The following is a 57,671-nucleotide window of genomic DNA, read 5'->3' on the forward strand; positions in this document are numbered from 1 at the left end:
CCAGCCCCGCCTCCAGCGGTGTGATTTCCGGCCCCAGGTCATGGCCCCAAGCGCGAAAACCCTTTTCGATCCGGCAGGCCTCCAGCGCGAAATGGCCCATGGGCTGCACCCCGGCCGCCTTGAGCGCGTCAAACACCTGGCCCGCTGCCGCAGCCGGGACCGACAGCTCCCAGCCCAGCTCGCCAACGAAGCTCACGCGGGTGGCGCGCACCGCCTGCCCGGCCAGCGTTACATCGCGGGCGGTGGAGAAGGGAAAGGCCCACCAATCATCACGGCCCAAACCCTCCAGCACCGACCGCGCGCCGGCGCCCATGACGCCGATCACAGATTCCAGTTCTGTCACATCCCGGACCTGCACATCCCGGCCCGCTGCATGGCGGCGCAGCCAGGCCAGATCCTTGCGCCGTGTCGCCGCGCCGGAGGTCACCCGGAAGTGATCCGCCGCAAGCCGGGTGATGGTCACATCCGCCTCAATCCCGCCTTTGGCGTTGAGCATTGGCGTATAGACCGCGCGGCCCGCGTCGACATCCACGTTGCCCGCTGCCAGATGCTGCAGCAGCGCCAGCGCCTCCGGCCCCTGCGCATCGAACTTGCCGAATGGGGAGAGGTCCAGCATCACCGCGCCCTGCGCCATCACCGCCGCTTCGCGGGCTGCAATCGGATACCAGGGCTGATCACCAACCGAATAGGGCAGGTTCCTCTCAGCCTCGTTCTGCGCATACCACAAGCCCCGTTCCCAGCCAGCGGTCAGGCCGAAGTGTGCACCCGCGGCCTCCCAGCGATCATGCAGCGCAGATTTGCGCAACCCCCGGCCCGCTTTCGGCTGCTTGAACGGCCAGTGCAGGGCAAAGGCATCGCTGACGGCCTCCTCCATCCGGGTTTCGATATGCGCCTGCCCGGCGGCCAAAGGATCAACCCGGGCAATATCCACCTCCCACAGGTCCATCGGCAGTTCGCCTGCGAGCATCCAATCCGCCAGCACCCGCCCCACCCCGGCCGAGGACATGACGCCGACCGAGTTCATCCCCGCCGCCACATAAAGCCCCTCCGCCTCCGGCGTCTGGCCGATCAGCGGGCGGGTGTCATGGGTGAAGCTTTCGGGGCCGTTCATGAAATGCTGAATGCCCGCATCCTGCAGTCCGGGAACCAGCGCCAGCGCCGCCTCCATAAAGGGCATGAACTGGTCCCAATCCTCAGGCAGCTCCAGAAACGGCCGGTCGCCCTCGGGGCCAAAGGCATCCCAGACCTTGGCCTGCGGCTCAAACCCACCAAAGACCAGCTTGCCGGCGTCGCCCTTCACATAGATGCCGCGGTCCAGGTCGCGCAGCACCGGATAGGGATGGGGCAGGCCCTGCATGGGTTCGGTCACCACATACATATGCTCGACCGCCTGCAGCGGCAGCGCCACCCCGGCGGCATCAGCCAGGCGTTTCGACCAGGCCCCGGCGCACAGCGCCACCTGATCCGCCAACAGCTCAGACCCATCCGCCAAACGCACACCCTTGCACGTGCCGTTCTCCACCAGCAGCGCCTCAACCTGCACGCCCTCGCGGATCACCGCCCCCTTGGCGCGGGCCGCCTTGGCATAAGCCATGCACAGATCCACCGGGTTCACATTGGCGTCTTCCTCGACCCGCAGGGCGCCAACGACCCCCTGCAGGTCCAGCCCCGGCACATCAATCCCGTCCGGCGCCAGGATGGAGGGCGTCAGCCCGAAATGCCGCCCCAGCGCCGCAATCCGGTGCAGCTCATCCATCCGCGCCTCTTTCCGCGCGATCCAATAACCGCCGGTCTGGCGGTAGCCGGTGGACAGGCCCGCCTCTTCCTCCAGCTTGGGAAACAGCTCCCCCGCATACATCGCCAGCTTCGTCATGTTCAGCGTCGCGCGCAGCGGCCCGACAATACCGGCGGCATGCCAGCTGGTGCCGCTGGTCAGCTGGTTGCGCTCCAGCACCGTGACCTCAGCCCGCCCGGCCAGGTGATAGGCCAGCCCCAGCCCGATCGCGCCGCCGCCAATAATGATGATCTGCGCCATGCCCGGCCCTTTCGATGTTTGACGCAGGATTGACTTGGGCATAGGCGCAGCACAAGAATTTGCTCCGACAATTAGAAAGACTAATGAAAGTCAGAAATAATGAAGAAAACGCAGGCGGAATCGGATGTTAACCTGCTGCGCGCGCTGGAGGTCTTCATGGCTGTCGCCGATTCCCGCCATGTGACAGCGGCGGCAGCAGCCCTGGGGATGACCCAATCGGCGGTCTCCCAGCAACTGAAAAAGCTGGAATGGGCGCTGGATGCGCCGCTGTTCAACCGCGCCCGCCGCCCGCTGGAGCTGACCCACGCGGGCGAGATCCTGCGCCGCCGCGCCTTCCGCATCCTCAGCGAGGTGGAGGACCTGCGGTCCGAGCTGCGCCATGTGCAGTCCAGCTCAATCCCGATCCTGCGGGTGGCCTTGCTGGCCTCGGTTGCCACCACTCTGACCCCCGGCCTCCTGGACATGGTACGGGGCGGGCTGGGCATTCCGGAGCTCAGCCTGTCGGCCGGGCTGGCCACCGATCATCAGGCCGCGCTGAACGCCCGCAGTATCGACATCGCCATCACCTCGGACCCGCAGTTCGACCTGACGGACTACACCTGCACGCCGGTGCTGGAAGAGCCTTTTTTCCTCGTTTTGCCAACGGATTACGATGGCCCCACCGATGACATTCACGCGCTCTCGGAACGCCTGTCCCTGGTCCGTTTCAGCGCCGACGCACCTGTCGGGCGCCGCACCGATCAGCACCTGCAGCGCTGCCGCCTGGACCTGCCGCGCTCTATGGAAGCTGACCGCGCATCGATGGTGGTCGCGGGGGTGATCACCGGCAAATGCTATGCCATCCTGACGCCCTCGCTGCTGATCGACGCAATTGCCGAGGGCATGGCGCTGCGCATCGAGCCGCTGCCCTTTGCCGGCTTCAAACGCTCCATCGTGGCGATCCACCGCACCGGGGAGCTGGGCGGTATCCCGGATCAGGTCGCAGAGGAAAGCCGCCGCCTGCTGCAGCAAAGTTTCGAGCGGCTGCTGCCCCACGCCGCGGACCATGTTATCTACCCCGCCTAATCCGCATCATTAATGAAACTAATGCTGCGTGGTTTTGCTGTGCAGGCCACGGCTTCCTTGCCATGTCTAGTGCCAGACATGACCGCAACGGAGGCCCCCGCATGGCCCGCACACCCTCCCGCCGCGCCGGACGGCAAGAGCGCATGGCCGCCCGCGCTGCCCAGGGCGCGCTAGCGGCACCCTATACGATCCGAAAAACCGGCCTCTTCAGCCTGATCAATGACGAGGCGGTTGCCATCATCGAACGCAACGCCGACCGCATCCTGGACGAGATCGGCATGGACTTCCGCGGCGATCCGGAGACGCTGGAACTGTTCCGCAAACACGGCGCCAGGGTCGACGGTGAGCGGGTCCGGTTCGATCCCGGCTGGTGCCGCGACAAGATCAAGACCGCACCGCGCGTCTTTACCCAGCACGCCCGCAATCCGGCGCGCTCGGTGCAGATCGGCGGCGACGCGCAGGTCTACGCCCCCAGCTTCGGCCCTCCTTTTGTGCACGACATGGAAAAGGGCCGCCGTTACGCCACGCTGGAGGATTTCAAGAACATCACCAAGCTGCACCACCAATTGGGCGCGGTGAACCACTCCGGCGGGGTGGTGGTGGAGCCGGTCGATGTCCCCGTCGAGCTGCGCCACCTGCATATGGCGCACACGCATCTAACGCTGAATGACAAGCCCTTCATGGGCGCCGTCACCGCACCCGAACGCGCCCGCGACACCGTCGAGATGTGCCGCATCGCCATGGGGCGGGAGTTTGTCGACAACAACTGCGTGCTCTATTCCGTGGTCAACACCAACGCACCCTTGGTGATGGACGAAACCATGCTTTGGGCGCTGAAGGAATATGCACAGGCTGGGCAATGCACCGTGGTCTCTCCTTTCGTCTTGGGCGGTGCAATGTCGCCGGTCTCAGTCGCCGCCACCCTGGCGCAGGTGCTGGCGGAGGTGATGGCCTCAGTCGCGCTGACCCAGTTGATCCGCCCCGGCGCGCCTGCGGCATTCGGCACGTTTTTCTCGCCGATCAGCCTGAAAACCGGCGCGCCGACCTTTGGCACACCGGAAGGCACCCAGTTTCAGATGTGCGCCAAAACACTGGCGGACCGGCTAGGCCTTCCCTTCCACTCGGTCGGCGGGCTGACCGCGGCCAAGGTGCCGGACGCGCAGGCCGGCTATGAGAGCCAGGCGCAGCTGATGGGCGCGGCGCTTGCCGGCGTCAACTTCATAATCCATGCCACCGGCTGCCTGGAGGGGCTCTTGACCACTGGCTACGAGAAGATCGTGATGGACGCTGACCGCTGCTCCGCCATGCAGCGGTTCATCGGCGGCGTTGATTTCTCTGAAGCGGCACAGGCGATGGATGCGTTTTTCGAGGTGGAGCCGGGCGGCCATTTCCTCGGTGCCCAGCACACCCAGGACAACTACCAGACCGCCTTTTGGATGGGCGATATGTCCGACAACGGAACTTACGAACAATGGGCCGCCGAAGGCGCCGAATGGCAGCACGAGCGCGCCAGCGCCCGGGTGAAACAGCTGCTCAATGACTACGAACACCCCGCAATGGACGACAGCATACGCGCGGCACTCGACGATTTCGTAGCCCGCCGCACCAAGGAGATCAAGGGAGGACACACATGACCCTGCACACCGACTGGACCCTGACTGAGACCGCCGAACGGCGCGACAACTACTACGCCGCAAGCCAGCGCAAATTCATCCCCTTCAAGGATCCGATGGTCTTCAAGAAAGGGTCGATGCAGTACCTGTGGGACGTCGAAGGGCGCAAATACACCGATCTTCTGGGCATGAACGTCTGCATCTCGGTCGGGCATTCCCACCCCAAGGTGGTCGCCGCCGCAATGAGCCAAGCGCAGGAGCTGACCCATTGCACCACCATGTTCTATCACCCCGTCCCGGCCCATTTTGCCGAGGAGCTGGCCGCCACCATGCCGAACCCCAACGGCGATATCGAATGGGTGGTGCATTTCACCAACTCAGGCTCCGAGGCGATCGACCTCGCCATGACCATGGCGCGCAGTTATACCGGCAATCTGGACCTGCTGGCCCTGCGCTCTGCCTATCACGGGCCGACGGCGGCGGCGCAATCGATCACCGGTATCAGCGGCTGGCGCCATCCCGGCATGCCGGGCAACGTGGCCTTTGTTGCGGAGCCGAACCAGTACCGCGGCATCTTTGGCGCAGGTGTTGATCCCTACCTGGACGAGATCGAACGCACCATCCACACCGCCACAACAGGCCGCATTGCCGGCATGTTCATCGAAAGCGTGCAAGGCTACGGCGGCATAATTGAGATGCCCAAAGGATACATGTACGGCGCCGCCGAACGGGTCCGCGCGGCAGGCGGGCTGCTGATTGCGGATGAAGTCCAGGCCGGGTTCGGGCGCACCGGCGATCACATGTGGGGGTTCGAGGCCGATGGCGTGATCCCCGACATTGTGGTGATGGCCAAAGGCATCGGCAACGGCTTCCCGCTGGGCGCCGTGGTCGCGCGCAAGGAAATCGCCGCCCCGATGGCGGAGAAATTCATGTTCCACACCTATGGCGCCAACCCGACCTCCTGCGCTGCCGGCCGTGCCGTGCTGCAGGTCCTCAAGGAAGACAAGGTGCAGGAAAACGCCCGCACCGTCGGCGCCGCCCTGCTGGAACGGCTGCACGCGCTGAAGGAAAAACACCCGGCGATCGGCGACGTGCGCGGCCGCGGCCTGATGCTTGCGATTGAAATGGTCAAGGACCGCAAGACCAAGGAACCGGATCCGCAAACCACTGCCGCTGTTTTTGAGGCGACACGCGAAAGCGGGATTATCCTGTCAAAATCAGGCGCCTACCAGTCCTGCCTGCGCATGGTGCCGCCGATGTGCCTGTCAATGGCGAACGTCGATCAGGTTCACGACGGCCTCGACCGCGCGTTTGCCAGCCTCTGACCCCTCGCCGCAAAAGAGATCCTTCATTCATCTGGATAATAATATCCTCGGGTAAACGAGGGGGCAGACAGCCCCCTCGTTTACCCGGACCAAGTCCAGGCGGGCCGGTCACTTCTTGAGATTGGTCCAAATCTGGTCATAGACCGCCTGCGTTTGCTGATCGCAGACCTCAATGAACACGCCATCGCCTGCGCCGGCATGGGGGCTCTTTTCCGGCTGCGCAGCCAGCGCCGGGTCCAGGAATTCGGCAACCCCGCTCACACCGGCATTGTACTGCGCATAGTTGCTGACGGCTGCGATGTTTTCCGGCTCCAGCAGAAAATCCATGAATTTCAGCGCACTGTCACGATTGGGCGCGTCCTTCAGAAGCACCACATTGTCCATCCAGGCAACATAGCCTTGCGTGGGATAGGCGTATTCCACATTGGCGCCTTCCTCACGGGCCTTGGCTGCAAAGCCGTCATAGATCTGCCCCACTGCCGCATCGCCAGACACAAGCACCTCCTTGGCGGTGTCGGAGTTGAAGGACGCCCAGTGCTGCTTGGCCGCCTGCAGCATCGCGTTCAGCGCCTTCAGCTGTTCGCGGTCGGTGGAGCACTGCGGGATACCCATATGCAGCGAGGCCATTGCAATAACCTCGCCCTGGCTGTCCAGCATGTTGATCTTGCCCGACAATTCCGCCGGGGGCTCAAACAGGATGGCGGTGGTCTGAATGTCGCCGCCATAGGCATCCCGGTTCACCGCAAAGGATGTCGAGCCCCACTGATACGGGATCGAGGACGCCCGGCCAGGATCGAAACTAGGATCGGCCCATTCCGGCGCGATGTTGCCCTTGTTGGCCAGCTCGCCGTCGGCGATGGTGTCCAGCAGGCCCTCGCCCGCCATGATGCTGACCATGTAATCGCCCGGCACCGCCAGGTCATAGGTGCCCATGCCGCCGGCCTTCAGGGTGGCCAGCATGGATTCATTGGAATCGTAGGTGTCCATCGTCACCACGATGCCGGTTTCAGCGGTGAATTTCTCCAGCAGCTCTTGCGGCATGTATTCGAACCAATGATACAAGACCAGCTTGCCCTCGGCGGCGGCGGCATTGGCGGCAACGCTCAGCGCAAGGGCGGCGGCACTGGGTTTCAGCAGTTTTTTCATGATGTTCCTCCCGGGTTGGATCATTTTGTGTTGTCGGATTTGCTGACGAAATAGCTGATGGTGACCATCACGACCGACACGCTCAGCAGCATGGTCGAGATCGCCATGATGTTGGGTTTGATGCCCTGCTTGACGGAGCCGAAGATCGCGGTCGGCAGGGTCTCAACACCGGCGCCCTTGACGAAATTGGTGATGATGAAGTCATCCAGCGAGACGATGAAGGCCAGCAGGAAGCCCGAGATGATACCTGGCGCCATCAGGGGCATCAGAATCCGGGTAAAGGCCTGCCGCCGGGTCGCGTAAAGATCCATCGCCGCCTGCTCGAAACTGTCCTCGATCCCCTGCATCCGGGCCGAAATCGGCAGGTAGGCAAAGGGGATGCAGAAGGCGATATGGGCGACCAGGATGGTCAGGTAGCCGCGGGTGAAGCCGATGGCGTTGAAGAAGATCAGGGTGGCCACCGCGGTCACGATCTCCGGCACCATCAGCGGCAGGCTGATCAGGCCGAAGGAAACGGTGCGCAGTTTGAAATTGCCGCCGCGCACCATCGCCGTCGCTGCCAGCGTGGCAATTGCGGTGCTGGCGGTGGCTGCGATGATTGCGATGGTGAAGCTGTTGAAGGCCGCGGTCTTGAACTTGGCGCTTTCCGGGCCGGTGAACACATCGGCGTACCAGCGGAAACTGACCCCCTCCCAGTTGGTGATCGATTGGGAGGCGTTGAAACTGTAGATGGTGACAATCACCAGAGGGGCATAGAGCACCACCAGGCACAGCAGGGTGATCGCGCGAAAGCCTTTGTAGGTCTTTATGTCGTTGTTCACATGCGCCATGGCTCAGCTCCCTGCCGTGTCTGCTTTGGCCTGCTGGCGGGCCGAGAACATCAGGATGATCAGCACCATGGTCAGCAGCACCATTGATGCGGCGGCGCCGAACGGCCAGTTGCCGGCGTTGCCCTTGAATTGTTCCTCGATCAGCGAGCCAATCATGAAATTCTTGGCCCCGCCCAGAAGGTCCGGCGCCAGGAACGACCCCATTGAGGGCACAAACACCAGGATGCAGCCCGCCACCACGCCCGGCTTCACCGCGGGCAGCACAATGCGGCGCAGGGTGGTCCATTTGCTGGCGTAAAGATCCGCCGCTGCCTCAGACAGCGAGAAGTTGTAGCGCTCCACCGCGGCATAGACCGGCAGCACCATGAACGGCAGGTAGGAGTAGAACAGCCCCAGCTGCACGGCAAAGTTGGTGTTGACGATGTGGATGGGGCTGTCGATCAGCCCGGTGCCGATCAGGAAATCATTCAGCGGGCCTTGGTCCCGCAGCAGAAACTTCATCGAAACGGTGCGGATCAGCAGATTCACCCAATAGGGGATGGTGATCAGGAACACCCAGACGGGGCGCACATGTTCGGGCCGGGTGGCAATGAAATAGGCGGTCGGAAAGCCAATCACCAGGCTGAGGAGCGTCGCCGCCCCGGCCTGCCAGATCGAACGCCAGAAGATGGTGATATAGGTCCATTCAAGCTTGGCTGGCTCATCCCCGAACAGTCCGCGGTCAAAGAAGAACTGGTCATAGGCCGAAAGGCTGAACTCCCAGATCACCCCGCCGCGGAATTCCTTGGTCAGGAAAGAATAGATCAGCATCATGCAGACGGGACCCAGCACAAAGATGCCAAGCACCGCCCAGGACGGCAGCAGCAGCCAGCCGCGGGCGTCTTTATATGTGTCTGCGCGGGCTGAGCCGCCGCTTGCTGCGCCTGCTGCCATCAGTCCATCAGGAGGCGCCCGGCCCCCAGCTCCATATTGACGAAAATCTCGCTGCCCGGCTCAAAGATCCGCTTGTTGCCGCGGTCGGAATTGGAGGTGCGCACGATGAACTGCGGCCCCTCGGCCAGATCGACCAGCGTACTGATGTCGGTGCCCACGAATATATTCTCGGCGACCCGGCCCTTCAGGCTCTCGGCCTCGACCGGCACGTCGGACATGAACAGCCGCTCGGGCCGCACCGACATATGCACTTTGGCGCCGGTCCCGATGCCCTCGACCGAATTGCAGGTCAGCGCCTGGCCGCCGCCCAGATGACAGGTGGCCCGGCCGTTCATGACCTGATCCACCGACACCTCCAGCAGATTGGTCTCGCCGATGAAATCCGCCACAAACATGTTGCGCGGCTGCTCGTAGATCTCGGTCGGGGTGCCCAGCTGCTGCATCTCGCCCGCCGACATCACCGCGATGCGGTCGGACATGGTCAGCGCCTCTTCCTGATCGTGGGTCACAAAGATGAAGGTGATCCCGGTCTCTCGCTGCAGGTGCTTCAGCTCCAGCTGCATCTGCTTGCGCAGCTTCAGGTCCAGCGCCGACAGCGGCTCATCCAGCAGCAGGACTTTAGGTTGTGGCGCCAGCGCACGCGCCAGCGCCACACGCTGCTGCTGACCGCCTGAGAGCTGAGACGGCTTGCGGGCAGCGAATTGCGTCAGCTGGACCAGCTCCAGCATTTCCCCCGCGCGGGTGCGGGCCTCGGCTTTGGACTTGCCGCGCATCTCCAGGCCAAAGGCGACGTTTTCCAGGATCGTCATATGTGGAAACAAGGCATAATTCTGGAACACCGTGTTCACCGGCCGCTGATGCGGCGGCAGCTTTGCAATCGCTTCGCCAAACAGCAGGATCTCGCCTTCGGTCACATCCTCGAACCCGGCAATCATCCGCAAAAGCGTGGTCTTACCGCAGCCAGAGGGTCCCAGCAGGGTGAAGAACTCATTGTCCTCGATGGTCAGCGAGATCCGCTTGAGGGCGGTGAAATCGCCATAGCGCTTGACCGCATTGCGCACATCAATCGCATTTGTCGTGTTACCGGGCACTTGTGCCTCCCCCTCTGCCGCGTATCGTTAACCCAGCATAGGCAGCGGCGGGGGCTTGCTTAAGAATTGACTCCCTCAGCAAATGTTAGTCTTTGCCTAACCTTTGAAATTCATTTGTTTTCCAATAGTTGCACAGGGTTTTCCTGATCTGGCAGGTACTGGCTCAAGCAGTCAGATCGTCCAGCAGGCGGTCCATCATCGCGTCGCATTGGCTAAGCTGACGCAGCTCCAGGTATTCGTCGGGCTTGTGCCCCTGCCCCGCCATCGAGCCGGGACCGCAGACCACTGTTGGAATGCCCAGCTGATGGAAAAACCCGGCTTCGGTGCCAAAGGCGACCTTGGCGGTGCCAGTGCTGCGGGCAAGCGTCCGGGCAAAGGGGACAACTGCGCTGTCCGCTGGCACGTCGAGGCCGGGATACGCGTTGTACTGCTCCACCTCGATGCGGGCCTCCGCAGGGTAGCGGTTGCTGACACGATCCGCGGCGGCTTGAATGCGGGCCAGGATGTCTTCGCCCCGGTCAGCGGCCAGGTGACGGTACTCAAAGGTCAGCTCTGCCCGGTCCGGCACGATGTTGAGCGCGGTGCCGCCGCGCATCACGCCCGCATGCACGGTGGAATAGGGCACCTCATAGGCCGCATCGCGCGCGCCGTTGGCGGCGAAGTCTTCTTGCAGCGCGCACAGTTCGGATAGGAAATCCCCCGCCAGATGCAGCGCGTTGGTGAATACCGGAGCCAGCGCCGAGTGGCCGCTTTGGCCAAAGCAGACCGCGCGCAGCGCGGCCTTGCCCTTGTGGCCGATGGCAACTTCCATTTCGGTCGGCTCGCCAACAAAGCAGGCGCGCGGGCTTCCGATCAGCGGTTTCAAACGGTCCAGCATTTGCTGAATACCAACGCAGCCGACCTCCTCATCATAAGACAGCACGATCTTCAGCGGCTCCTTCAGATCCACCGTCGCCGCCCGGTCCGCCAAGGCCAAGGCACTGGCCACATAGCCCTTCATGTCGGTGGCGCCGCGGCCATAGACGCGGTCCCCTTCGCGCGTCAGGCGGAAGGGGTCGCGGGTCCACTCCTGCCCGTCCACCGGCACCACATCGGTATGCGCCGACAGCAGCACCCCCTGACCTGCCGGGCCTTTTTCGGCATAAAGCCCGGTTTTGCTGCCATCCGGTGACGGCAGGCGCGTCACTGTAAATCCATGCTGCGTCAGGAAACCCTCAGCATAGGCGGCCAGCGCCAGATTCGAATTACGGCTGACCGTGTCGAACCCGATCAGCCGCTCCAGTATGTTCAGCGTCGCTGTCATCGTCAGTCCACGGCCAGCTCGGTGATCTCGCGGCGGAAGGGCAGCGCATCGCCGATGTCCGGCCCATCCAGTTCCCGCGCATAGCGGTGGCCCGCATAGGTGGCCCAGGCAATCGGCCCCGGCGCGCTGGCATCGCCGATCAGCTTGACCGACTTAATGCCGGCATCCGCCCAGTCCGCCTGCCGGGCGCTCAGGTCTTCGTAAAGCCCGTCGTTGCCAACGCGCGAGGCGACCATGACCACTGCGTCTGCCTCAATATCCCAGGTGCGTTCCGTATAGGTGCAATTGCTGACCACATGGCCGGCATGGATTTCCTTCACGCCGCGGTTCAGCACAATCTCCACCCCGGCCTCGACCAGACGCGGATGGATGGCCACTTGCTCCAGCGTGTTGTTGGTCCAGTCGCTGACATAGGCGGACGGCGTGACCAGCGTCACTTGCGCGCCCTTGGAAGCCAAGAGTTCGGCCAAAACCCCGCCCATGTAGTAGTGGTCGTCGTCATAGACCACCACGCGGCCCTCGGGGAGGGTGCCGTCCATCAGGTCATCGGGGGTATAAACCCTGGCGCCCTCAGTGACCGGCATCGGCACCACATGCTGGCGGGAAACCCCGTCGGCGCGCCATTTCGCACCGGTGGCAATACAGACATTTTCAAAGCCGAAGTCCAGAATGCTGTCCGCATCCAGCGGGCTTTCGCGGTAGATCTCCACGTTCGGGCGCTGGCTCAGCTGGTAGTCGCGGTAATCGACCACCCGGCCCCAGGCATTCAGCCCCGGCAACTGGCGCTCGCGGGCCACCCGGCCGCCGATCACATCCTTGGCCTCGGCCACCGCCACGTCGTAACCGCGGCGGCACAGCGCCCAGGCAGCTTCCAGCCCGGCAGGGCCGGAGCCCACCACCAGCACGTTGGAGCTGTCGCCCTTGGTGTTCATGGTCTCCGGATGCCAGCCCTTGCGCCATTCCTCCATAAAGGTGGGGTTCTGGGTACAGCGGCTGATCGACATGGTCATGTCGCCGGTGATGCAGATGTTGCAGCCGATGCATTCGCGGATGTCCTCGATGCGGCCTTCCTCGATCTTCTTGGGGAGGAACGGGTCGGCAATCGAAGGCCGCGCGCAGCCGATGAAATCCAATGTGCCGGATTTTACCATCTTGGCCATCACATCCGGGCTGGTGAAACGGCCAACGCCGACAATGGGCTTATCGGTCAGCTCATGAATGCCGCGCACCAGCTGCTCCTGTGCGGCTTCTTCCTTGAACCGGGACGGGCCGGAGCAATCCTCCCACGTCCCCTGCGCCAGGTCCCACAGGTCCGGCAGGTCCTTGTTCATCTCGATGTAATCGCGCACCTCGGCGTTAGAGAACCCCAGATCGCCAATGGTTTCGTCCAAGGACACCCGCAGGGTGATCGCCATGGTGTCGCCCACCGCATCGCGCATATCCGCGATCACCTCCTGGCTGAACCGCGCGCGGTTCTCCAGGGAGCCGCCGTATTCATCCGACCGCTGGTTGGTGGCGCGGCTCAGGAAGTGCTGGAAGATGCCGAACCCATGCGCGCCGTAAAGGCAGATCAGGTCGAAACCGGCCTGTTTCGAGCGCTTCGCCGCATTCACAAACCAGCGGCGCAGGTCCTTGATGTCCTGCTTGTCCAGCGCCCGCGCCTGCACCGGGTCATTGGTAAAGGTGCGGATCGGCAAGGCGGAGGGCGCCAGCGGCACCTCCTTGGAATAAAGGTTCGGCCCGTTGATCCCGGAATAGGCCAGCTGGATCCCCGCCAGTGCGCCATGCGTCTTCATCCGCTCCGACATCTTGTGCAGCTGCGGGATGTCCTTGTCCTCCCACAGGCGCAGTTCGATGAAGGGGGTGATCTCGCTGGTGTGATGCATCTCGCATTGTTCGGTGAAAATCACGCCCCAGCCGCCTTCGGCCTTGATGCCCCGCATCGCCGCCGCGGCAGAGGGGTCGCGGTAGCCGCCTCCGTTGCAATGGGGCACCTGATAAAAGCGGTTCTTGGCGGTGAGCGGGCCGATTTTCATCGGCTCAAACAGAATGTCATAGCGGGGATCGCGCAATTTTCCTCTCCTTCGGGCAACAGCACTCAAAAGGTACAGGACCGCGCCAGAGGCGAAAGTTGCGCTTACGGAACCATTGGTTAGCCGCGGCCTAAGCGCTTCCGATGCGGATACCGGGAACAGTGCCGTCGGTGATCCGTTCCTGGCAGTAGCTGATGAAGGTCTTAACCGTCAGCACGTTCTCCGCGCCTTCGGCGGTCAGCAGCCCCATCCGCATTGGTCTGAGCGGGCCCCTGATCGGAACGAACCGCAGCTTGCGCCCGTCCGGCGCCATATCCGTTGCCGGGCGGATATTGGCGATGGAATAGCCAAAACCGTTCGCCACCAGCCCGCGCATCACCGCCATGTCGCGGGTGCGCTCGGCGATCTGCGGGGTGACACCGGCATCCTCAAAGAACGACAGAAAGTATTCAGCGCTCAGCGGCAAGTCCAGCAGCACCATCGGATGCTGGGCCAGTTCCTCAACCGTGACACTGCCGCGGCCTGCCAGCGGGTGGTCCTCGCCCAGCAGCGCATAGGGCGGCAGTTCTGCCAGCGCGTTGAACTGCAGATCCGCCGGAATGTTCAGGTCATAAGTCAGCGCCACATCTATCCGCGCCTGGCGTATCAACTCGATGAGCCCAGCCTGATCCCGCTCCAATTGGCTGATGGTAACCGCCGGATACAGCGCCTCAAACTGGCGCCGGAGCCCCGGCACGATCAGTTGGGCAAAGGTCAGAAGGCAGCCGACCGACAGCGGTCCCTGCACAAAGCCAGAGATATTGTCCGCCAGACGGCTCAGCGCGCCAGCCTCATGCAGCACCGCGCGCGCCTGATCCATGAACTGATGCCCGGCCTGGGTCAGCGACAATCCTTGCGCGTGCTTGCGCACAAACAGCTGCAGGCCGAACTCATTCTCCAGCTGCGACACCGCCGCCGAGATCGACGGCGAGGAGACGTTCACCTTCTCCGAGGCCAGGGCAATGGACCCGGCCTCGCCGACGGCGACGAAATATTCCAGCTGGCGCAAGGTGAAACGCAAGGGCATGTCAGCGACTATGCCGGAGGCGGCCCATGCCCATCAAGCCCGGTATTTGATCCAAGTGGTTTTCAGTGCGGTGTATTTTTCCAGGCTGTGCAGCGACAGGTCGCGCCCGAACCCGGACTGTTTCATGCCGCCAAAGGGTGTCTGCGCCGACAGCGCGTCCACCGTGTTGACCGAAACGGTGCCGACTTGCAGCTTGTCCGCCACCCGGCAGGCGCGGCTCAGGTTATCGGTCCAGACGGAGGCCGCCAGCCCGTAGATCGAGTCATTGGCCATGGCGACCGCCTCCTCCTCGCTGTCAAACGGGATCACTGACAGGACAGGGCCAAAAATCTCATCCCGCGCCAGCGGGTCGCTATGGCTGACGTCATCAAAGATCGTCGGCTGCACGAAACAGCCCTTGCCATCGACCGTCACGCGCTCACCGCCCGCCACCAGATTGGCCGAGAATTTGCCTGCCTCGACAAAGCGCATAATGCCCTCGGTCTGCTTCTCGTCCACGATTGCCCCCATTTTCGAGGCCGGATCCAGCGGGTCGCCCGGCTGGGTGGCCTTCGCCCGGGCAATCAGCTTCTCGACAAAGGCGTCTTTGATCGAACGCTCGACGTAAAGCCGCGAGTTGGCCGAACAGACCTCCCCCTGATTGAAGAAGATGCCAAAGGCCGCCATATCCGCCGCTGCATCCAGATCCTCACAATCACCGAACACCAGATTGGGGCTCTTGCCGCCGGTCTCAGGCCAGACCTGTTTCAGGTTCGACTGGCCGGAGTACTGCATGAACATCTTGCCGATGGCGGTGGAGCCGGTGAAGGCCAGGCAGTCCACATCCATATGCAGCCCCAGCGCCCTGCCCGCGGTGGCGCCAAAACCCGGCACCACGTTAAAGACTCCATCCGGCACTCCGGCCTCGGCTGCCAATTCGGCCAGGCGCAGGGCGGACAAGGGCGACTGCTCTGCCGGTTTCAGCACCACGGAATTGCCCGCCGCCAGCGCCGCCGCCGCCTTCCAGGTCGCCATGTCCAGCGGGAAATTCCAAGGCGTCACCGCCCCCACAACACCCAAAGGCACGCGGGACACAAGCGCCAGATCACCCGGCCCGGTCGGCGCCACCTCGTCATAGACCTTGTCGATTGCCTCCGCATACCATTGGAAAAAATGCGCTGAGCCGGGCGCGTCCACCGTGGCCGCATCCGTCACCAGCTTGCCCATGTCGAGCGAATCCAGCAGCGCCATCTCCCCCAGGTTGGCGCGGATCAAATCCGCCAGTCTCAAGAGCACCGCCTTGCGGTCCCCTGGCGCCATCCGCGACCAACGCCCATTCTGAAAGGCCCGGCGTCCTGCGGCCACGGCGCGGTTCACGTCTTCCTCATCGCATTCGGCAACCTGCGCCAGCACCGCACCCGTTGCGGGGTTCACGCTGGCAAACGTCCTGCCCGAGGCCGCATCCGTAAAACGGCCATCAATGAATGCCTGCCCCCGGAACGAAAGAGCCGCCGCGCGGGTTTTCCAGTCGTCGTGCGTATAGTCCAGCATGGTCTCTCTCCAGATTATTCGTCGCCTGGCACGCCGTACGACGGTGCCGCGCGCGGGTCGAGCGCGCGCTGGACATAAGCCTCCAGCTGCGGCTTGTAGATGCCCCAGGCGGTCGCGATGTTCTCGATCGGGCAAGCTTCGGTCCAGTCACAGCGCAGATCGGCCACCGGCCAGCTTACCTTGTCCACCAGTTTCATGCCCGCAGAATGCAGCGGCCCGGCCTCTCCGCCCGCGGCCAGCCCGGCGCGCATTGCGGCAATCAAGCGGTCGCCGAGATGCCCAGAAGACGCGGAAAACCCGTCCGCAATCGCCTGGCACACCCCGTCATTGGCCAAAAGGTTGCCGCCCGACGCAACATCCTTCCCTTCGGCCTGGGTCCAGATGCCCAGCGAATTCGGTCCGGAATGAATGGCGGTGCCGCCGATCCTGTCCACCGCCAGCACCTGCCGGTACTCCATGAACCGCCCGATTTCGCGCACTTTGGCCAGCGCGGCGGCCGCGGTCATGCCCTGCTCCATCAGGTCCAGCGCCAGCGGCCCAAGACTGGGATCGGTCACATTCTGGCTCGCCACCGCGCCAACGCCTGCGCGGGCAAAGGAACACCGCGCCGCCACCGCTGGCGAAGACGAGGATATTGCAACCCCGAACATCCCGGTCTCCGCACAGCGCGCAACAAGCGAAAACGTCATCGTCTTTCCTCCTCACCAGCCATCCAAGATGGATCTGTTCTTCTTCTGGCCCAAAATATCCCCGGGGGAGCGCGAGCGGGCAGGCAGCCCCCTCGTTCCCGCCCTCAATCGCGGGCCGATCATCAATCCGGAATGACTGCCGTACCGTCGATCTCCACCAGCCACTCCGGCCGCGCCAGCGCCTGCACCACCAGCCCGGTGGACACCGGATGCACCCCTTTGATGTACTCGCCCATGGTGCGGTAGACCGCCTCGCGGTGGCGCACGTCGGTGATGTAGACCACCACCTTGACCAGATGCTCCATGCGCCCGCCGGCCTCTTCGATCAGCTGCTGGATGTTCTGCATCACCTTATGTGTCTGCTCAACCGGGTCGTGGCTTTCGATATTCTTCGCATCATCCAGATTCTGCGGGCACTGGCCGCGCAGGTACACGGTCTTGCCGCCGGTGGTCACCACCGCCTGGCACAAGTCATTGTCCAGGTTCTGTTCGGGATAGGTATCTGAAGTGTTGAATTTACGGATACGGATGTGGGCCATGATGTCCTCCTGGCATGGCGGGATGGCAGCGCCGCCGGTCAGCGCCCGGCGGCAGAGTTCAGACAGCGTCCGCGCGGTCCTCACCGGGGCCGCGGTAACCCTCATAGTGGCGCTGGATGGCGATCTGGTCGGCCACATGTTTGGCATCATGCCAGACCCCCCAGATAAAGGTCGAGCCGCGCCGCGACTGCCAGGGCAGGCCCAGAAAGTAGATCCCCGGCTCTGCCGAGACACCGCGCTGATGCTGCGGGCGGCCCTGCGCGTCAAAGGCATCCACCGTCATCCAGCTGAAATCCTGCCGGAAACCCGTGGCCCATAGGATCGTGGTGATGCCCTCCTCCGCCAGATCCAGCGCCCGGATCGGATTGGTCAGGCTTGCCGGATCGGGGAAGGCCTTGCGGGCTTCGGGCTCCTGCGGCAGGTCAATGCCGGTGCGCGCGGCATAGGCGTCCGCCAGGTCGAGCATCTTCAGGTAGTCGGCATCGCCCGCCGCGATATTATCCTGCAGGTCGCCTGCAAATTTCATGATACCGCCGTCATAGGATCCGGTCATCCCCAGCAGCGTCACACCCTCGCCGCCCAAGCGGCGGAAATCCATGGTCTGACCGCCATAGGCGCCGCTGACCGATATCGTCACATGCTCCTTGCCCGGCTCCAGCGCGGCCTGATCCCACAGGCCCAAAACCCCCAGCCACCAGACAAAATCGCGGCCCCGGTACATCCGCGGCGGCCGGTCATGCGGGCCCACCGACAGATAGACCTTGCGGCCTGCCCGGTTCAGCTCATCGGCGATCTGCGCGCCGGAAGATCCGGCCCCCACCACCAGCACCGCGCCGTCCGGCAACTGATCGGGATTGCGGTAGTGGAAGGAATGCAACTGGTTCACATCCGCCCCTTCCGGCACCAGCGGCGGGATCACCGGGTGCTGAAAGGCGCCGGTGGCGGCCACAATCCGCTGCGCCTCAATCTCGCCGCCCGAGGTTTCGACCCGGAAACCGCCGGAGCCATTGATGCGCTCAGCCTTAAGAACCTCAACCGTGGTGCGGATGGGCGCCTTGATCCGTTCCGCATATTCGGCAAAGTAATCCGCCACCCGGTCCTTGCCGGCAAAGGCCTCGGGATCGGTGCCGGTGAATTCGAGATTGGGAAAGCGGTCATGCCAGGCCGGGCCGTTGGCCACCAGCGAATCCCAGCGCCCGGTGCGCCAAGCTTCGGCAATCCGGTTTTTCTCCAGCACCAGATGCGGCACGCCATGGCTGGTCAGATGCTCGCTCATGGCCACGCCCGCCTGGCCCGCTCCGACAACCAGCGTGTCTGTCTTTTCAATCGCCATCCCGAAACCCTCTCCTGACACCGCGGCACGGGCTCGCCCCTGCCTGTCTTCCTCAATAGGAATTCCACATCCCCGGAGCGCGAAAAAGAAATCTATGGCTTACCTCTGCTTCGCTTGGGGCTAAGCAGGGGATTCCCAATTTTGCGCAACGGCTTGCCAGGCCAGCGCAGCAAAAGAAAAGCCGCCCTGCCACGTGAATGGCAGAACGGCTGAGCGCGCGCCTTGCATAGGAACCGGCGCGAGGAGGGTCAGCGCATCACAAAGGGATCCGGGATCGCCTCATCGCTGGTGCGCAGCCAGACGGATTTCACCTTGGTGTAATCCAGCGCCGCCTGCAGCCCGCCCTCGCGCCCGTGACCGGACAGGCCGTGGCCGCCAAAGGGCGCAATCGGGCTGACCGCGCGGTAGGTGTTGACCCAGACGATGCCCGCCCGGATGCCCCGGATCATCCGATGCGCCCGGGTGAGGTTCCGGGTGAACACGCCAGAGGCCAGACCAAAGGCGGTGCTGTTGGCGATCTCCAGCGCTTCCGCTTCGGTCTCGAAAGTGACCACCGACAGGACCGGGCCAAAGAATTCAGTCGACAGGCAGGGCGCCTCCGGCGCGCCGGAGCAATCCAGCACCGTGGGCGGGAAATAGAAACCCTCCCCTTCCGGCACGGAGCCGCCGGTGACCAGTTTGGCACCCGCCTGCAGCGACGCCCCGATCAGCCGCAGCGCATGGTCGCGCTGTTTGAGTGTGCAGAGCGGGCCGACCTCAGTGGCCATGTCATCCGGCGCGCCAATCACCACCGCTTCGGCCTTCTCCTTCAGCCGCTTGAGGAACGCGTCCTTGATCCCCTTCTGGATCACCAGCCGCGAGCCTGCGACGCAGCTTTGCCCGGTGGCGGCGAAAATCCCGGAGACCTGCGCGTTCACGGCACTTTCCAGGTCGGCGTCGTCAAACACGATAAAGGGCGACTTGCCGCCCAGCTCCAGCGAGGTGGAGGCGAGGTTTTCCGCCGAATTTCTCACGATATGCCGCGCCGTCTCCGGCCCGCCGGTGAACGCCACATGGGCCACTTTCGGATGGCTGGTCAGCGCAGCCCCGGCCTCCGGCCCGCCGGTGATGACGTTGAAAACACCGGGCGGGAAACCCGCCTGATCAAAGATCCGGGCGAATTCCAGCATCGGAGCGGGGCCTTCCTCGGACGCCTTCAGCACCACGGTGCAGCCCGCTGCCAGCGCCGGGCCGATTTTCACCGCCGACAGGAACAGCTGCGAATTCCACGGCACGATGGCGGCTACCACCCCCACCGGCTCGCGCCGCAGCCAGACCTCCATGTCGGGCTTGTCGATCGGCAAATGCGCGCCTTCGATCTTATCCGCCAACCCTGCGTAATAGCGGTAGTATTCCGCCACATAGGCGATCTGCGCCGAGGTCTCGCGGATGATCTTTCCGGTGTCACGGGTTTCCAGCTCTGCCAGCTTTGGTGCGTTTTCCGCCACCAGATCGGCCAGCCGCATCAACAGCTTGCCGCGCTGGGTGGCGCTCATCCCGGCCCATTCTGGCGACAAAAACGCAGCCTCCGCCGCCGTGACCGCCCGGTCCACGTCCGCTGCAGACGCTGCAGGCATCAGCGCCCAGGGCGTGCCTGTTGCCGGATCAAGACTGTCAAACGTGGCATCTGCGTCCTCAAACGCGCCGCCGATGTATTGCTGGAAGGACAGCATTTTCAGCTCCTTTGATGGACCTTTAATGATACTTGAACACATTTTTCATCAGTTAACCGCAAAGTGGCCTTCAGAGCATTTAGCTCTTTTACCACCCTTAGGCCAATCAGACCCGGCGGGCCCCCACCTTGCCCGCCGGGTTACCTGTCTTCACTGAAATGCGGGCATGACTTCGGTGGTGAACCGTTCAAGCGAGGCTTTTTTGCGATTAAAGCTCATGCTGCTGTCGATCCAGAACGAGTACTCATCATAGCCCAAGGCTTCATATTTTTTCAGCCGCTTGATCACCGCAGCCGGTTCGCCGATCACCAGATCGCGCTCCATCGCTTCGGGGCTATAGAACGGATGCGCGGCGATATCCGCGTCAGTCAGGGGATCAATCAAACCCTGCGACACGTCCCTCTTGTTCATAAACCAGGCGCCGAAATAGCAGTAGAACCGGTTCAGCTCCTCCGCCCCGCGTTTCACATCCGCCGCACTGTCGGCCACATATGTGTGCTGCAGCAGCATAATCCTGGGCCGCGGCACCTCGGAATGCTTTGCGCACGCGGCATTGAACTTGCCCATCAGCTCTTCAATCTCGCCGTCGCCCTGCCACAGCGGCGTCACCTGCACGTTGCAACCGTTTGCCACCGCGAATTCATGGCTGTTGGGATCGCGCGCCGCCACCCAGATCGGCGGGCCGTTTTCCTGCAGCGGTTTTGGCGACGACGTGGTTTTCGGGAAAGAATGAAACTCCCCCTCCTGCGCATAATCGCCTTGCCACAGACCCTGCACCGCCGGGATCAGCTCGCGCATCCGCTGGCCGGCCTCCCAGGCATCCATACCCGGCAGCATCCGTTCGTACTCATAGGAATAAGCGCCCCGCGCGATACCCAGATCCAAGCGGCCATCGGTGATGATATCGGTCATCGCCGCCTCGCCTGCCAACCGGATCGGATGCCAGAACGGCGCGATCACGGTGCCGGTGCCCAGGCGCACGTTCTTGGTGTGCCGTGCCACATCGATCAGGTTCAGAAACGGGTTCGGCGCGATGGTGAAATTCATCCCGTGATGCTCACCCGTCCAAACGGCATGCATGCCGCCGTCATCGGCGATTTTGCACAGCTGGATGAACTCGTCATAAAGCTGCTTCTGATCCTGATCGTTCGAAATCCGCTCCATATGCGCAAAAAGCGAAAACTTCATGAGCCACTGCCCCCTGTCCCCACCGCGCGGACCTGGCCGCGGGTCTGGTTTCCATAATACACCCCGAAATTGCCCATCCGGCTTTCACTGGCGAACCGTTCCAGCATGATGCAGACTGCCGCATCGGCGACATCCATCAGCGTGGTTTGGCTCAACTGGGTAAAAGCGCCCTTGGCCGGTGTGCCGCCGGCCGATTGGCACAGAAACGAGATGTGCTGATGTTCGCGCGCTTCGTCCTCAAAAACTGAATAAATGAACCCCGGCTCTGCCTCGACCCCGGTCTCCGCAATCAGCCGGGCCAAGGCGGCTGAGGCGCCCTCCTTGCCCACCCTGGTTTCCGGCAGCGTCAGCCTGCCCTGATCGTTGCCCATCAAGAGCACTTTGCCCTCGTGTTCGATCAGGGCAGAGACAATCAGCTTGGCGCCCTGGCTCAAGGCTTCGGCTTCGGCAGCCGCTGTCACATAGGCACCGCGGGCGTATCCCAAACCCGGTGCGGGCGAGGTTTCAAACGCCCCGACCCTGCCGATCAGGATCAGGTGGTCGCCTGCCTCCACCCGTTTGTGCATCGAACAGTCGAACCATGCGGAAACACCTTCGAAGACCGGGCTGCCCTCTGGCCCCGGGTGCCACTCAACAGCAGCAAAGCGGTCCTCGACCGGCCGGGCAAAAGTGTTGGAGACGTCTTTCTGGTCTTCCGCCAGCACGTTGATGGCAAAGCCTTCCGCCTGTTCAAATGCGGCGTAATTGCTGGAGGAGTTGGCCAGGCATACCAATACCAAAGGCGGATCCAAGGAGACCGAGGTAAAGGAGTTGGCGGTAAAACCGATTGGATTACCGTCCTGATCCTGTGCCGTCACCACGGTGACGCCGGTCATGAAGGTGCCAAAGGCGTTGCGCAAGGCGCGCGGGTCGATATCGCTCATGACGGCTCCTTTTCCGCTGATGTGTTCAGCCAGTCCCGTAGGGCGGCGCTGACCGCTGCCGGGGCGGTCAGGTTGACCATATGCCGGTGGCCCTCAATGACAACTGCGCCGCCTTGCGGCGCGGCGCCGGCCATCGCCTGCGCCATGTCCGGGGTTGAGTTCGGATCGCCATCGCCGGTCAGCGCCAGCAGCGGGCAAGCAATGCCGCCAAAGCCATCCGCGTAAGTACTGTCGCCGCGGGCAAAGGCGGTATAGGCGGCGGCGTAGCCCTGATGGTTCACGCCCGATAGCCAGTCGGCCACCTGCGCCCGCGCAGTCTGGTCCGCCGCAGTATCCCCGAACCAGCGGATCAGGGGTGTTTCCAGATCAAAGCTGCCCGCGCGGATTTCGGCAGCACGGGCTTCAACCGCTTGCCGGGCTGCAGGCGAACGCCGGAACACACCGTTCAGCAGCGCCACTCGTAAGACGTTCTCAGCATGGCAGACCGCATAGCCGCCCGCAATAAGCGCGCCCATGGAGTGGCCCGCCAGCGATACCGGCCCCAGGTCCATCGCCAGCAGAGCCGCATGCAGCCAAGCCACATAGTCCGGCAGCTCTGCACCCTCCGGCAGCGGCGCGCTGCCGCCATGGCCGGGCATGTCCAGCGCGATCACCTGATGGGTTTCAGCCAGTGCCGCAATCTGCGGCGCCCAGGCCTCCGACTGCATGCCAACCCCGTGGATCAGCACCACAGGCTCGCCTTTGCCTATCCCCGGCCCTGCCCTTTGGCAGGTGACAGTGCCGTAAGAGTCAGACAGATGCAGGGTTGTCGAGGTCATGCCCCAGTTCCTTCAGGTCCTGATAGCGGTCGCCAATGCGGTGATGAGGCCGGCCGCCAATAGAGGCACCAAGCGCGATCACAATCTCATCCGGGCCGGGCGCATCCGCGACCGACAACTGGATGGTCAGGTAATGGCTGCGCCGGCCGCCGTCGTTCTTGTCCATCAGCGGGATCTGCAGCGGCGCGTTGGCCGGTCCGCGGGTGTTAGTGAAAGCCAGATAGGATTTCGCCCCCACCGCCTCGCGGTAGTGATTGCCGAACCGCAGCGTGTGGATCAGGGCCGAGGCATGTTCGACCTCGCCATTCACCCCGACGATGGCGGATTTTCCATAGCCTTCAACCTTGTCGCCGCCGCCTGCGGCCTCAAGGATCATCGCGGTCAGCTTCTCCCCCAGACCCGGCGCGCAGTCATGGATTGCCGGGCGCAGATCCTCGGTAAATCCCTGCCCGGCCCAGGGGTTTTTGATCACAGCGACTGCGGCAATCATCTTCAGCGGCGTCTCCGCTGCCTTGCCGCCCTCGATCAGGGTCTCTTCGACATGCAGCAGCGTTTTGCGGATTTCAGCGGGCATGGGCTGTGTCTTTCGTCAGTGATTCCAGTTAATATAATATGGTATACCATAAGACAGTATGTCAATGCAGACTTGTTCAGCTCCGCCGGGGCTGGTATCGGAGGATCCATGAACCACCCAGCAGACCGCTCAACAAACCCACCTGTGATGCGCAAAATAGACCAGCCGCCGCAGACCCTGCGCGACATCGTGCAAGAGCGGATGCGCGAGGCGATCATCGCAGGCCAGTTCGCCCCCGGCGAACGGCTGGTGGAGCGCCCCCTGTGTAACCAGCTCGGCGTCAGCCGCACCGTGGTGCGCGAAACCATCCGCTATCTGGAGGCTGAGGGGCTGGTCGAAATCCTGCCCGGCAAAGGCCCCATCGTGGCGAAACTCTCGTGGGAAGACGCGCGGCAGATCTATGATATCCGCCAGATGCTGGAGACCGCCGCCGCCACCGCCTGCGCCCGGAACATGACACCGGAGCTGGCAGAGCAGCTTCAAGCCGCGCAACACGCCCTGCAGGACGCTGTGGCGGCGGGCGTCGCCGGTCCCATGCTGCGCGCCACCACCGAGTTTTACCGGATCATCTTTGAAGGCGCCGGCCACAATGTCGCCTGGGAAATCGCCCAGCGTCTGAACGGCCGCATCAGCCGGCTGCGGGCGGTGACCCTGTCGACCGAAGACCGCCTGAAACCGGGACCTGCCCATATGCAGGATATCTGCCAGGCCATTGTATCAGCCAATGCAGAGGCCGCGCGGGCGGCCATCGAGCAGCACCTCGGCGACGCCAAGCGCACTGCGCAACGGCTGCTGCTGGAAGAAAAGCCGTTCAGCTGATCTTCTGTTCAGCCGCCTCGGCAAAGGCCTGGAAATCCTCGCAAATCCCCCGCGCCGCGGCCTCCAGCAAGCGGGCACCGTCCTGCGGATTGGCCAGGGCGGAATGCGAGCCGACACGCCCGTCCGGAAACTCTGCCCTGTGTTCCTCCGGCGGGCCGTGCTTGTCGCCGGCATGGGCCTTGATGAACTCCGGGGTCAGTTTCTGCGGCGGCTTTGCCGCCCCGCCCGCGGGCAGCGCGCCCAGCAGGGCCTGGGTGATGGCAACTTCCGACGGGGTCGCGTGCATCCCTTCCCAATCGCCGTACAGATCCTTGCGCATTTCGTTGACCTCCTGCGGCTCCCACCAGCTGCGGATTACGACGCGCTCCAGATCCAGTGCCTGTGCCGCGCGCTGCAAGGGCGCCAAATTCGCACCGTGGCCGTTGACGATAAACACCCCGGCAAACCCCTGCGCCAGCAGCCCGCGGAACACAGCCGTGGCATGGGCCTGAAACAAATCCTCAGGCATTGAAACAGTGCCGGGAAAAGCAGTGTTGAACGGCGCCGGCGTATAGGCCAGCGCGGGCGCAACAATTGCATCGCACAGCTCCGCCGCCCGCAGCGCCACCGCCTCGGCGCAGATCGTGTCGGTGCCGATCATGCCCATCGGCCCGTGCTGTTCGGTCGACCCCACCGGCACCATCACCGCCGCGCCCGCCTTCAGGCGGGCCTCCACCTCAAGCCAGGTCATATGGGCAAGCTGCATAACTCTCTCCTGTCATTTCGCCACGCATCGCTTTTCCTTTGCGTGCGGGCGGCATAGTCTGTGGCAATGGAAGATTCATCGCCCTCTGAGATCGAAAAACCCGCGCTGGACCAGCTGGTCGGCGCCGCGGTCAAGACCCACCGGATGCTGGCCGGGCTGACCCTGGCCGGGCTGTCGGAACGCGCAGGCGTGTCCACCGCGATGATCTCCAAGATCGAGCGCGGCCAGGTCTCTGCCTCGCTGACGACGCTGGAAGCACTGGCCAATGCCATCGGCGCGCCGCTGATCAACTTCTTTGCCGGCACGGTGGAGCATTCGGACGTGTCCTTTGTTGCGGCAGGCGAAGGCATGACCGTGCAGCGGCTGGGCAGCGGCTTTGGCCATACCTACAAGATGATCGGCCGGGCCGAGAGCAGCCATGTGAGTTTCGAGAGCTTCGCCGTTACCCTGGAACAGCCGCTGAAGCCGCGCCCGCTGTACCGCCACCGCGGGCTGGAGTTCATGCATATCACCAGCGGCGAGATGGTCTTCCAATGCGGCGAGGCCTCGTATCATATGAAGCCCGGCGACAGCATCAGCTTTGATTCCAGCAACGCCCACGGCCCGGTGGAGCTGAAGACGGACAAGGTGAGTTTCATCACCATGGTCACCAAAGCCGAATCCAGCGAGGTTTAAAGACGCAGCCGGAACAGGCTGCGCCCTGGATTTTGCCTGGGCTGTTACAGGCCCCACTTGGCCCGGTTGGTTTCAAAGAAACCGGTGGCCTTTTTCACCTTCACCCAGTTGTTCACGTAGTTGATCCAGACCTGATCGTCCTGCGGCAGCAGCATCGCAATCGGCGACGGTGCGCGCGGGCCGGTATCCGGCACCCGGGTCACCGGGAACTTTTCCTCCAGAGTGGAGCCTTCGATGTTGGAGGTGATGAACACATCCGCCCGGCCTGCCAGCACTTCTTGGAAGCCGCGTGCCGGGGCCTCGACCACCTTGATATCGGCCTCGGGGAACCACTCCCGCGCCAGTTTCTCAAACGTCGTGCCCAGCGTCGTCGCCACCTTCACCCCCGGCTGATTGATCGAGTCATAGCCAGAGAAGTTCCCGGCCTTGTCCTTAAGTGTGAACGGAAAAATCTCCACCGCGATATAGCTGTCGGAGAACCCCGCGACCTTCATCCGCGGCGGCGAGATCGAGGCCGAACCGGTCAGATGGTACTTGCCCGCAACCACGCCATTGACCAGCGTTTTCCAATCGGCCGGCACAAATTCCACCTCGACACCCAGATCCTTGGCAAGCTCGGCCATGATATCGATGTCATACCCCTTGTAGCTGTTGGTCGCCGGATCGCGCAGCGTCATCGGGTTCCAATCGCCCGTCGTGCCGACCTTCAGCACACCGCTGTCCAGAATGTCGTGCAGCGCCGATTGCGCCTGCGCGGCCCCCGCCAGCGCCACAGTCACAGCCGCGGCTGCCACCGCCTTGATAATGCGTTTCATTGATAACTCCCCGTTGGTGCGTTTTTTGGTTGCCTAGGAAAAGTAGCAGATTTGATGCTTGATTTAACGGCAACCGGGCAGTTAACCTCAAGAAAAATTTTTCTTGGGAAGAAAAATATGCCAGGAAACCCGCAGCCAGACCCCGCACTTGCCATCGAACTTGCCGGTGTCAACAAATGGTATGGCACGTTTCATGTGCTGAAGGATATCAGCCTGACGGTGCGTGCCGGTGAAAAGGTTGTGATTTGCGGGCCGTCCGGGTCCGGCAAATCCACTGTGGTGCGCTGCATCAACCGGCTGGAGGAGCATCAGAAGGGTATCATCCGGGTCGACGGGACTGAGCTGACCAATGATCCCCAATCCGTGGCAGCGATCCGCTCCGAGGTCGGCATGGTGTTCCAGCAATTCAACCTGTTCCCGCATCTGACGGTGCTGGAGAACCTGACACTGGGCCCCATCAAAGCCCGCGGCATGTCCAAGGCGGAGGCCGAAGCCAAGGCGATGCATTACCTGGAACGCGTCCACATCCCTGACCAGGCAAGGAAACGCCCCGGCCAGCTGTCCGGCGGCCAGCAACAGCGGGTGGCAATTGCCCGCTCGCTTTGCATGGAGCCCAAAGTGCTGCTGTTTGACGAGCCGACCTCTGCCCTGGACCCGGAGATGATCTCTGAAGTCTTGGACGTGATGGCGGAGCTGGCGGTGGACGGCATGACCATGGTGGTGGTCACCCACGAGATGGGATTTGCCCGCAAGGTGGCCGACCAGATGGTGTTCATGGATGCCGGCGAGATTGTCGAGCAGGGCCCGCCGGAGGAATTCTTTGGCTCCCCCCGCTCACCGCGCTGCCAGAAATTCCTGTCGCAGATCCTGCAGCACTGACCGGAAGGATCAAGCATGAAAAAGACCCTGATCCTTCTGCTGCCCTTGCTGGCGCTTGCGGGCTGTTCCAGTTCTTCGACTTGGGGCTGGTATGTGATCAACCCGATGACCGCCAGCGGCTGGGTGAATGTGAAATTCCTGATCTCCGGCATGGGCGACACCATCCTGATCTCGGTGATTGCCGCAGTGATCTCCATCGCGCTGGGACTGGTGGTCGCCCTGCCCGGCCTCGCCAAAAGCCGCGGCTGGCGGATGGTGAACCGGGTCTATGTGGAGCTGGTCCGCTCGATCCCGCTGCTGCCGATGCTGTTCTGGGTGTTCTACGGCTTGCCAATCATCTTCCGCGAAATGGGAATGAACGTGCCGATCGACCCGTTCTGGGGCGCCATCATCACCCTGGCGCTGTCCGACAGCGCCTTTACCGCCGAGATTTACCGCGCGGGCATCCAGTCGATTGCAAAGGGCCAGACCGAGGCGGCCCAGACCATCGGCCTCAACTACCTGCAGACGATGCGCTATGTGATCCTGCCGCAGGCGATCCGCCGCATCCTGCCGCCGCTGGCCAACCAGTTCATCTACATCGTCAAGATGAGCGCCTTTGCCTCTGTCATCGGCATGCAGGAACTGACCCGGCGCGCCAATGAACTGGTGGTCAGCGAATACCGCCCGCTGGAAATCTACACCCTGCTGATCCTGGAATATCTGGTGCTGGTGCTGATCATCAGCGCCGGCGTGCGCTGGCTGGAACGCCGCATGGGATCGGACGAAAGAGGCTGAGGAGAGACAAACATGGACTGGAAAACCTTCATGGCCGAGACCGAGGCCAATATCGGCAGCTTCTCCAAGGAAGTCCCCGATACCGTGCGCGGCTTTGGTGCCATGGGCCAAGCCGCCAAAAAGGACGGCGCCCTCAGCGAGAAGACCAAGGAATTCATCGCCCTTGGCATCGCCATCGCCACCCGCTGCGACAGCTGCATCGGCTTTCACGTGCGGTCCCTGGTGCGGCTGGGTGCCACCCGCGGGGAACTGAGCGAGGCGCTCGCGATGGCCACCTATATGGGCGGCGGGCCTTCCTATGCCTACAGCGCCAAGGCGCTGAAAGCCTTTGATGTATTCTCAGAGGGGCAACCATGAGACCGGATCTGATCGGCGGCGAGGGGTATGTCCGGAACTGCTGGTATGTGGCGGGGCGCAGCGAGGATTTCGGGCGCGAGCTGACTGCGCTCACCATGCTGGAAGAGCAGATCGTGATCTACCGCGACACCAAGGGCGCGGCCATCGCGCTGGAGGACGCCTGCCCGCACCGCAAACTGCCGCTGTCGCGCGGCACTATCGAGGGCGACCACGTGGTCTGCGGCTATCACGGGCTGACCTTCGACTGCCGCGGCGAATGCGTGATCGCGCCGACCCAGCTCGACAACCCGCCGCGCCGCGCTGCCGTGCATTCCTACCCGGCCGAGGACCGCTGGGGGTTTCTGTGGCTGTGGATGGGCGATCCGGATCAGGCGGACCGGGGCCGGATCATCGACATTCCGAACTTCGACAATCCGTCCTGGGGCAAGACGCAGAAGGGCGCGATGGAGATAGCCTGCCACTATCTCTATATCACCGACAACCTGTTAGACCCCAGCCATGTGGCCTGGGTGCATCTGACCTCATTCGCCGGGGCCGGAACCGACAACCGCCCGCTGGACCTGGAAGAAACACAGGATGGCGTCATCGTCTCCCGCTGGGTGCTGGATGAGGCACCGCCGCCCTATTACAAACCGATGCTGCCCTTCGGTCCCGCTTGCGACCGCAAGCAGCATTACGAATGCCGCCTGCCCGCCACCGCGATCAACATGTCGGTCTATGCGCCCAAGGGCGAAGGCGGCAAGGATGTGCCCCTGTCGCCCAATGCCTTCGTCAACATCTCCTATAACTTCATCACCCCGGTGGACGCCGGGCGCTCGCGCTATTTCTGGTTCCAGCATCGCAATATGCATGCGGAGGATGCGGCGATGTCGCAGCGTATGTTCGAGGGCGCCATCATGGCCTTTACCGAGGACAAGGACGTGCTGGAATATGTCCAGACCGGCATGGCAAAACGCAAGACGCCCTATATCAACCTTGGCTTGGATGCAGGCGCGATGCGCTTCCGCACCCGCGTTGCCCGGCAGATCAAGTCCGAGGCCGGCTGAAAAAGAAGCCGTTTCCCTGCGAGGGAAACGGCCATGAAAAATCGATTTTTCATGGCTGAAATCCGCGCCGGATTTCAGCTGGCGAGCCGCCCGCCCGGTCCCTGCCCTACCGCTTGCGCAGGTGCGTCAAACACCGCCTTGATGCAGGGGAATTGCGCCAGAACTTCCGTCCCGCCCGGCACCAGATGCGGGTCGAACACACCGTCTTTCCAGACTGCCGCGCCATCCATCTCAATCGTCGGGTCCAGCACGTTCAGCGAAATCTCCCCCGGCGCGTAATGCCCGCAAGTGTGGAAATGCATCAGCCGCGGATTGCCAAAGGCCGCGCCGCTCCAGCGCTCGAAATTCTCTGCCGCCGCCATGCCATAGGCACAGCCCGGATGGATGCCGGCATGCCAGGAATGCATGGTCATCGCATCCAGACCGAACTGCTTCCCCACTTTGGCGTAATGCATCCGGGCGCAATGCACGTCCCTTTCGTGGCCCTCGAACCTCTCCAGCACGCTGCCGCGGAAATGCACCGCAAGCGGTTCGCGCAGACCGCAGCCGTAGGGGTCATAGAATTTCGAGCCGGTCCCGACCAGGAACCCGTCCTGCATGACCACGCCCGAGAACCCCTGCGCCGGCACCGGCGCAAAGACCGACATCGGGAACCGCGTCACCGACACATCCGCAGCACCCGACTTGGGATAGGCCGCACCCGGCCCGCTGAAATCCGTGCCCAGCGGGCAGGTCACCCGGATATGCTGCGCCGCCGCCATCAGCGCGTTGACCGCATCTTTCAGCGCCACAAACCCCTGATAGTTCGCGCGCCCGAAACCAGATGCCAGCATCCCCGCATCCAGCGCATAAGACATGATCGGGCGGATGCCCTGCATGTCCTTGCTGAACCGGATTTGATCACCGCTGCGCGACAGGAACAGCACCCGGTCCGCCGCCTTCATCCGCGCGACCAGCGCCGGCGGCAACGCGGCACCCATCGGATCAAACGCCAGCACCTCGCACTTCGCGTCAATCCCCAGCGCGCGGGCACTCTCCATCACCGCCCCGGCAATCGCTGCGTCGTAATAGCCGTTCGCGGGGTCTTCCCGCAGGATCAGCAGATGGTCCCCGGCGCGCAAGCCGCCGCAGGTCACCAGCAGATTTTCGGCGCCGGCGCGCAGATCCGCATCCTGCATCCCGCAGTTCTCCCTCTTGATCCTCACCCGGATGTTACCCGCAGCCGCCCCCTCCGATCCAGGAAAATTTCACAACAGTAAAATTTTCTACTGTCATTCAGGACGCCCCTTCCCCTATCCTGCCCCTGGAAACCGCGGAGAAAGCATATGAGCGCATGGATTGAGATGATCCCGGACGAGAAGGCCGAGGGCCGTCTCAAGGAATTGCTGGACAAGGCGCGCACGCCGCATGGCACTGTCGACACCGTGATGCGGGTGCATTCGCTGCGCCCGGAGACGATGAACGGCCATGTCACCCTCTACCGGTCGGTGCTGCACTCGGACGACAATCAGCTGCCGTTCTGGTTTCTGGAGGTAATCGCCAGCTACACCTCTATTCTGAACGACTGCACCTATTCGCTGACCCATCACTTCATGAACGTGCGCAACCTGTTGAAGAACCAACTGCGCAGCGACCGGATTTTCACAGCACTCAAGGCGCACCGGCCCGAGGATGAGTTCGCGGGCAAGGATCTGGCTCTGCTGCGTTATGCCGGCAAGCTGACAACGGATGCGGGCAAGATGGTGAAATCCGATTTCGAAGCGCTGAAAATCGCGGGCTGCGACGATGGCGAGATCCTGGAGGTGAACCAAGTCTGCGCCTATTTCAACTACTCGAACCGCCTGCTGAACGGGCTGGGTGCCACGACGGAGAACGACGTGATCGGCTATTACAAGGGCGATGAATAGCCGCTAGCCCCGCGCCGTTTCCAAATCGGCGCGGAACGGCGCCAGGCTATCGGTAAAAGCGTCCAGGAAATCCAGCGCCAGCAGCGACCGGCTGCCCGACACCGGCCGCAGGATCGACAGCCGGTGCTGCAGCTCGGGCGCAAAGGGCACGATGGCAATATTCTGGCCGCGGAACTGCTCGGCATCCAGGGCGCTGACGACCGAGGCGCCCTGCCCCTGGCTGATGATGATGCAGGCGGTGGAGAACTGCCGCACCTCGATCCAGCTGTTCAATTCCACCCCGGCCTCGGAAAATGATTTGTGCAGCTTGCGGAAAAACGGGCTGTCGCGCCGGGTGTGGATGATCTTGCGGTGCTGCAGGTCGCGGGGCGTGATAACATCCTGTTCTGCCAGCGGATCATTCTGCGGCAGCACACAGACCGTGCGGACGGGGATGTCGATGTTTTCCACCGCCGGATGGGCGGCGAACCCATCTGTGATGCCGCAGTCATACTGCTCGCCGATGATCCACTCCAAAATCCGCTCAGGCCGGTCCGGCTCCAGCGTCAGCCGCACGCCGGGGCGGTGCTCCAGAAATCCGGCCAGCAGCTTGGGAAGCAGCGCTGTAGCAAACCCCGGCAGACAGGCGATGCGCAGATGGCCTGCGGTGCGCTCGGTCAAGTCCCGGTTGAGTTCCTCAAGATGGTTCAAACTGTCAAACACCCGCCCCACTTCGGACAGCAGATAACGCGCCTCACTGGTGGGAATCAGCAGCCCGTCCTTGCGGGTGAACAGATCCACCGCCACCGTTTTGGAAAAATCAGACAGCAGACGGCTGGCCGCCGGCTGGGAAATACCCAGGCTTTCAGCGGCGCGGGTGACAGAGCCCGTGCGGGCAACGGCCTGAAAGGCCTCAAGCTGGCGGAGTTTGAATTTCAAGGGGTTAGCCGCTTTCAAAGGAAGAATGACACGCCATCGCATAACATCATGTTATGAAATTTGTCAAAAAACTTTTGCTTGAATTATCTTTCCCGCCGGACAAAAGCTATCGGCAGAGCCAACTTTGGGAGAGAAGCTCATGTCCGTAAAATCCTTGCTCTGCGCTTCGGCTGTTCTGGCCGTTGCTGGCAGCACCGCATTTGCAGAAACCGAAATTCAGTGGTGGCACGCCATGGGCGGCACCAATGGCGAGCGCGTCAACAAGATCGCCGCAGACTTCAACGCCACTCAGGACGACTACAAGGTCGTGCCCGTCTACAAGGGCAACTACACCGAAACCATGACCGCGGCGATCGCTGCTTTCCGCGCCAAGGAACACCCGCAGATTGTGCAGGTCTTTGAGGTCGGCACCGCCACCATGATGGCTGCCAAGGGCGCCATCTACCCGGTTGAAAAACTGATGAAGGACGCAGGCGAGCCGTTTGACGGCGACGCCTTCCTGCCCGCGGTGGTGTCCTACTATGAGACGCCCGAGGGCGAGCTCTTGTCGATGCCCTTCAACAGCTCCACCCCGGTGCTGTGGTACAACAAGGACGCGCTGGAGGCCGCGGGCGCCGAAGTCCCGGCAACTTGGGATGAAGTGAAAACCGCCTCGCAAAAGCTGGTAGACAACGGCATGAAATGCGGCGTCTCCTTTGGCTGGCAGTCCTGGGTGATGATCGAGAACTTCTCGGCCTGGCACAACCTGCCCACCGGCACCAAGGAAAACGGCTTTGCCGGGTTCGACACCGAGTTGACCTTCAACAACGCCAGCGTGGCGGCGCGCCTGGATGACGTCGCCTCCATGGGCAAGGATGGGTTGTTTGTCTACGGCGGCCGCCGCGGCGACAGCCTGCCGATGTTCACCAACGGCGAATGCGGCATGTGGATGAACTCCTCGGCCTACTACGGGTCGATCTCTTCGCAGGCCGAGTTCGAGTTCGGCCAGTCCATGCTGCCGCTGGACACCAAGGTCGCCGACGCGCCGCAGAACTCGATCATCGGCGGCGCCACCCTGTGGGTGCTCGAGGGCCACGACGAGGCGGAATACAAGGGCACTGCCAAGTTCCTGACCTACCTGTCCTCGCCCGAGGTGCAGTCCTGGTGGCACCAGGAAACCGGCTATGTGCCGATCACCACCGCTGCCTATGAGCTGTCCAAGGAACAGGGGTTCTACGAGAGCAACCCCGGCACCGACACCGCGATCAAGCAGCTGAGCCTGAACACCCCGACGGCAAACAGCCGCGGCCTGCGCTATGGCAACTTCGTTCAGGTCCGCGACGTGATCAACGAAGAACTGGAGGCCCTGTGGGGCGGCGAGAAGACCGCCCAGGACGCGCTGGACGCCGCGGTTGAGCGCGGCAACGACCTGCTGCGCCGGTTCGAGCGCACCGCCAACCCGTCCTAATCCATCCTGACGACCCGGCCCTGCCGCCCCTCCCCTGGGGCGGCAGGGCCACTTTCCTGACTGGGGCCTTTCATGCTCAAACGGGTGCATTTCCCAACCTCGGCGCTGCCTTACCTGCTGGTCGCGCCGCAAATCGCCATCACGCTGGTGTTCTTCATCTGGCCCGCCAGCCAGGCGATGTATCAATCTTTTCTGATCGAAGACGCCTTTGGCCTTGGCACCGAATTTGTCTGGTTCGAAAACTTTGAAATCCTGTGGTCGGACAGCCATTACCTGGCCAGTTTCCAGCGCACCGCGGTTTTCTCCTTGCTGGTGGCGGGGCTGTCGATGGGCGTGGCGCTTCTGCTGGCAGGTTTTGCCCAGCGGGTGGTGCGCGGTGCGATGTTCTACCGGACCCTGCTGATCTGGCCCTATGCGGTCGCCCCCGTTCTGGCAGGCGCCCTGTGGGTGTTCATGTTCAACCCGACCCTTGGCATCTTTCCCTATTTCCTGGAATTCGCAGGCATCACCTGGAACCATTACCTGAACGGCACCCAGGCGATGGCGCTGGTGATCCTGGCCGCTGCCTGGAAACAGGTCGCCTATAATTTTCTGTTCTACCTCGCCGCCATGCAATCCATCCCCAATTCCGTGATCGAAGCCGCCGCCATCGACGGCGCAGGCCCGGCGCGGCGGTTCTGGACCATCATCTTTCCGCTGATCTCGCCCACCACGTTTTTCCTGCTGGTCATCAACATGGTCTACGCCTTTTTCGAGACCTTCGGCATCATCCACGCGGTCACCCAGGGCGGCCCCGGCACCTCCACCACCATTCTGGTCTACAAGGTGTTCAACGACGGTTTTGTCGGTCTCGACCTTGGCGGCTCAGCCGCGCAGTCGGTGGTGCTGATGGTGCTGGTCATCGCCATGACCGTGGTCCAGTTCCGCTTTGTTGAAAGAAAGGTGGCTTACTGATGGTTGAAAACCGCCCCCTGATCACTTTCCTTACCCATCTGGTGCTGGTGCTTGGCGTTCTGGCCATCGCGCTGCCGGTGTGGATCACCTTTGTCGCCTCCACCCATGACCAGCTGCGCATGAACCAGGCGCCGCTGCCGCTGTGGCCCGGCGACTATTTCCTGGCCAACATGAAGCAGACCCTGTTCGGCTCCGGTCTCAGCGGCACCGAAACCGCGCCGGTTTGGCTGATGCTGCTGAATTCTTTGGCGATGGCGCTGATGATTTCCACTGGCAAGATCGCCATTTCACTTCTGTCGGCCTTTGCCATCGTCTATTTCAAGTTTCCCTTCCGCATGGGCTTCTTCTGGATGATCTTCATCACCCTGATGCTGCCGGTCGAAGTGCGGATCCTGCCCACCTTCGAGGTGGTCGCCAACCTTGGCATGCTGAACAGCTACTGGGGTTTGTCGATCCCGCTGATCGCCTCGGCCACCGCCACCTTCATGTTCCGCCAGGTGTTCCTGACGGTCCCGGATGAGCTGCTGGAAAGCGCCCGCATCGACGGCGCCGGGCCGCTCAGGTTCTTCTTCGACATCCTGCTGCCCTTGTCGCGCACCAATATCGCCGCGCTGTTTGTGATCCTGTTTATCTTCGGCTGGAACCAGTACCTCTGGCCGCTCTTGATCACCACCGACACCTCGATGACCACCATCGTGATGTCGATCAAGCAGATGCTGGAAGCAGCCGAGCAAAGCCCGCAATGGAACATCATCATGACCACGGCCCTTTTGGCGATGATCCCGCCGGTGTTTGTGGTCATCGCAATGCAAAAGCTCTTTGTGCAGGGCTTGACGGAAACCGATAAGTAAGGCGCCTGACAGATGGCTGATATTCAACTCACAGATCTGGTGAAATCCTACGGGCCCACAGAGGTGCTCCACCATGTCGAAGGAGGCATCAAGGATGGCGAGTTCATCGTCATCGTCGGCCCCTCCGGCTGCGGCAAATCCACGTTGCTGCGGATGGTGGCGGGGCTGGAAAGCGTTACCTCCGGCGAAATCCGCATCGGCGGCAACCGGGTGAACGAGCTGGAGCCATCGGCGCGCGACATCGCCATGGTGTTCCAGAACTACGCGCTTTATCCGCATATGTCGGTGCGCCAGAACATGGCTTACGGCCTGAAGATCCGCAAACTCCCCAAAGATGAGATCAACCGCCGCGTTGAAGAGGCCGCCGAGATCCTGGAGATCAAGCAATACCTCGACCGCAAGCCGCGCCAGCTGTCGGGCGGCCAGCGCCAGCGGGTGGCCATGGGCCGCGCCATCGTGCGCGATCCGCAGGTGTTCCTGTTTGACGAGCCGCTGTCGAACCTTGATGCCAAGCTGCGGGTGCAGATGCGGCTGGAAATCCGCAAATTGCAGCAGCGGCTGGGGGTGACCTCGATCTACGTGACCCACGATCAGGTCGAGGCGATGACGCTGGGCGACCGGCTGATGGTGCTGAACGGTGGCTATGTCGAGCAGTTCGGCACCCCGATTGAGCTGTATGACCGCCCGGCCTCGGTGTTTGTGGCGGGCTTCATCGGCAGCCCGGCGATGAATTTCCTGCCTGCAGACCTGAACGGCGGCCGCGCCACCCTGCCCGATGGGGCTGTACTGGCCGTGCCGCCCCGCCACACCGGCGCTGCAACTCTTGGCCTGCGTCCGGAACATCTGGCGGACGATCCCGCTGGCCCGATCGCGCTTGAGGTGGACCTGCTCGAACAGCTGGGTGCCAACACCCTGATCCACGGACGCCTGCAGGGCACCGAACACGCCCTCACCGCCAGCGTTCCGGGCCACGCCTGCGACAGCATCGGCAGCATCCGCCGCTTCTCGGCCACGCCAGCGCTGACACATCTGTTCGATACCGCCTCGGGCAAACGTCTGGCAGACTGATGGCCTTTCCCCAGATCCCTGCCTTTGCAGGCACGCCGGGTGTGATCCGGCTGGTCGGCCACCGCGGTGCCCGCGGCGTGCTGCCGGAAAACACCATGGAAGGCTTTGAGTTCACCCTGAAAACCGGGGTGGAGCTGTTGGAACTGGACGTCACCGCCACCCGCGACGGGGTGGTGGTGATCACCCACAACCACCATCTGACCCGGTCGATGGTCCGCGATGCCGATGGCCACTGGCTGCAAGGCGCTGAACCCAAAGTCTCGGCCCTCAGCTACGCCGAATTGCAGCGCTATGATGTGGGCGGGCTGGACGGCGCCAGCGCCTATGGCCGGCGGTTCCCGGATCAGGCCTTTCTGACCGGCCTGCGCATTCCCCGCCTCGCCGATCTGCTGGCGCTGCTGCAGCAGCCGCAGCACCAGAACGTGCATCTGCTGCTGGAGATCAAATCCGACCCGGACCTGCTGGAAGCCCCCCCCGCGCGCCAGGCGCTGGTTGAGGCTGTGGTGTCAGAGGTCCGCCAGGCCGGGATGCAGCCGCGCACAGTGCTGCACAGTTTCGACTGGGACCTGCTGGCGGACTGCCAGCGGATTGCCCCGGAAATGCCCGCCTCCTTCCTGACTCAGCTGCCGGAGAACGCGGATGAGGTGGGCGAGGATTCTTCCAAGGCGGTGAACCCGGTGGCGGGCTGCACCGCCTTGGACCTGCCGGACCGCGTCGCCGCCGCCAAGGGCCGGTTCTGGTGCCCCTATTACCTGGACATCACGCCAGACTCGCTGGCCCGCGCCCGCGCGCTGGGGCTGATAACCGTTGTCTGGACGGTGAATGAGCCGGAGGACATCGAGCGGATGATCGCCCTTGGCGTCGATGCGATCTGCACCGATTATCCAGGGCGGGTGCAGCGGCAATTGCTGATGCATGGCCTGCACTGGCGCACCACCTGAAAAGGGCCGTTCTCCTGCAAGGAAAACGGCCATGAAAAATCGGATTTTTCATGGCTGAAATCCGCGCCGGATTTCAGCCTCGCTTCAGCCGGACCGTCAGTCCAGAATGCCGGGCAGGTTCAGCCCGTGCTCGCGGGCGCAGTCCTTGGCAATGTCATAGCCCGCATCCGCGTGGCGCATGACCCCGGTCGCCGGGTCGTTCCACAGCACCCGGCCGACGCGGCGCTCGGCGTCTTCGCTGCCGTCGCAGCAGATCACCACGCCGGAATGCTGCGAAAAGCCCATGCCAACACCGCCGCCGTGGTGCAGCGACACCCAAGTGGCACCTGAGGCAGTGTTCAAGAGCGCGTTCAGCAGCGGCCAGTCAGACACCGCATCGGAGCCGTCCATCATCGATTCAGTTTCGCGGTTGGGCGAGGCGACCGAGCCGCTGTCCAGATGGTCGCGGCCAATGACGACCGGCGCCGACAGTTCGCCGTTGCGGACCATCTCGTTGAACGCGAGGCCCGCCTTGTGGCGGTCGCCGAGACCAATCCAGCAGATCCGCGCCGGGAGGCCCTGAAACGCAATCCGCTCCTGCGCCATGTCCAGCCAGCGGTGCAGGCCTTCGTTCTCGGGGAACAGTTCCTTCATCTTGGCGTCGGTCTTGCGGATATCCTCGGGGTCGCCCGACAGGGCGCACCAGCGGAACGGACCGATGCCGCGGCAGAACAGCGGGCGGATATAGGCGGGCACAAAGCCGGGGAAGTCGAATGCGTTCTCCAGCCCCTCCTCCAGCGCCATCTGGCGGATGTTGTTGCCGTAATCCACCGTGGGCACGCCCATCGCGTGGAAATCGCACATCGCCTTCACTTGCACCTTCATCGAGGCGCGGGCGGCCTTCTCAACCGCTTTCTTATCGCTCTCGCGGCGTTCCTTCCACTCACCCATGGTCCAGCCCAGCGGCAGGTACCCGTTCACCGGATCATGCGCCGAGGTCTGGTCGGTTACGATATCGGGGCGGATGCCGCCTGCTTCCGCACGCTTCACCAGCTCAGGGAATATCTCCGCCGCGTTGCCCAAAAGGCCCACGGATTTCGCCTCGCCCGCGGCAGTCCAGCGCGCGATCATCTCCAGCGCCTCGTCCAGGGTTTCCGCCTTCTCGTCCAGGTATTTGGTGCGCAGGCGGAAGTCGATGCTGTCCGGATTGCACTCCACTGCCAGGCAGCTGGCCCCGGCAAACACCGCCGCCAAAGGCTGCGCGCCGCCCATGCCGCCCAGGCCGCCGGTCAGGATCCACTTGCCGGTCAGATCACCACCGAAATGCTGGCGCCCGGCTTCGGCAAATGTCTCATAGGTGCCCTGCACAATGCCTTGGGTGCCAATGTAAATCCACGAGCCAGCGGTCATCTGGCCGTACATCATCAGGCCCTTTTTATCGAGCTCGTTGAAGTGGTCCCAATTGGCCCAATGCGGCACCAGGTTGGAATTGGCGATCAGCACCCGCGGCGCGTCCTTGTGGGTCTGGAACACGCCCACGGGTTTGCCGGACTGCACCATCAGCGTCTGGTCTTCTTCCAGGTTCTTCAGGGTCTCGACAATCATGTCGAAGTCCTGCCAGGTGCGCGCGGCGCGGCCGATGCCGCCGTAGACCACCAGCTCATGCGGGTTTTCGGCCACATCGGGATGCAGGTTGTTCATCATCATCCGCATCGGCGCCTCGGTCATCCAGGACTTGGCAGTGATTTCCGGGCCGGTGGGCGGGAAGATGTCGCGGGTGTTCTTGCGGGGATCGCTCATGCCGAGGGCCTCCAGTTTTTGAGATCAGTCAGAATTTTGGTGAGATGGGTGCGCAGTTTGTCCGCGCGCTCCGGCAGGTAGGTCCAGGAAGGGCATTCCTGGCAGTAGGTGGCCTGCGCCAGCTCCATCTGGATCGCGTGCAGGCCTTCGGCAGGGCGGCCATAGTGGCGGGTGGTCCAGCCGCCCTTGAAACGCCCGTTGAGAACCGAGGTATAGCCCTCAGCGCCCGCGCAATTGGCCACGGTCATGGCCTCAATCGCCGGATCGCAGGTTTCGCCATTGTTGGTGCCGGTGTTGAAATCCGGCAGGCGGCCTTCGAACAGGAACGGGATATCGCCCCGGATCGAGTGGCAGTCATACAGGATGGCAAAACCATGAATGGCCTTCACCCGCTCCAGTTCTGCCGTCAGCGCCGTGTGGTAAGGCGCATGATAGGCGGCGCGGCGGCGCGTGATTTCCGCCTCGTCCGGCTCCTGCCCGTCGCGCCAGATCGGCAGCCCGTCGAAATCGGTCAGCGGCACCAGAGTGGTGGTGTTTTGCCCAGGATAGAGACTGATTCCAGCGGGATCGCGGTTCACGTCAATCACATAGCGGTGGATCGGCGTGCGGACGGTTGTCACCTCCTCAACCAGCCCGGCATAGAGGTCGTGGATATGCCAATCGGTATCCGCCAGCGCCTGGCCGGTTTCATTAAGGCACTCCCGGATATCCGGCGGCACATCGGTGCCAGTGTGGGGCAGCCCCAGCACCAGAGGGGAGCTGCCTTGGGTCACTTCGATCATGCTGTCACCTTCACACCGGCAGCTTCCGCAACACGGCCCGCACGCACCATGGCGCTGGCATCTTCGATGTCCGGTGCCAGATAGCGGTCCTCGGCCAGAGCGGGAATATCGGCGCGCAGCATCGCCAATACGTCCTGCAGCCGTTCGGAGGTTTGCAGCGGCGCCCGCGCCTCCACCCCTTGCGCGGCACAGAGCATTTCGACGCCCAGGATCACCGACAGGTTTGCGTTCATCTTCGAAAGCCGCAGCGCACCGTGGGCGGCCATCGACACGTGGTCCTCCTGGTTGGCCGACGTGGGCGTCGAGTCGGTCACACAGGGGTTTGCCAAGTGTTTGTTTTCGCTCATTAAAGCGGCTGTGGTCACCTCAGCGATCATGAAACCCGAGTTCAGACCCGGATCAGGCGTCAGGAACGGCGGCAGATCGTGGCTGAGGGTCGGGTCCACCATCAGCGCCACCCGGCGCTGCGCGATTGCGCCGATTTCAGCCACGGCCAGCGCGATCTGATCTGCGGCAAAGCCCACATATTCCGCGTGGAAGTTGCCGCCCGAGACGATGCGTCCCTCATTCACCAGCACCAAAGGGTTGTCGGTGACGGCATTGGCCTCGATCTCCAGCGTTCTGGCGGCCATGCGCAACACATCCAGCGCCGCGCCCACCACCTGAGGCTGGCAGCGGATGCAATAGGGATCCTGCACGCGGGTGTCGCCCTCGCGGTGGCTTTCGCGGATCTCGGAGCCGTCCATGATCGCGCGCATTTCCCGCGCCACGTCGATCTGGCCGGCATGGCCGCGCAGGGTGTGGATATCGGCAATCAGCGGCGCGGTGGAGCCCATGATGGCGTCGGTGCTCAGCGAGGCAATCGCCATCGAGGCCTCGGCCAGGCGCCAGGCATCAAACAGGCCGGCCAGCGCGCAGGCGGTCGAGAATTGCGTGCCGTTGATCAGCCCCAGACCTTCCTTGGGTCCCAGAACAATAGGCTCTAACCCGGCCTTTTTCAGCGCTTTTGAACTGGACATGCGGGCGCCTTCAAATGTGGCCTCCCCTGCCCCGATCATCGCCGCCGCCATATGGGCCAACGGCGCCAGGTCGCCGGATGCGCCGACGGAGCCCTGCGACGGGATCACCGGCACCACGCCGCGTTCCAGCATCTGCTCGATCTGGTTAATCACCAGCCAGCGCACGCCGGAGGCGCCGCGGCCCATCGACAAGAGCTTCAGCGTCATCATCAGCCGGGTCTTGTCCTCCGGCAGCGCCTCCCCTACCCCGCAGCAGTGCGACAGGATCAGATTGCGCTGCAGGGTGGCAGTGTCTTCCGGCGCGATCTTGGTCGAGGCCAGCTTACCGAAACCGGTGTTAATGCCATAGACAGCATCCTCGCCTGCGGCGGCATCCGCCACCATCCGCGCTGCGGCCTCCACCGGTTCACGGGCCGAGGCGTCCAGCTTGGCCGGGGTCAGGTTGCGGTAGATATCTTCCAGCGTGGACAGCGTCACTGTGCCGGGGGTCATCTCGATCATTGGGTGCCCTCATAGATACGGGTGTAAAGCGGGTTGAAGCCGATGCGGTAGGCAAGCTCACCGGGCGTTTCCACGTCCCAGACCGCCAGATCGGCGCGCATACCGGCAGAAATTTGACCGCGGTCATTTAGACCCAGCGCGCGTGCGGCATTGCAGGTGACACCGGCCAGCGCCTCCTCCGGCGTCATGCGGAACAGGGTGCAGCCCATGTTCATGGTCAGCAGCAAGGATGTCAGCGGCGAGGAACCGGGGTTGCAATCGGTCGCCAGCGCCATCGGCACGCCGTGGCTGCGGAAATGTTCAATCGGCGGCGCCTGGGTTTCGCGGATGGTGTAAAACGCGCCCGGCAGGATCACCGCAACGGAGCCAGCGGCAGCCATCGCCCTGGCGTCGTCTTCGGTCGCGTATTCCACATGATCAACTGACAATGCGCTGTACTGCGCCGCCAGTGCGGTGCCGCCCTGATGGCTCAGCTGCTCGGCGTGCAGCTTGACCGGCAGGCCCAGCTCCTGCGCAACTTTGAACACCCGTTCGATCTGCGCAGGCGCAAAGGCTATGTTCTCACAGAAGCCATCCACCGCATCGGCCAGCCCCTCCGCATGGGCAGCGCGCAAGGCGGGAATGCAGACCTCGTCAATGTAGGCGTCATCCCGGCCCTTGTACTCCGCCGGGGTGGCATGTGCGCCAAGGAAAGTGGTCTTAACTGTCACTGGGCGCAGTTCGCCCAGACGGCACGCGGCGCGCAGCATGTTCAGCTCGGTTTCGCGGTCCAGCCCGTAGCCGGACTTCACCTCCACCACCGTCGCGCCTTCAGCAATCAGCGCATCCAGCCGCGGCAGTGCGTCTTTCACCAGATCCTCCAGCGATGCGGTGCGGGTCGCGGACACGGTGGAGACGATGCCGCCCCCTGCCCTTGCGACCTCTTCATACGAGGCGCCGTTCAGACGCATCTCGAATTCCATCGCCCGGTTGCCGCCAAAGACGATATGGGTGTGGCAGTCGATCAGCCCCGGCGTCACCAGCCGGCCGCCCAGATCGCGCTGCTCCCAAGAAAAATTGTCAGCTGGCAATTTTTCCCGCGGACCGGCCCAGACAATCCTGCCGCCGGAAACCGCAACCGCACCGTCCTCGATCAAGCCATAAGGCGCGTCCGTCCCAGCCATAGTGGCCAGACGTGCGCCGGTCAGAACAAATTCCCCAGTCACAGAATCCCTAAGTCCCTTTACTTCCGTTTCGGCAATAAACTACTGAAATAGGTGATTATGTCTAGGCATAAAGTATGGCAGCTCTCCTGCCCTATCTACCCTCACTATGCGGGACCCGCGGGTGCAGATCATCGATGATGATCGGATGCACATGCGGGTGGCCGCTCTGCAGATGCGGATGATCCGGCGGCAGATCGGGGTGGCTATGCGCAACTGGGGATGCGCTGTCCGCTGGCCACAGGCGGTGCGCGGCGATCAGCCCGGCGGTTGCCAGCAGAGCCAGGGCCAGCATCGCCGCTCCCCCGCCCCAGGCGGCCATCAGCCAGGCCGACAGCGGGTAGAACAGCAGCCAGCAGGCATGTGACAGAGTGAACTGTGCGGCAAAGATCGCGGGCCGGTCCTCTGCATGGGCTGAGCGCGCCAGCAACCGCCCTGACGGTGTCAGAATGGCAGAATAGCCGGCGCCGATCACGGCCCATGCAATTGCCAGCCGTGCATATGTCAGCGGCGCCGCAAAGGCAGCCAGCGACAAACCCGCCAGCGCAGCAATACCCAAACCCGCCCCCGCCAGCATAACCGTCCGGTCGCTGATCCGATCCAGCAGGCGCGGCAGCAGCATAGCCGACAGCATCGAGCCGCCGCCAAACGCAGCCAGCGTCAGCGCAACCGAGCTTTCCGGCAGCTCCAGTTCCGCGCGCACCAGCACCACGGTATTCACGATCACCATCGACCCGATTGCGGAAACCACCCAGTTCAGCGCCAGCAGCCCGCGCAGCCGCGGCGTTTTCAGGTAATTCCGGATCCCCCGGGTGGTCCGCTCGTACACCGGGCGCGGCGCGGACGGCTTAGGCGAAGGCAGCACGATGGAGAACAGCAGCAGCGCTGATCCCGCGAACCCAGCGGCAGTGCCCCAGAACAGCGTCGAGGAGCTCACCAGCAGCAGCAGTGCAGCGGCCAGCATCGGACTGACCAGGCTTTCCAGCTCGAAAGCCATCCGCGACAGGGACAGCGCCTGAGTGTAATCCTTCTCCTGTGTCAGCACATCGGGGATCGACGCCTGGAAGGCAGGCGTAAACCCGGCGGAGGCTGATTGCAGCACAAAGATCAGCACATAGACCTGCCAGATCTCATTGACGAACGGCAGGCAAACGGCGACCGCCATCCGCACCAGGTCCAGCACGATCAGCATCCTTCGCCGGTTCACCTGCTGGGCCCAGGCAGCGGCAACCGGGGCGACGGTAACATAGGCCACCATCTTGATCGTCAGCGCAGTGCCCAGAACCAGCCCGGCGCGCTCACCTGCCAGGTCAAAGGCCAGAAGGCCAAGCGCCACGGTCGCCAGCCCGGTGCCGGTCAGGGCCACGATCTGGGCCAGGAACAGATGCCGGTAAGTCCGGTTGCGCAGGATAGTGAGCATGGTGCGGCGTGTTCCTTTTGCTGTAAAGACCCCGTCACTGTGGTCATCCTGCGGTGGCGAAAGCAATGGATTGATTTGCCGTAGCAATGCGGCAGATTAGAAATTGTCAGCTGACAATTTCTGCAGCGGCGTCCGGGCCGGGACCGGAAAGATAGGGCCCGTCTATGCCAGGAAACACCCCGCTGCCGGCCTCCGGCTTTGCCGTGAATTTCAGCGGCGGGCAATAGTTGTCAGCTGACAACTATGCTCCGAGGCATCGATGCAAGCCGTTCCCTAGCGAACTGTCTGGCGGAGTTTCCGCAGCAGACAGAGAACCGATCCGGGCCTGAGCTGCCAAAGACCCCCCCTATGCTCCAAAAAAATTGTCAGCTGACAATTTTCGCCCGGTGGCCTGTCTGCAGCAGCGCATTCAGCATTGGCGCAGTAGAAAATTGACCGGTACGCGCCTTCTGCGCCAGTCGCCGGAGATAGGCGCCGGGACTGCGGATGGTGCTGAGTTTCTCCAGGATGCACATAACCGCGGTTGCGGCCTCCTTGCGGCCCATCGCTGCGCGCGCGTCGCTGAGCACAGGCATCTCGATACCGATCATCGGTGAAATCTTCTCGGCTATGCGGTCGGCATCCTGCCAGCTGCGCAACCGGTCAGGATAGTAGGTTTGCACTTCCGGGCAGGCACGCAGGACGGTGGCCAGTTCGCTGTTTTTCTCTGCCTTGCTGTCCTCAGCGGCTGAACGCGCAGGCTGTTTGGAGGGCTGTCCGGCCTGCGCCCCTTCAGAGTCAGAATCTTTTTTTATTGAATCCTGTATGTGCCGCTCATTCTGGCTGCCGGGGCCGCTCAAAATGCGTGCAGGCAGCTTAGCGGCCCGCGGGGATTCTTCGGGTGTACGGCTGGCAATTTCACTGCGCAGCGTTTGGGCCGCCTGGGTCAATTCGGCTTCGCAGGGCTTGCGGCGCAACAGTTTGCGCACAGTCTCCAGCAGCACCTCTGCCGTGCCATCTGCCAGTTCCAGAAGTTCTTGCCGCAACACGGCAACCCGGTCGCGCAGCACCGCCAAATGCTCGGCACGGGCTTTGGCATCCAGCGCCGCATCAAAGATCTGGCAGGCATGGCAGGCGAGGGGCGACAGATCAAAGCCAAAGGCGAGCGGCATGTCATCGCCCGTGCGCCGGGCATAGCGTTTGCGGTTGGGACTGTTCTTCCGGCTGACAATTCCCAGCTTGGTGAGGGCGGCCAGGTGGCGGCGCAGGGTGCTCTCGGGCATCCCGTTCAACCGCTCCATCAGCTTGCGGTTCGACGGGAATACAATGGCGCTGCCCGGTTCCGCAGGCAGCGCCCGGTCCGGGAAAAAGGTCAGCAATGCCTTCAGCACGCCAAGGGTGCGGTGGCTCAGTTCAAATTCCGCGGCGGCGTGCGTCAGCGCAGCCAGAAGGTCCCACTTGTCGTGAGTACCTGCCAGCCGGCCGCACGGATCCTGCCGCCCAAATGCGATTTGGGACGTCTGTTCCATGTTATTTTCACGAAAGACAAAGAATTCCCGCCCCCATGCGGCGCATGGAGTTGACAGTAACGAGTCTGAAGGGCTATTCCAAAGGTGCTAAATCTGAGAACGGCCTTCTGGGATGTAATGTCCTGGGGGGCTTTTCTTTTGCCTGTTTACGTGCCTCCTGTCCTTAGTGTTTCTGCTCTTGCTCAGTCTTCCGGCTGCTCGGGCTGGTCTTGCTGCCAGCGGCCGTGAAGCTCTTCCATGATCTCTTCTGCATGGGCGTCGAACCAAGCGTCAAAGCCAGGCGCGTCCTTGGCAGAGATCGTCAGGGTAATGCCTTTGGCGGTGGACCTGATACCTGCAACCTCAGCGCCGCCGCTGCCGGGCAGGCCACGGGTCTTCGGCGGGGCAGGGGCGGGTTTCGGTTCCTGCGGCACGTTCCGGGCATGTTTCAGAACGGCCTCGAACCGCCCGTCGGAGTCATAGGTCGTAAAGTCGGGCCGGTTTGTTCTGGTGATCGCCCGGGCCCGTGCTGCGGAATCGTCGAACAGTTTGACCAGCATCATCCAGCGGTCGCGGCCAATGCCGGGGGCTGAACCGATCGTCCGCAGGAAGGGCAAATCAAAGGCCGTGCCAACCTTGAGCATCCGCGACACCATCGGCAGGTCGATCGACAGCGCCGCGGCAATTGTCTGCCGTCCATAGCCATCTGCCTGGAGCTGCGCCGCAAAGGCGGCTTTTTCAATGAAACTGAGATCCTGGCGCGAGGTGTTCTCTTGGCCCTGGGCCATCACCAGCGCATGATCATCCAGCTGCCGCACCATCGCCTTCACGGGCAGGCCCAGCTCGCGCAGCGCCTTCAGGCGGCGGCGGCCATAGACGATTTCGAACCGCCCTTGTGTCTTGGGGTGCGGGCGCAGCAGCACCGGCACCTGCTGGCCATAGGTCTGCAGGCTGTCCTTCAACTGGTTGAAAGCCACCCCGTCCATGCCCAGGCGGTCCTCATAGCCCGCATCGTCGATCAACGCAGTGTCGATCTCCTGCACTGCGCTTTCCTGCAGCTTGCTGAGCGAGGATTGCAGCGCCCCGACCGCGCCGCGCGGCATCATTTTGGGTTTCGGCCCGCCAGCGGATGCTGCGGGGCTGTTCAGGGCTGTGCTGAGAATGCCTTTGCGTGCCATCAACGCCTCCATGCGTGTTGAAGGAGCGATTCTATTTCATCGTTAACTTGATTCAGTGAATCGACCGCACGGTCATAGGTTGACCTGTGAAACTGGGATCTTTCGACCTCATAGACCGTCTGCTGGGTCAGCCCCGCGTCGGAAATCGCGGTGGATTTCAGCATCGGCGCGACCATGACTTCCTCGCCGAACAGCTGCCGCATGAAGGCAACGACCTGTTGCTGCGGGCCGTCGTTTGGCTCGTAACGGTTGATCAGGAAGCGAAGAAAATCAAACTCAAGCGCGGCGCCCGCATTCGAGACCACATCCAGCAGTTCGGCTGACATTTGCAGGAACTGCGACATTGAGGCGATGTCGAGCATGTTCGGCACCACGGTGATGATCACGCCAGTCGAGGCACAGAGCGCCGACATGGTCAGATAGCCCAGCTGCGGCGGGCAGTCGAAGATGATCACGTCGTAATCCTTCTCGACCTCCTCGAGCGCTGCGGCCATGCGCGAGAAAAATGCAGGTTGAACGTTGTTCAGAAGCGCCTGCGGGGTCTCGTGCTCAAATTCCTGCAGGATCAGCCCGCCGGGGGCCAGATCCAGACCGCTGAAATAGGTCTGCTGAATGATTTGGCGCAGGGGCAGGGGGTCTTCATAGCGGATTGCGTCATAAATCGTCCCTGTTTCAAGGAAATCGACCTCGGGCCGATAGCCGAAAAGCGTCGTCAGCGACGCCTGCGGGTCGATATCCACCGCCAGCACCCGGTAGCCTTTCAAGGCCAGCCGTTGCGCGGTATGAATCGATGACGTGGTCTTGCCCGATCCGCCCTTGAAGTTCAGGAACGACAGCACCTGCACCTTGTCGCCGTCGCGGCGGCCGCGCAGGTAGGTGCCGGGCGTCTTGGCCGCGGCATCCAGGATCTTGCGCATTTCCAACAGATCGGCGGCGGAATAGTGGCGCCGCCCGCCTGGCGTGGTGTGAACCTCGGGGAACTTACCGTCAAAATGCAGCTTGCGCAGGAAACTGGAGGAAATGCCCAGCATCTCTGCCGCCTCGCCCGCGCTGAACAGGCGCAATTCCTTCCTTGCATCCGGCGCAAAACTCGCCAGCATGTGGCTTTCGAGGGCCGCACTGAGGCTTTCCGCGTTCTCGCGGATTCGCTGATTGATGTGGAGTGCTACTGCCAACTGCTGCCCTCTCGATAGTAACGCTGTTTTGCGTCAGCGCTTTATTTATCGTTTCTATACGCAATGCGAACAGTGTTTTGCAATAGATTCCTTCGTTTACAGGTTGCAGGCGGGGTTCCGGAGTTGCACCCGTGCGGCGCGTTCTGCCTGAGATTTTGCTCTAAGTTGTTGAAATAAAATACTATAATTTAGGGGTAGGAGCTATCCAAGAAGAAGCGTGTTACTCCGCCCTCAGTGTACATGATCCGCAGTGGGGCGCAGCGGGTGAGTCGCTGCAGTTCAGCGATTTCTCCAGAAATAGACCGAAACAGGCTCTACTTAGGGTCTATTATGCTGCTGTGCGGCCTCAGCACCGATGTGGGAACGCCCCATAGCCGTACTTTGCAAATGGAACAAGGTACAAGCCGGTTCCCCTGGATGGAGTGTCGGTTTTTGCAACCGTATTTCGTAATCCTGCAGGTGAAACCGCATTCATTAGGTGAAACTCTCCGCCAAAGGAGACCCCTGCCATGACTGAGCAAGCCACTGCCCCCCGCGCCCGCTCCGGCGGCCGCAACGCCCGCCGCGCCCTGCGCACAGCACCCAAATTCGACATGCTGCCGGGCCTCACCCGCAATATCCCCCTGTGCGAGGTGATGGACGGCGCCCAGGTTGAGATGATCGACAACGCCTCGATGGATATTCTGGAAAACGTGGGTGTCCAATTCCGCGACCCGATTGCGCTGGAGGACTGGAAACGCGCCGGCGCCAAGGTTGAGGGCGAGCTGGTCTATCTGGACCGCGGTCTGGTGCGCGAGCTGATCGCCACCATCCCCAGCGATTTCACCTATCACGCGCGCGATCCGCAAAAGAGCGTGCGTCTGGGCGGCAAGCATTCGATTTTTGTGCCGATGACCGGCGCGCCTTTTCTGCGCGATCTTGACGACGTGCGCCGGAACCCGATGCTGGACGACTTGGCGATGTTCCACAAGCTGGCGCATATGATGCCGTCCTTGCATTCTTCGGCGCATCACATCGTAGAACCTTATGATCACCCGATCAGCCAGCGGCACCTGCGCATCACCTATTCGTCGATGAAATACTCGGACAAGACGTTTATGGGCATGACCACTAGCCCAAAGAACGCCGAGGATGTGCTGGACATGTGCGCGATCCTGTTCGGCGCCGATTTCATCGACCAGAACCCGGTCACCACCGGCAATTGCAACGGCAACTCGCCGCTGGTCTGGGACGAAACCATGCTGGGCGCCATGCGCGCCTTCTGCCGCCGCAACCAGCCGGTTCTGTGCTCACCCTTTGTGCTGGGCGGCGCCAACACCCCGGCGTCGGTGCCCGCCACGGTGGCGCAGCTGAACGCCGAGGCGCTGTCGGCGCTGGCCTATACGCAGGTGATCCGCAAGGGCGCGCCTGCGATCTATGGCCACTACCTGTCCACCGTCAGCATGAAATCCGGCGCGCCGATGGCCGGCACGCCTGAAATCAGCCTGATGAACTTTATGATCGGCCAGATGGCGCGGTACTATGGCGTGCCCTGGAGGACCTCCAACACATTGGGCGGCGCCAAAACGTTTGACGCGCAGGCGGGGTACGAATCCGCCACCACCCTGCAGGCGGTGATGCATGCGGGCGCCAACTATGTCTGGCATTCGGCGGGCTGGAACGAGGCCGGGATGCATTGTTCCGTCGCCAAGTTCATCGTCGACGCCGAGCAATGCGCGATGGCCTACCGGATGGCGGAAGGGCCGAAATGGCACGACTTCGACCAGGCGCTCTCGGCTGTTCCCGATGTTGGCCCCGGCGGCCACTACCTGGGCCACCCGCACACGCAGGAAAACTTCCAGGAGGCGTTCTTCATGCCGGAAATGTTCGACAACAACTCGATCGAGCAATGGCAGGCCGAGGGCGGCGTTGAGATCACCGAACGCGCCCTGACCCGCGCTAAGAAGCTGCTGGCGGAGTACCAGGAACCGAAGCTGGACGAGGCGAAGAACGAAGAACTGCTCGACTACATCGCCCGGCGCGAGCGGGAAATCCCCGCCGCGGATGAGCTGAACCAGAGCTACTGATTTCCTCCCCCCAACTGGCCCGCCCCCGCAATAGAGGGCGGGCCTTTTTTCCAACAGGGCAAGCAAATGAAAATCGCGGAAATCCATACTTATCAGCACGATCTGCCGGTTAAGAACGGCCCCTATACGATGGCCGCATCGGCGATCTGGTCACTGGATACAACCTTGGTGAAACTGGTGACGGACAACGGGCTGACTGGCTGGGGCGAGACCTGCCCGCTGGGCTCGGTTTATGACAAAGCACATGGCAAGGGTGCGCGCGCAGCGCTGATGGAAATGGCGCCGGGGCTGATCGGAACGGACTGCCAGCCGCTGACGCTGAACCGGCGGATGAATGCGCTTCTGATGGGGCATTCCTATGCAAAGGCTGCGGTTGATATCGCGCTGCATGACGTGTTGGGCAAGCATCTGGGGCTGCGGGTTGCGGATCTCCTGGGCGGCGCGGTCACAGACCGTGTGCCGTCGTATTACGCCATCGGGATCGAGACGCCGGAGGAGGCCGCCCGCCTTGCCCGTGAAAAGCGCGCCGAAGGGTTCGGCCGCCTTCAGGTCAAGGCGGGCGGGCGCGATCCGGAGGTTGACATTGCGGTGGCGCACAAGGTCTGGGAGCAGATCCAGGGCAGCGGCATGCGGCTGGCGCTGGATGCCAACCGCGGCTGGACAATGCGGGATGCCCAGTTCGTCAGCCGGGGCTGCAGCGGTATTCCACTGATCATCGAGCAGCCCTGCCAGACCCTTCAGGAGTTCCGGAAACTGCGGCCCTTGCTGTGCCACCCGCTGTACATGGATGAATCCTCCGAAGACCTGGCCATCGTGACCGAGGCAATCGGCTGCGGGCAGGCGGATGGCTTCGGCATGAAGGCGACCCGCATCGGCGGTCTGCAGAACATGCGCGCGTTCCGCGATGTCTGCGAGGCAAACCAGATACCGCATACCTGCGATGACGCTTGGGGCGGCGATATTCTGGCCGCCGCCTGCACCCATATCGGGGCAACGGTGCGTCCGGACCTGCTGGAAGGCGTCTGGATTGCAGCCCCCTACATCGACGGCCATTACGACGCTGAAAACGGTATCCGGCTGGACGGTGGCCATATTGCACTGCCGCAAGGTCCCGGCCTGGGCATCACCCCGGACGAAAGCCTGTTCGGCGCGCCGGTGGCATCCTTCTGATTGGAGACAGAATTATGGAATTTCAGGGAAAATGCGCGCTGGTCACAGGTGCAGCTGGCGGTATCGGTGCGGCAATCGTCCAGCGCCTGCGGGCCGCGGGTGCCAAGGTGGCGGTTGCCGACCGCGATACCAGCAGCATTGAGGCGGATGCGCATCTGCCGGGCGACCTGCTTGATGCGGACTATGCCAATGCGCTGCCGCAAGCGGCGTTTGACGCGCTTGGCGGGTTGGACATCGTCATCAACAACGCCGGCGTCATCACCCGCGGCCCGGTGACGGACACGTCGGATGCCGACTGGGACCTGTCGATGGGTGTGAACGTCGAGGCTCCCTTCCGCATCTGCCGCGCCGCAATCCCGCTGATGGCTGAAACCGGCGGCGGCGCCATCGTCAACACCGCGTCCTGCTGGGGCGGCAAGGCCCCGGGGCCGAACCACGCGCTCTACTGCATGACCAAGGCGGCGATTGCCTCGCTGACCCAATGCATGGGCATGGATCACGCCCATCAGGGCATCCGCATCAACGCGGTCTGCCCGAACGAGGTGAACACGCCGATGCTGCGCTCAGGCTTTGCCAAACGCGGCTTTGATCCAGATTCCGCGGTGGCGGAGCTGGGCAAATCCGTGCCGCTGGGCCGCATTGCCGAGCCGGAAGACATCGCCGATGTGATCCTGTTCCTGGCTTCAGGCGCTGCCCGTTACATGTGCGGCGCGCTGGTTGAGGTCAACGGCGGGAAACCGGTGTCATGAGCCGGTTCGAAGGCAAGGTTGCGCTTGTTACCGGCGGCCGCAGCGGCATCGGCCAGGCCATCGCCCGCCGTCTGCGCGACGAAGGCGCCCGCGTTTTCACCGCACAGCGCGGTGAGGATGCCGAATTTGAGGCGATCCCGGCGGATTTCACTGTTCCGGACAGCCCCGCACAAGTGGTGACAGACGTCGTCAGCAGGGCAGGGGGGCTGGATGTGCTGGTCAACAACGCCGGCATGATGCAGGAGGCCAGCGTCGAGGATATGACCCTCGCCGACTGGCAGCGCAATCTGACGGTGAACCTGACGGCTCCCTTCCTGATGATCCAGGCGGCTCTGCCGCACCTGCGCGAATCCCGCGGCAGCATCGTCAATACAGGATCGATCGAGGGTCTGGGCAGCAACCCCGGCCACGCCGCCTATTGCGCCTCCAAGGCAGGTCTGCACGGCCTGACCCGTGCAGTGGCAGTGGATCACGGGCCTGAAGGCATCCGCTGCAACGCGGTGGCGCCGGGCTGGATCGACACGGACCTGAATCTGGATTTCATCGAAGGCATGCCCGACCCCGGCGCCTTTCGCCGCGATATCGCGGGCATCCACCCGGTCGCCCGCACCGGCAGGCCGCAGGAAGTGGCGGCACTGGTGGCCTTCCTCGCGTCAACGGATGCCGGTTTCATCACCGGGCAGGTTTATACCGTCGATGGCGGCCGCATGGCCAAGCTGAGCCTGCCTTGAAGCCATGGGATCCGGGCCTCCATGGCCCAAATCCCCTTCATCTTTGCAAAAATACTCCGGGGGAGGCCGCAGGCCGGGGGCAGCGCCCCCAAACCCTTATTCCTTCCCGGACCGCCATTCCTTCCACATCAGATAAGTATTGGCCCCAAGCGAGGCAAAGGGCTCCGGCGGCAGTTTCGGCGGCTCCGGCTGGGCCAGAAAATGGCTGGCGATATCCGATCCGCCCTGCAGCAGAAGCTCGGCCGCGCCCATCCCCTGCAACGTGCCGCGGGCAATGCCGAGGCCGTTCTGGCAGCAGGCGGAATAGACACCGTGGTCCAGCTCGCCAAACGCTGCAGACCCGTTGCGGCTAAGGCACAGCATCCCGGCCCAGCGGTGCTCCATCCGCACGTCCTCCAGATGCGGAAAGCGTTCGCGGAACTTGCGGTCATGCACCCAGCCGGCGTTGCGCAGACGCATCCGGCTGGTCTCGATCGTGGGGTGAAAACTGGCGCAGGTGCGGATCAGGATGCGGTCGCCGTAAGAGCCGGAAATCCGCCGCACCGAGGTGCCGACCGGGTCCGATGGTGTCACCGACCAGCGCGCCTCGCCGCCCAAGCGCTTGATCTGCTCCGGCGTCAGGCGTTCTGTCATCGAGGCATAAAGGCAGATGTGCATCAGGCGGCGCTGGTAAAAGCCGAAGCTTTCCAGATGGCCGTTATTGGCCAGGATAATCCGGCCGGTGCTGATGCGGCCCTTGGGGGTTGCGACAACCCAGCCATTACCCTGTTTCTCAAACCCCGTGGCAGGGGTGTTTTCAAACACTCTGATTTGCCCGGCCAGATGCGCCGACAAAGCCCGGATGTAGCCCGCGGGCTGGATCATCACCGTCCCCGGCGCATAAAGGCCGGATGTGTAATGCGGGCTGCCTGTCAGCGCCTGCATCTCCGCTTGGCTGTATAACGTATGCGGCTCGTCCAGCCGTTTCAGATGGGCGGCGAAATCGCGGTTGTGCCGGTCGCCTGCGCGGGTGGCCGCAGCGTTGATTTTACCCGCAGGATCAAAAAGTTCTTGCGGCAGCGCGCAGTCTTCGGCGATGCCCTTGGCAAAACGGATGGCCTGGCGGTTCATGGCAATAGCGGCGCGGTCCGCGTCCAATGCGTCGCCGGCGTAATTGTCGGAGGCCAGATCATGCGGCAGATCGATCATGAAGCCGGAATTGCGCCCGGCTGAGCCTTCGGCGAATTTACCGGCCTCCAGCACTGCGACTTTCAGCGACGGGTCCAGCTGATGCAGGCGGCGGGCGGCGGACAGCCCGGCGAACCCGCCGCCGATGATGGTGACATCGGCGGTCAGATCCTGTTCCAGCACCGGCAGTGGGTCTTGCGGCGGCAGGATGGCATTCCACCCTGCCGCCGCAGTCTGCCGGGGCAGGCGTTTGGCGGTGTACGTGCTCAATCCACGGCCTCGTCTGCGTCGTCGGCCAAGTCGATCCAGATGGTTTTCAGCTGGGTGTACTGGTCGTGGGCATGGACCGAATTGTCGCGGCCGCCAAAGCCCGATTGCTTGTAGCCGCCGAAGGGGGTGGAGATATCGCCCTCGCCAAAGCTGTTCACCGTCACCGTGCCCGCCCGGATGGCGCGGGCGCCGCGGATCGCGCGTTTGGCGTTGGCGGTGAAGATCGAGGCACAGAGGCCGTAATCCGTGTCATTGGCGATGCGGATGGCCTCGTCAAAGCCAGAAACCTCGATCACCGACAGCACTGGGCCGAAAATCTCTTCGCGCGCCAGCACCGCATCATTGCCCGGCACCTCGATCACGGTGGCTTCGACAAAGGCACCGTCATGCGCCTTGCCGCCCAGAACCACGGTGTCCGCCTGCTCCAGATAACCGCAGACCTTGTCGAAATGCGCCTGGCTGACCAGCGCGCCCATGCGGACTTCAGGGTCCAGCGGATCGCCGATGTTCCATTGCTTGGTGTGATGGGTGATGCGTTCCAATAGCTCCGCCTTCACATCCTTATGCACGATCAGCCGCGAGGCGGCGGAGCAGTTCTCGCCCATGTTCCAAAAGGCGCCGTTCACCACATGCGATGCGACGCGGTCCAGGTTTTCGGCGTCGTCCATCACAATGGCGGGGTTCTTGCCGCCCATCTCCAGCACGACCTCTTTGGCGTTGCTTTCGGCCGAATAAGACAGGAACCGTTTGCCGGTCACGGTGGAACCGGTGAAGGACACCATGTCGATGTCCATATGGCGGCCAATCGGTTCGCCCACGTCAGCGCCGCCGCCGGGCACGATGTTCAAGACACCGCGCGGCAGGCCGGCTTCCATTGCCAATTCCGCCACCCGCAGGGCGGTCAGGGTGGTCTCGGCTGCCGGTTTCACGACTACGGAGCAGCCCGCGGCCAGCGCCGGGCCGATCTTCCAGGCGAGCATCAGCAGAGGGAAGTTCCAGGGCAGCACCAGGCCGACAACACCAATGGGTTCACGCACCACCATGGCGATGTGATCATCCGAGGTAGGCGCCACTTGATCATAGATCTTGTCGATCGCCTCGGCGTGCCATTTGATGCAGTGGATGGTCTCCGGCACATCAACGGTTTCGCAGTCATAGATGGTCTTGCCGCTGTCGATGCTCTCCATCACCGCCAGTTCCCGCGCATTGCGGGTCATCAGTTTGGCAAGCCGGATCAGCACGTCCTTGCGCTCTGACGGGTGCAGACGGGACCAGCGGCCATCGTCAAAGGCTTCGCGGGCCTTTTCAACCGCGAAATCAACGTCCTCGGCACCGCAGGCCGCGATTTCAGCCAGTTTTTCACCGGTCGCAGGGTTCACGGTCGCAAAGGTGTTGCCCGAGGCCGCCGGGCGGAATTTGCCGTCGATAAAGGCGCCGGTGGGAAGGGCCAGCCCTGCGGCGATGGATTTGTATTCGTCCTGGGTCAGCAATGTCATGGCTCAGCCCTCCGCCTGAATGTCGGCAATTTTCTGTTTCAGCACCCGCACAACCTGTTCCAATGCGCGTTTGTCGTCCTTGTTCAGCCCCTTCAGCGGTGCGCGCATGGCGCCGGCGGCGATGCCGTTCAGGGTGACTCCGTGTTTGATGGTCTGGATGAACTTGCCGCCCTGCTCCAGCACATGCATCAGGGGCATCATTGCCGACATGATGCGGCGGCCCTTGGTGTAGTTCCCCTCCACCACGCAGGCGTTATACAGCGCCACATGTTCGGCCGGCAGGAAGTTCGACCCGCCGCAGACCCAGAAGGGTGCGCCCCAGGCAAAGAATTCCAGCGCCTGATCATCCATGCCGCAGCCCAGCTGGATATGCGGATAGTCCCGCGCCAGCAGGTGCACCCGGTTGATATCGCCCGAGCTTTCCTTGATGCCGCAGAAATTGCGGCTGCGGCCCACCCGGTCCAGGAACTCCTCGCCCATCATGGTGCCGGTGCGGTGCGGGTAGTTGTACAGCATCACCGGCAGATCGGCGGCCTTGTCGATCGCAAGGGCATTCAGTGCGTTTTCGCGGTCGGTCGGAACGGAATAGGGCGGCGAGGCCAGCAGAATGCAGTCGGCGCCGATTTCCTTGGCGCCCGCGGCCAGCGCGACGGAATCGCCGGTCAGCATCGCGCCGGTGCCGACCACCAAGGGCAGGCGGCCTTTCAGCTGTTCATGGGTGAACTTCGCCAGCTCCAGCCGTTCCTCGACGGTCTGGGCATAATTCTCACCGGTCGAGCCGCCGGAGATCAGGCCATGCACGCCGTTTTCAACCAGATATTCGATCACCTCGGCCAGCGCGTCCCAATTGACGCTGCCATCCTCGAAATGGGGGGTCACCACGGGGGTGTAGATCCCATTGAAACTAAACAGGGGGGTCATTCGGGGTCCTCTATGCAGGGGTTTTGCGGGTTACCGTGCCGAGCGGCACATCAAGCCCCGCAGGCATGACAAACAGTTCGATCCGGTCGCGTGACAGATTCCAGTGATCAATCGCCAGCTGCGCCGCCGCCGTCTCATTGCCGGTCTCGATGGCGGCAATGATGGCGTCGTGCTGGGCGCTGGCCTCTGAGACGTTTTCGGCCATCTCGGCGCTTTGCGGCCGGTAAAAGGTCATCGAGATGCGGGCGTGGTCAATCAACAGCCGCTGAAACGAGGGCAGCAGATAGATATTGTCCGCCATTTCGCCGGTCACTTCGTGAAAGCGGTTGTTGGCCATCGCCCGCTCAGCGCTGGAGCCGCTGCGCAGGGCGGATTTGAAGTCCTCCTGTGCGGCCTTCAGCACCTCGATCTGCGCGGGTGTGGCGTGTTTGGCGGCCAGCTGCAGCACCGCGCCATAGATCATCGGGGCGGCCAGGAAAAAATCGCGCAGGGTCATATGCGACATCTCGCTGACCCGCGCACCGCGGTTTTCGCGCAGATCCACATAGCCCTCGCCTGCCAGCTGGCGCAGCACTTCGCGCAAGGGGGTGCGCGACAGGCCGGTGTCCTCGGA

52 protein-coding genes (1 of these 52 running past the window's edge) are annotated in these 57,671 nt (G+C 62.9%); 19 read left to right on the plus strand and 33 right to left on the minus strand.

The genetic code is table 11. The features are described 5' to 3' along the window. Positions 1-2,035 (minus strand): GcvT family protein (locus tag AQUI_RS0102930; RefSeq protein ID WP_035919746.1); only part of this gene is annotated, 2,035 nt, incomplete at its 3' end. A gap of 99 nt (positions 2,036-2,134) precedes the next feature. On the opposite strand from AQUI_RS0102930, the gene AQUI_RS27100 reads away from it, so the two are divergent. The 3 genes from AQUI_RS27100 to AQUI_RS0102945 all read left to right on the plus strand — a co-directional run bounded on the left by AQUI_RS27100 (position 2,135) and on the right by AQUI_RS0102945 (position 6,038). Then, complete coding sequence (locus tag AQUI_RS27100; RefSeq protein ID WP_051371806.1) at positions 2,135-3,100, plus strand: LysR family transcriptional regulator; 966 nt, start codon at positions 2,135-2,137, stop codon at positions 3,098-3,100. 101 nt (positions 3,101-3,201) lie between these two features. Beyond that, positions 3,202-4,734, plus strand: a complete 1,533-nt coding sequence (locus tag AQUI_RS0102940) for a trimethylamine methyltransferase family protein (RefSeq protein WP_027256159.1) — start codon at positions 3,202-3,204, stop codon at positions 4,732-4,734. Beyond that, a complete protein-coding gene (locus AQUI_RS0102945; RefSeq protein ID WP_027256160.1) occupies positions 4,731-6,038 on the plus strand; it encodes an aspartate aminotransferase family protein in 1,308 nt (435 codons plus the stop codon). Before AQUI_RS0102940 ends, AQUI_RS0102945 begins: the two co-directional genes overlap by 4 nt. Positions 6,039-6,146: 108 nt before the next feature. Here AQUI_RS0102945 and AQUI_RS0102950 read toward each other — a convergent pair whose 3' ends face one another. The 16 genes from AQUI_RS0102950 to AQUI_RS0103025 all read right to left on the minus strand — a co-directional run bounded on the left by AQUI_RS0102950 (position 6,147) and on the right by AQUI_RS0103025 (position 23,746). Then, positions 6,147-7,184, minus strand: a complete 1,038-nt coding sequence (locus AQUI_RS0102950) for an extracellular solute-binding protein (protein WP_027256161.1) — start codon at positions 7,182-7,184, stop codon at positions 6,147-6,149. A gap of 20 nt (positions 7,185-7,204) precedes the next feature. Then, a complete protein-coding gene (locus tag AQUI_RS0102955; RefSeq protein WP_027256162.1) occupies positions 7,205-8,014 on the minus strand; it encodes an ABC transporter permease in 810 nt (269 codons plus the stop codon). A gap of 3 nt (positions 8,015-8,017) precedes the next feature. Beyond that, complete coding sequence (locus tag AQUI_RS0102960) at positions 8,018-8,947, minus strand: ABC transporter permease (protein ID WP_027256163.1); 930 nt, start codon at positions 8,945-8,947, stop codon at positions 8,018-8,020. After that, positions 8,947-10,038: an ABC transporter ATP-binding protein gene (locus AQUI_RS0102965; protein WP_027256164.1), complete on the minus strand. Its 1,092-nt coding sequence runs from the start codon at positions 10,036-10,038 to the stop codon at positions 8,947-8,949. Before AQUI_RS0102965 ends, AQUI_RS0102960 begins: the two co-directional genes overlap by 1 nt. A 163-nt stretch (positions 10,039-10,201) precedes the next feature. Continuing rightward, complete coding sequence (gene argE / locus AQUI_RS0102970; protein ID WP_027256165.1) at positions 10,202-11,341, minus strand: acetylornithine deacetylase; 1,140 nt, start codon at positions 11,339-11,341, stop codon at positions 10,202-10,204. A gap of 2 nt (positions 11,342-11,343) precedes the next feature. Then, entirely contained in the window at positions 11,344-13,413 is a 2,070-nt protein-coding gene (locus AQUI_RS0102975) for an oxidoreductase (protein ID WP_027256166.1), read from the minus strand. 91 nt (positions 13,414-13,504) lie between these two features. Continuing rightward, positions 13,505-14,440, minus strand: coding sequence for a LysR family transcriptional regulator (locus AQUI_RS0102980; protein WP_027256167.1), 936 nt, complete (start codon positions 14,438-14,440; stop codon positions 13,505-13,507). A gap of 33 nt (positions 14,441-14,473) precedes the next feature. After that, a complete protein-coding gene (locus AQUI_RS0102985; protein WP_027256168.1) occupies positions 14,474-15,970 on the minus strand; it encodes an aldehyde dehydrogenase in 1,497 nt (498 codons plus the stop codon). A gap of 14 nt (positions 15,971-15,984) precedes the next feature. Continuing rightward, positions 15,985-16,659 (minus strand): DUF1028 domain-containing protein, encoded by a 675-nt coding sequence (locus tag AQUI_RS0102990; RefSeq protein ID WP_027256169.1) that lies wholly within the window; start codon positions 16,657-16,659, stop codon positions 15,985-15,987. A gap of 122 nt (positions 16,660-16,781) precedes the next feature. Continuing rightward, positions 16,782-17,198, minus strand: coding sequence for a RidA family protein (locus tag AQUI_RS0102995; protein WP_027256170.1), 417 nt, complete (start codon positions 17,196-17,198; stop codon positions 16,782-16,784). A gap of 58 nt (positions 17,199-17,256) precedes the next feature. Next, complete coding sequence (locus AQUI_RS0103000) at positions 17,257-18,531, minus strand: flavin-containing monooxygenase (protein WP_027256171.1); 1,275 nt, start codon at positions 18,529-18,531, stop codon at positions 17,257-17,259. 248 nt (positions 18,532-18,779) lie between these two features. Continuing rightward, positions 18,780-20,243, minus strand: coding sequence for an aldehyde dehydrogenase (locus AQUI_RS0103005; RefSeq protein WP_027256172.1), 1,464 nt, complete (start codon positions 20,241-20,243; stop codon positions 18,780-18,782). Between the two features lie 150 nt (positions 20,244-20,393). Continuing rightward, positions 20,394-21,431 carry an LLM class flavin-dependent oxidoreductase gene (locus AQUI_RS0103010; protein ID WP_027256173.1) on the minus strand — a complete coding sequence of 346 codons (1,038 nt, stop codon included), beginning with the start codon at positions 21,429-21,431 and terminating at the stop codon, positions 20,394-20,396. After that, the gene (locus AQUI_RS0103015; protein WP_027256174.1) at positions 21,428-22,354 is read right to left on the minus strand and encodes a flavin reductase; all 927 of its coding nucleotides are present in this window, start codon (positions 22,352-22,354) and stop codon (positions 21,428-21,430) included. The genes AQUI_RS0103010 and AQUI_RS0103015 overlap by 4 nt, the downstream gene beginning before the upstream one ends. Next, positions 22,351-23,172 (minus strand): alpha/beta fold hydrolase, encoded by an 822-nt coding sequence (locus tag AQUI_RS0103020; protein ID WP_027256175.1) that lies wholly within the window; start codon positions 23,170-23,172, stop codon positions 22,351-22,353. The genes AQUI_RS0103015 and AQUI_RS0103020 overlap by 4 nt, the downstream gene beginning before the upstream one ends. Further along, entirely contained in the window at positions 23,144-23,746 is a 603-nt protein-coding gene (locus tag AQUI_RS0103025) for an amino acid synthesis family protein (RefSeq protein ID WP_027256176.1), read from the minus strand. The genes AQUI_RS0103020 and AQUI_RS0103025 overlap by 29 nt, the downstream gene beginning before the upstream one ends. A gap of 108 nt (positions 23,747-23,854) precedes the next feature. Between AQUI_RS0103025 and AQUI_RS0103030 the strand changes: the two genes are divergently transcribed. Then, positions 23,855-24,565 (plus strand): GntR family transcriptional regulator, encoded by a 711-nt coding sequence (locus AQUI_RS0103030; RefSeq protein ID WP_035919748.1) that lies wholly within the window; start codon positions 23,855-23,857, stop codon positions 24,563-24,565. On the opposite strand, the gene AQUI_RS0103035 is transcribed toward AQUI_RS0103030, so the two are convergent. Beyond that, positions 24,558-25,310, minus strand: coding sequence for a creatininase family protein (locus AQUI_RS0103035; RefSeq protein WP_027256178.1), 753 nt, complete (start codon positions 25,308-25,310; stop codon positions 24,558-24,560). The genes AQUI_RS0103030 and AQUI_RS0103035 overlap by 8 nt on opposite strands. A gap of 66 nt (positions 25,311-25,376) precedes the next feature. Between AQUI_RS0103035 and AQUI_RS0103040 the strand changes: the two genes are divergently transcribed. Then, positions 25,377-25,985, plus strand: a complete 609-nt coding sequence (locus AQUI_RS0103040; RefSeq protein WP_027256179.1) for a helix-turn-helix domain-containing protein — start codon at positions 25,377-25,379, stop codon at positions 25,983-25,985. A 44-nt stretch (positions 25,986-26,029) separates the two neighbouring features. On the opposite strand, the gene AQUI_RS0103045 is transcribed toward AQUI_RS0103040, so the two are convergent. Further along, on the minus strand, positions 26,030-26,800 hold the full coding sequence (locus AQUI_RS0103045; RefSeq protein ID WP_027256180.1) for a transporter substrate-binding domain-containing protein: 771 nt from the start codon (positions 26,798-26,800) through the stop codon (positions 26,030-26,032). A 117-nt stretch (positions 26,801-26,917) separates the two neighbouring features. Here AQUI_RS0103045 and AQUI_RS0103050 point away from each other — a divergent pair, with 117 nt between their 5' ends. From AQUI_RS0103050 to AQUI_RS0103065, 4 genes are read left to right on the plus strand one after another with little or no spacing between them, the layout of a single operon-like run. After that, entirely contained in the window at positions 26,918-27,679 is a 762-nt protein-coding gene (locus AQUI_RS0103050) for an amino acid ABC transporter ATP-binding protein (protein WP_027256181.1), read from the plus strand. Positions 27,680-27,694: 15 nt separating this feature from the next. Next, positions 27,695-28,456 carry an amino acid ABC transporter permease gene (locus AQUI_RS0103055; protein ID WP_027256182.1) on the plus strand — a complete coding sequence of 254 codons (762 nt, stop codon included), beginning with the start codon at positions 27,695-27,697 and terminating at the stop codon, positions 28,454-28,456. 12 nt (positions 28,457-28,468) lie between these two features. After that, entirely contained in the window at positions 28,469-28,813 is a 345-nt protein-coding gene (locus AQUI_RS0103060) for a carboxymuconolactone decarboxylase family protein (protein WP_027256183.1), read from the plus strand. Next, complete coding sequence (locus tag AQUI_RS0103065; protein ID WP_027256184.1) at positions 28,810-29,859, plus strand: aromatic ring-hydroxylating dioxygenase subunit alpha; 1,050 nt, start codon at positions 28,810-28,812, stop codon at positions 29,857-29,859. Before AQUI_RS0103060 ends, AQUI_RS0103065 begins: the two co-directional genes overlap by 4 nt. A gap of 74 nt (positions 29,860-29,933) precedes the next feature. Here AQUI_RS0103065 and AQUI_RS0103070 read toward each other — a convergent pair whose 3' ends face one another. Beyond that, positions 29,934-31,037, minus strand: a complete 1,104-nt coding sequence (locus tag AQUI_RS0103070; RefSeq protein WP_027256185.1) for a M29 family metallopeptidase — start codon at positions 31,035-31,037, stop codon at positions 29,934-29,936. Positions 31,038-31,184: 147 nt separating this feature from the next. Between AQUI_RS0103070 and AQUI_RS0103075 the strand changes: the two genes are divergently transcribed. Continuing rightward, on the plus strand, positions 31,185-31,766 hold the full coding sequence (locus AQUI_RS0103075; RefSeq protein ID WP_027256186.1) for a carboxymuconolactone decarboxylase family protein: 582 nt from the start codon (positions 31,185-31,187) through the stop codon (positions 31,764-31,766). 3 nt (positions 31,767-31,769) lie between these two features. Here the strand turns inward: AQUI_RS0103075 and AQUI_RS0103080 are convergent, their stop codons facing one another. Further along, positions 31,770-32,684 (minus strand): LysR substrate-binding domain-containing protein, encoded by a 915-nt coding sequence (locus tag AQUI_RS0103080; protein WP_027256187.1) that lies wholly within the window; start codon positions 32,682-32,684, stop codon positions 31,770-31,772. A 139-nt stretch (positions 32,685-32,823) separates the two neighbouring features. Here AQUI_RS0103080 and ugpB point away from each other — a divergent pair, with 139 nt between their 5' ends. The 5 genes from ugpB (at position 32,824) to AQUI_RS0103105 (ending at position 37,945) form a co-directional block, all read left to right on the plus strand. Continuing rightward, positions 32,824-34,131 (plus strand): sn-glycerol-3-phosphate ABC transporter substrate-binding protein UgpB, encoded by a 1,308-nt coding sequence (gene ugpB, locus AQUI_RS0103085; RefSeq protein WP_027256188.1) that lies wholly within the window; start codon positions 32,824-32,826, stop codon positions 34,129-34,131. A 72-nt stretch (positions 34,132-34,203) separates the two neighbouring features. Beyond that, complete coding sequence (ugpA, locus tag AQUI_RS0103090) at positions 34,204-35,085, plus strand: sn-glycerol-3-phosphate ABC transporter permease UgpA (protein WP_027256189.1); 882 nt, start codon at positions 34,204-34,206, stop codon at positions 35,083-35,085. Beyond that, complete coding sequence (gene ugpE, locus AQUI_RS0103095) at positions 35,085-35,936, plus strand: sn-glycerol-3-phosphate ABC transporter permease UgpE (protein ID WP_027256190.1); 852 nt, start codon at positions 35,085-35,087, stop codon at positions 35,934-35,936. The genes ugpA and ugpE overlap by 1 nt, the downstream gene beginning before the upstream one ends. Positions 35,937-35,948: 12 nt before the next feature. After that, on the plus strand, positions 35,949-37,004 hold the full coding sequence (locus AQUI_RS0103100; protein WP_027256191.1) for a sn-glycerol-3-phosphate import ATP-binding protein UgpC: 1,056 nt from the start codon (positions 35,949-35,951) through the stop codon (positions 37,002-37,004). After that, positions 37,004-37,945, plus strand: a complete 942-nt coding sequence (locus tag AQUI_RS0103105) for a glycerophosphodiester phosphodiesterase family protein (protein WP_027256192.1) — start codon at positions 37,004-37,006, stop codon at positions 37,943-37,945. The genes AQUI_RS0103100 and AQUI_RS0103105 overlap by 1 nt, the downstream gene beginning before the upstream one ends. Before the next feature lie 96 nt (positions 37,946-38,041). Here the strand turns inward: AQUI_RS0103105 and hutU are convergent, their stop codons facing one another. The 8 genes from hutU to repA form a co-directional block, all read right to left on the minus strand. Further along, complete coding sequence (hutU, locus tag AQUI_RS0103110) at positions 38,042-39,724, minus strand: urocanate hydratase (protein WP_027256193.1); 1,683 nt, start codon at positions 39,722-39,724, stop codon at positions 38,042-38,044. Further along, positions 39,721-40,506: an N-formylglutamate deformylase gene (hutG, locus tag AQUI_RS0103115; protein WP_027256194.1), complete on the minus strand. Its 786-nt coding sequence runs from the start codon at positions 40,504-40,506 to the stop codon at positions 39,721-39,723. Before hutG ends, hutU begins: the two co-directional genes overlap by 4 nt. Continuing rightward, on the minus strand, positions 40,503-42,026 hold the full coding sequence (gene hutH / locus AQUI_RS0103120) for a histidine ammonia-lyase (RefSeq protein WP_027256195.1): 1,524 nt from the start codon (positions 42,024-42,026) through the stop codon (positions 40,503-40,505). Before hutH ends, hutG begins: the two co-directional genes overlap by 4 nt. Next, positions 42,023-43,189 (minus strand): imidazolonepropionase, encoded by a 1,167-nt coding sequence (hutI, locus tag AQUI_RS0103125; RefSeq protein ID WP_425411807.1) that lies wholly within the window; start codon positions 43,187-43,189, stop codon positions 42,023-42,025. Before hutI ends, hutH begins: the two co-directional genes overlap by 4 nt. Before the next feature lie 133 nt (positions 43,190-43,322). Beyond that, a complete protein-coding gene (locus AQUI_RS0103130) occupies positions 43,323-44,648 on the minus strand; it encodes an MFS transporter (RefSeq protein WP_027256197.1) in 1,326 nt (441 codons plus the stop codon). A 365-nt stretch (positions 44,649-45,013) separates the two neighbouring features. Next, positions 45,014-46,156: a plasmid replication protein RepC gene (gene repC / locus AQUI_RS27105; protein ID WP_051371808.1), complete on the minus strand. Its 1,143-nt coding sequence runs from the start codon at positions 46,154-46,156 to the stop codon at positions 45,014-45,016. 182 nt (positions 46,157-46,338) lie between these two features. After that, on the minus strand, positions 46,339-47,313 hold the full coding sequence (gene repB / locus AQUI_RS0103145; protein ID WP_027256198.1) for a plasmid partitioning protein RepB: 975 nt from the start codon (positions 47,311-47,313) through the stop codon (positions 46,339-46,341). After that, a complete protein-coding gene (gene repA / locus AQUI_RS0103150; protein ID WP_027256199.1) occupies positions 47,313-48,488 on the minus strand; it encodes a plasmid partitioning protein RepA in 1,176 nt (391 codons plus the stop codon). Before repA ends, repB begins: the two co-directional genes overlap by 1 nt. A gap of 509 nt (positions 48,489-48,997) precedes the next feature. On the opposite strand from repA, the gene AQUI_RS0103155 reads away from it, so the two are divergent. The 4 genes from AQUI_RS0103155 (at position 48,998) to AQUI_RS0103170 (ending at position 53,204) form a co-directional block, all read left to right on the plus strand. Further along, complete coding sequence (locus tag AQUI_RS0103155; RefSeq protein WP_027256200.1) at positions 48,998-50,554, plus strand: trimethylamine methyltransferase family protein; 1,557 nt, start codon at positions 48,998-49,000, stop codon at positions 50,552-50,554. A 66-nt stretch (positions 50,555-50,620) separates the two neighbouring features. Continuing rightward, a complete protein-coding gene (locus AQUI_RS0103160; RefSeq protein ID WP_027256201.1) occupies positions 50,621-51,724 on the plus strand; it encodes a mandelate racemase/muconate lactonizing enzyme family protein in 1,104 nt (367 codons plus the stop codon). Between the two features lie 14 nt (positions 51,725-51,738). Further along, on the plus strand, positions 51,739-52,473 hold the full coding sequence (locus AQUI_RS0103165) for an SDR family NAD(P)-dependent oxidoreductase (protein WP_027256202.1): 735 nt from the start codon (positions 51,739-51,741) through the stop codon (positions 52,471-52,473). Then, entirely contained in the window at positions 52,470-53,204 is a 735-nt protein-coding gene (locus tag AQUI_RS0103170) for an SDR family NAD(P)-dependent oxidoreductase (RefSeq protein WP_027256203.1), read from the plus strand. The genes AQUI_RS0103165 and AQUI_RS0103170 overlap by 4 nt, the downstream gene beginning before the upstream one ends. 96 nt (positions 53,205-53,300) lie before the next feature. On the opposite strand, the gene AQUI_RS0103175 is transcribed toward AQUI_RS0103170, so the two are convergent. The 4 genes in view from AQUI_RS0103175 to AQUI_RS0103190 are tightly spaced (at most 10 nt apart) and all read right to left on the minus strand, a layout consistent with a single transcriptional unit that may run on beyond the window. Beyond that, positions 53,301-54,641, minus strand: coding sequence for an NAD(P)/FAD-dependent oxidoreductase (locus tag AQUI_RS0103175; protein WP_027256204.1), 1,341 nt, complete (start codon positions 54,639-54,641; stop codon positions 53,301-53,303). After that, entirely contained in the window at positions 54,638-56,137 is a 1,500-nt protein-coding gene (locus tag AQUI_RS0103180; protein WP_027256205.1) for an aldehyde dehydrogenase, read from the minus strand. Before AQUI_RS0103180 ends, AQUI_RS0103175 begins: the two co-directional genes overlap by 4 nt. Before the next feature lie 3 nt (positions 56,138-56,140). Beyond that, the gene (locus tag AQUI_RS0103185; protein WP_027256206.1) at positions 56,141-57,058 is read right to left on the minus strand and encodes a dihydrodipicolinate synthase family protein; all 918 of its coding nucleotides are present in this window, start codon (positions 57,056-57,058) and stop codon (positions 56,141-56,143) included. Positions 57,059-57,068: 10 nt separating this feature from the next. Then, positions 57,069-57,671, minus strand: the 3' portion of a protein-coding gene (locus AQUI_RS0103190) for a GntR family transcriptional regulator (RefSeq protein WP_027256207.1). 108 nt of this gene lie beyond the right edge of the window; 603 of the gene's 711 nt are visible here — the last part of the coding sequence; its start codon lies off the right edge, out of view; it ends in the stop codon at positions 57,069-57,071.

Source organism: Leisingera aquimarina DSM 24565, from assembly GCF_000473165.1.
Classification (GTDB): Bacteria; Pseudomonadota; Alphaproteobacteria; order Rhodobacterales; family Rhodobacteraceae; genus Leisingera; species Leisingera aquimarina.

Coding starts and splice junctions, on each gene's coding strand:
- AQUI_RS27100 (WP_051371806.1), top strand. CDS start 2,135: ATGAAGAAAACGCAGGCGGAATCGGATGTTAACCTGCTGCGCGCGCTG.
- AQUI_RS0102940 (WP_027256159.1), top strand. CDS start 3,202: ATGGCCCGCACACCCTCCCGCCGCGCCGGACGGCAAGAGCGCATGGCC.
- AQUI_RS0102945 (WP_027256160.1), top strand. CDS start 4,731: ATGACCCTGCACACCGACTGGACCCTGACTGAGACCGCCGAACGGCGC.
- AQUI_RS0102950 (WP_027256161.1), bottom strand. CDS start 7,184: ATGAAAAAACTGCTGAAACCCAGTGCCGCCGCCCTTGCGCTGAGCGTT.
- AQUI_RS0102955 (WP_027256162.1), bottom strand. CDS start 8,014: ATGGCGCATGTGAACAACGACATAAAGACCTACAAAGGCTTTCGCGCG.
- AQUI_RS0102960 (WP_027256163.1), bottom strand. CDS start 8,947: ATGGCAGCAGGCGCAGCAAGCGGCGGCTCAGCCCGCGCAGACACATAT.
- argE (WP_027256165.1), bottom strand. CDS start 11,341: ATGACAGCGACGCTGAACATACTGGAGCGGCTGATCGGGTTCGACACG.
- AQUI_RS0102980 (WP_027256167.1), bottom strand. CDS start 14,440: ATGCCCTTGCGTTTCACCTTGCGCCAGCTGGAATATTTCGTCGCCGTC.
- AQUI_RS0102985 (WP_027256168.1), bottom strand. CDS start 15,970: ATGCTGGACTATACGCACGACGACTGGAAAACCCGCGCGGCGGCTCTT.
- AQUI_RS0102990 (WP_027256169.1), bottom strand. CDS start 16,659: ATGACGTTTTCGCTTGTTGCGCGCTGTGCGGAGACCGGGATGTTCGGG.
- AQUI_RS0102995 (WP_027256170.1), bottom strand. CDS start 17,198: ATGGCCCACATCCGTATCCGTAAATTCAACACTTCAGATACCTATCCC.
- AQUI_RS0103000 (WP_027256171.1), bottom strand. CDS start 18,531: ATGGCGATTGAAAAGACAGACACGCTGGTTGTCGGAGCGGGCCAGGCG.
- AQUI_RS0103005 (WP_027256172.1), bottom strand. CDS start 20,243: ATGCTGTCCTTCCAGCAATACATCGGCGGCGCGTTTGAGGACGCAGAT.
- AQUI_RS0103010 (WP_027256173.1), bottom strand. CDS start 21,431: ATGAAGTTTTCGCTTTTTGCGCATATGGAGCGGATTTCGAACGATCAG.
- AQUI_RS0103015 (WP_027256174.1), bottom strand. CDS start 22,354: ATGAGCGATATCGACCCGCGCGCCTTGCGCAACGCCTTTGGCACCTTC.
- AQUI_RS0103020 (WP_027256175.1), bottom strand. CDS start 23,172: ATGACCTCGACAACCCTGCATCTGTCTGACTCTTACGGCACTGTCACC.
- AQUI_RS0103025 (WP_027256176.1), bottom strand. CDS start 23,746: ATGCCCGCTGAAATCCGCAAAACGCTGCTGCATGTCGAAGAGACCCTG.
- AQUI_RS0103030 (WP_035919748.1), top strand. CDS start 23,855: ATGAACCACCCAGCAGACCGCTCAACAAACCCACCTGTGATGCGCAAA.
- AQUI_RS0103035 (WP_027256178.1), bottom strand. CDS start 25,310: ATGCAGCTTGCCCATATGACCTGGCTTGAGGTGGAGGCCCGCCTGAAG.
- AQUI_RS0103040 (WP_027256179.1), top strand. CDS start 25,377: ATGGAAGATTCATCGCCCTCTGAGATCGAAAAACCCGCGCTGGACCAG.
- AQUI_RS0103045 (WP_027256180.1), bottom strand. CDS start 26,800: ATGAAACGCATTATCAAGGCGGTGGCAGCCGCGGCTGTGACTGTGGCG.
- AQUI_RS0103050 (WP_027256181.1), top strand. CDS start 26,918: ATGCCAGGAAACCCGCAGCCAGACCCCGCACTTGCCATCGAACTTGCC.
- AQUI_RS0103055 (WP_027256182.1), top strand. CDS start 27,695: ATGAAAAAGACCCTGATCCTTCTGCTGCCCTTGCTGGCGCTTGCGGGC.
- AQUI_RS0103060 (WP_027256183.1), top strand. CDS start 28,469: ATGGACTGGAAAACCTTCATGGCCGAGACCGAGGCCAATATCGGCAGC.
- AQUI_RS0103065 (WP_027256184.1), top strand. CDS start 28,810: ATGAGACCGGATCTGATCGGCGGCGAGGGGTATGTCCGGAACTGCTGG.
- AQUI_RS0103070 (WP_027256185.1), bottom strand. CDS start 31,037: ATGCAGGATGCGGATCTGCGCGCCGGCGCCGAAAATCTGCTGGTGACC.
- AQUI_RS0103075 (WP_027256186.1), top strand. CDS start 31,185: ATGAGCGCATGGATTGAGATGATCCCGGACGAGAAGGCCGAGGGCCGT.
- ugpB (WP_027256188.1), top strand. CDS start 32,824: ATGTCCGTAAAATCCTTGCTCTGCGCTTCGGCTGTTCTGGCCGTTGCT.
- ugpA (WP_027256189.1), top strand. CDS start 34,204: ATGCTCAAACGGGTGCATTTCCCAACCTCGGCGCTGCCTTACCTGCTG.
- ugpE (WP_027256190.1), top strand. CDS start 35,085: ATGGTTGAAAACCGCCCCCTGATCACTTTCCTTACCCATCTGGTGCTG.
- AQUI_RS0103100 (WP_027256191.1), top strand. CDS start 35,949: ATGGCTGATATTCAACTCACAGATCTGGTGAAATCCTACGGGCCCACA.
- AQUI_RS0103105 (WP_027256192.1), top strand. CDS start 37,004: ATGGCCTTTCCCCAGATCCCTGCCTTTGCAGGCACGCCGGGTGTGATC.
- hutU (WP_027256193.1), bottom strand. CDS start 39,724: ATGAGCGATCCCCGCAAGAACACCCGCGACATCTTCCCGCCCACCGGC.
- hutG (WP_027256194.1), bottom strand. CDS start 40,506: ATGATCGAAGTGACCCAAGGCAGCTCCCCTCTGGTGCTGGGGCTGCCC.
- hutH (WP_027256195.1), bottom strand. CDS start 42,026: ATGATCGAGATGACCCCCGGCACAGTGACGCTGTCCACGCTGGAAGAT.
- hutI (WP_425411807.1), bottom strand. CDS start 43,189: ATGGCTGGGACGGACGCGCCTTATGGCTTGATCGAGGACGGTGCGGTT.
- AQUI_RS0103130 (WP_027256197.1), bottom strand. CDS start 44,648: ATGCTCACTATCCTGCGCAACCGGACTTACCGGCATCTGTTCCTGGCC.
- repC (WP_051371808.1), bottom strand. CDS start 46,156: ATGGAACAGACGTCCCAAATCGCATTTGGGCGGCAGGATCCGTGCGGC.
- repB (WP_027256198.1), bottom strand. CDS start 47,313: ATGGCACGCAAAGGCATTCTCAGCACAGCCCTGAACAGCCCCGCAGCA.
- AQUI_RS0103155 (WP_027256200.1), top strand. CDS start 48,998: ATGACTGAGCAAGCCACTGCCCCCCGCGCCCGCTCCGGCGGCCGCAAC.
- AQUI_RS0103160 (WP_027256201.1), top strand. CDS start 50,621: ATGAAAATCGCGGAAATCCATACTTATCAGCACGATCTGCCGGTTAAG.
- AQUI_RS0103165 (WP_027256202.1), top strand. CDS start 51,739: ATGGAATTTCAGGGAAAATGCGCGCTGGTCACAGGTGCAGCTGGCGGT.
- AQUI_RS0103170 (WP_027256203.1), top strand. CDS start 52,470: ATGAGCCGGTTCGAAGGCAAGGTTGCGCTTGTTACCGGCGGCCGCAGC.
- AQUI_RS0103180 (WP_027256205.1), bottom strand. CDS start 56,137: ATGACATTGCTGACCCAGGACGAATACAAATCCATCGCCGCAGGGCTG.
- AQUI_RS0103185 (WP_027256206.1), bottom strand. CDS start 57,058: ATGACCCCCCTGTTTAGTTTCAATGGGATCTACACCCCCGTGGTGACC.